This is a genomic window from Mesorhizobium sp. B2-4-2 (assembly GCF_006442845.1).
In the GTDB taxonomy this organism is placed as follows: Bacteria; Pseudomonadota; Alphaproteobacteria; order Rhizobiales; family Rhizobiaceae; genus Mesorhizobium.
The window spans coordinates 108,017-162,995 of sequence record NZ_VFVM01000005.1; the positions used below are offsets into that span (position 1 = coordinate 108,017).

General features: G+C 63.1%; 59 protein-coding genes (2 of these 59 cut by a window edge). 29 read left to right on the forward strand and 30 right to left on the reverse strand.

Translation table 11 applies throughout. The features are described from left to right. The 3 genes in view from FJ942_RS13565 to FJ942_RS13575 are tightly spaced (at most 5 nt apart) and all read right to left on the reverse strand, a layout consistent with a single transcriptional unit that may run on beyond the window. Nucleotides 1-79, reverse strand: the 5' end (the start) of a protein-coding gene (locus tag FJ942_RS13565) for a VWA domain-containing protein (protein WP_181165115.1). The gene continues 1,172 nt to the left of window position 1, outside the view; the window shows 79 of its 1,251 coding nt (coding positions 1-79); the start codon lies at nt 77-79; the stop codon falls past the left edge of the window. 5 nt (nt 80-84) lie between these two features. Further along, complete coding sequence (locus FJ942_RS13570) at nt 85-1,014, reverse strand: MoxR family ATPase (RefSeq protein WP_140493800.1); 930 nt, start codon at nt 1,012-1,014, stop codon at nt 85-87. Beyond that, nucleotides 1,011-1,538, reverse strand: a complete 528-nt coding sequence (locus FJ942_RS13575; RefSeq protein WP_140493802.1) for a flavin reductase — start codon at nt 1,536-1,538, stop codon at nt 1,011-1,013. The genes FJ942_RS13570 and FJ942_RS13575 overlap by 4 nt, the downstream gene beginning before the upstream one ends. 180 nt (nt 1,539-1,718) lie before the next feature. On the opposite strand from FJ942_RS13575, the gene FJ942_RS13580 reads away from it, so the two are divergent. Both FJ942_RS13580 and FJ942_RS13585 read left to right on the forward strand, forming a co-directional pair. Beyond that, nucleotides 1,719-2,792, forward strand: coding sequence for a branched-chain amino acid ABC transporter substrate-binding protein (locus FJ942_RS13580; RefSeq protein WP_140897945.1), 1,074 nt, complete (start codon nt 1,719-1,721; stop codon nt 2,790-2,792). Then, nucleotides 2,792-3,811 (forward strand): P1 family peptidase, encoded by a 1,020-nt coding sequence (locus FJ942_RS13585; protein ID WP_140897947.1) that lies wholly within the window; start codon nt 2,792-2,794, stop codon nt 3,809-3,811. Before FJ942_RS13580 ends, FJ942_RS13585 begins: the two co-directional genes overlap by 1 nt. A gap of 11 nt (nt 3,812-3,822) precedes the next feature. Here the strand turns inward: FJ942_RS13585 and FJ942_RS13590 are convergent, their stop codons facing one another. Further along, nucleotides 3,823-4,077, reverse strand: a complete 255-nt coding sequence (locus FJ942_RS13590; RefSeq protein WP_140493808.1) for a DUF2171 domain-containing protein — start codon at nt 4,075-4,077, stop codon at nt 3,823-3,825. A gap of 138 nt (nt 4,078-4,215) precedes the next feature. On the opposite strand from FJ942_RS13590, the gene FJ942_RS13595 reads away from it, so the two are divergent. Genes FJ942_RS13595 through purB form a run of 3 tightly spaced genes read left to right on the forward strand, consistent with a single transcriptional unit; the run spans nt 4,216 to nt 6,829 of the window. Beyond that, a complete protein-coding gene (locus FJ942_RS13595; protein ID WP_140493810.1) occupies nt 4,216-4,941 on the forward strand; it encodes a DUF2259 domain-containing protein in 726 nt (241 codons plus the stop codon). Next, nucleotides 4,938-5,462: a hypothetical protein gene (locus FJ942_RS13600; RefSeq protein ID WP_224519150.1), complete on the forward strand. Its 525-nt coding sequence runs from the start codon at nt 4,938-4,940 to the stop codon at nt 5,460-5,462. The genes FJ942_RS13595 and FJ942_RS13600 overlap by 4 nt, the downstream gene beginning before the upstream one ends. Before the next feature lie 59 nt (nt 5,463-5,521). Beyond that, the gene (purB, locus tag FJ942_RS13605; RefSeq protein WP_140522066.1) at nt 5,522-6,829 is read left to right on the forward strand and encodes an adenylosuccinate lyase; all 1,308 of its coding nucleotides are present in this window, start codon (nt 5,522-5,524) and stop codon (nt 6,827-6,829) included. A gap of 60 nt (nt 6,830-6,889) precedes the next feature. Here purB and FJ942_RS13610 read toward each other — a convergent pair whose 3' ends face one another. Further along, nucleotides 6,890-7,702: a VOC family protein gene (locus FJ942_RS13610; protein WP_140897949.1), complete on the reverse strand. Its 813-nt coding sequence runs from the start codon at nt 7,700-7,702 to the stop codon at nt 6,890-6,892. 244 nt (nt 7,703-7,946) lie between these two features. On the opposite strand from FJ942_RS13610, the gene FJ942_RS13615 reads away from it, so the two are divergent. Further along, on the forward strand, nt 7,947-8,501 hold the full coding sequence (locus FJ942_RS13615) for an alpha/beta hydrolase (protein ID WP_140558541.1): 555 nt from the start codon (nt 7,947-7,949) through the stop codon (nt 8,499-8,501). A gap of 23 nt (nt 8,502-8,524) precedes the next feature. Here FJ942_RS13615 and FJ942_RS13620 read toward each other — a convergent pair whose 3' ends face one another. Further along, entirely contained in the window at nt 8,525-9,298 is a 774-nt protein-coding gene (locus FJ942_RS13620) for an HpcH/HpaI aldolase/citrate lyase family protein (protein ID WP_140558543.1), read from the reverse strand. A 163-nt stretch (nt 9,299-9,461) separates the two neighbouring features. Further along, nucleotides 9,462-9,782 (reverse strand): DUF1476 domain-containing protein, encoded by a 321-nt coding sequence (locus tag FJ942_RS13625; protein WP_140493820.1) that lies wholly within the window; start codon nt 9,780-9,782, stop codon nt 9,462-9,464. Nucleotides 9,783-10,057: 275 nt separating this feature from the next. On the opposite strand from FJ942_RS13625, the gene purC reads away from it, so the two are divergent. The 5 genes from purC (at nt 10,058) to FJ942_RS13650 (ending at nt 12,999) form a co-directional block, all read left to right on the forward strand. Further along, entirely contained in the window at nt 10,058-10,852 is a 795-nt protein-coding gene (purC, locus tag FJ942_RS13630; RefSeq protein ID WP_127282327.1) for a phosphoribosylaminoimidazolesuccinocarboxamide synthase, read from the forward strand. A 69-nt stretch (nt 10,853-10,921) separates the two neighbouring features. After that, nucleotides 10,922-11,161, forward strand: coding sequence for a phosphoribosylformylglycinamidine synthase subunit PurS (purS, locus tag FJ942_RS13635; RefSeq protein ID WP_140517697.1), 240 nt, complete (start codon nt 10,922-10,924; stop codon nt 11,159-11,161). A gap of 59 nt (nt 11,162-11,220) precedes the next feature. After that, nucleotides 11,221-11,889 (forward strand): phosphoribosylformylglycinamidine synthase subunit PurQ, encoded by a 669-nt coding sequence (purQ, locus tag FJ942_RS13640; RefSeq protein ID WP_140656050.1) that lies wholly within the window; start codon nt 11,221-11,223, stop codon nt 11,887-11,889. A 41-nt stretch (nt 11,890-11,930) separates the two neighbouring features. Next, nucleotides 11,931-12,341, forward strand: coding sequence for a hypothetical protein (locus tag FJ942_RS13645; RefSeq protein ID WP_140517698.1), 411 nt, complete (start codon nt 11,931-11,933; stop codon nt 12,339-12,341). A gap of 1 nt (nt 12,342) precedes the next feature. After that, nucleotides 12,343-12,999: a Pr6Pr family membrane protein gene (locus tag FJ942_RS13650; RefSeq protein ID WP_140493828.1), complete on the forward strand. Its 657-nt coding sequence runs from the start codon at nt 12,343-12,345 to the stop codon at nt 12,997-12,999. Between the two features lie 18 nt (nt 13,000-13,017). Here the strand turns inward: FJ942_RS13650 and FJ942_RS13655 are convergent, their stop codons facing one another. After that, entirely contained in the window at nt 13,018-13,263 is a 246-nt protein-coding gene (locus tag FJ942_RS13655; protein ID WP_140493830.1) for a DUF1127 domain-containing protein, read from the reverse strand. A gap of 93 nt (nt 13,264-13,356) precedes the next feature. On the opposite strand from FJ942_RS13655, the gene FJ942_RS13660 reads away from it, so the two are divergent. From FJ942_RS13660 to FJ942_RS13685, 6 genes are all read left to right on the forward strand, one after another. Next, nucleotides 13,357-14,763: a PLP-dependent aminotransferase family protein gene (locus tag FJ942_RS13660; RefSeq protein ID WP_140558544.1), complete on the forward strand. Its 1,407-nt coding sequence runs from the start codon at nt 13,357-13,359 to the stop codon at nt 14,761-14,763. Nucleotides 14,764-14,977: 214 nt separating this feature from the next. Then, complete coding sequence (gene purL, locus FJ942_RS13665; RefSeq protein WP_140897951.1) at nt 14,978-17,209, forward strand: phosphoribosylformylglycinamidine synthase subunit PurL; 2,232 nt, start codon at nt 14,978-14,980, stop codon at nt 17,207-17,209. Between the two features lie 47 nt (nt 17,210-17,256). Further along, nucleotides 17,257-17,790: a hypothetical protein gene (locus FJ942_RS13670; protein WP_140897953.1), complete on the forward strand. Its 534-nt coding sequence runs from the start codon at nt 17,257-17,259 to the stop codon at nt 17,788-17,790. A 122-nt stretch (nt 17,791-17,912) separates the two neighbouring features. Continuing rightward, nucleotides 17,913-18,146 carry a BolA family transcriptional regulator gene (locus tag FJ942_RS13675; protein WP_140493839.1) on the forward strand — a complete coding sequence of 78 codons (234 nt, stop codon included), beginning with the start codon at nt 17,913-17,915 and terminating at the stop codon, nt 18,144-18,146. A 153-nt stretch (nt 18,147-18,299) separates the two neighbouring features. Continuing rightward, nucleotides 18,300-18,635: a Grx4 family monothiol glutaredoxin gene (gene grxD / locus FJ942_RS13680; protein ID WP_013532137.1), complete on the forward strand. Its 336-nt coding sequence runs from the start codon at nt 18,300-18,302 to the stop codon at nt 18,633-18,635. 141 nt (nt 18,636-18,776) lie between these two features. Beyond that, a complete protein-coding gene (locus tag FJ942_RS13685) occupies nt 18,777-20,045 on the forward strand; it encodes a multidrug effflux MFS transporter (RefSeq protein WP_140493841.1) in 1,269 nt (422 codons plus the stop codon). Nucleotides 20,046-20,092: 47 nt separating this feature from the next. Here the strand turns inward: FJ942_RS13685 and FJ942_RS13690 are convergent, their stop codons facing one another. The 3 genes from FJ942_RS13690 to rpsD all read right to left on the reverse strand — a co-directional run bounded on the left by FJ942_RS13690 (nt 20,093) and on the right by rpsD (nt 22,550). Next, nucleotides 20,093-20,920, reverse strand: coding sequence for an inositol monophosphatase family protein (locus FJ942_RS13690; RefSeq protein ID WP_140897955.1), 828 nt, complete (start codon nt 20,918-20,920; stop codon nt 20,093-20,095). After that, nucleotides 20,910-21,803, reverse strand: coding sequence for a tRNA 2-thiocytidine(32) synthetase TtcA (ttcA, locus tag FJ942_RS13695; RefSeq protein ID WP_140493845.1), 894 nt, complete (start codon nt 21,801-21,803; stop codon nt 20,910-20,912). The genes FJ942_RS13690 and ttcA overlap by 11 nt, the downstream gene beginning before the upstream one ends. A gap of 129 nt (nt 21,804-21,932) precedes the next feature. Beyond that, complete coding sequence (rpsD, locus tag FJ942_RS13700; protein WP_140493847.1) at nt 21,933-22,550, reverse strand: 30S ribosomal protein S4; 618 nt, start codon at nt 22,548-22,550, stop codon at nt 21,933-21,935. A gap of 412 nt (nt 22,551-22,962) precedes the next feature. Here rpsD and FJ942_RS13705 point away from each other — a divergent pair, with 412 nt between their 5' ends. After that, nucleotides 22,963-23,169, forward strand: coding sequence for a hypothetical protein (locus FJ942_RS13705; RefSeq protein WP_140656064.1), 207 nt, complete (start codon nt 22,963-22,965; stop codon nt 23,167-23,169). Between the two features lie 150 nt (nt 23,170-23,319). On the opposite strand, the gene FJ942_RS13710 is transcribed toward FJ942_RS13705, so the two are convergent. Genes FJ942_RS13710 through FJ942_RS13720 form a run of 3 tightly spaced genes read right to left on the reverse strand, consistent with a single transcriptional unit; the run spans nt 23,320 to nt 25,269 of the window. Continuing rightward, nucleotides 23,320-23,505 carry a DUF3008 family protein gene (locus FJ942_RS13710; RefSeq protein WP_140493851.1) on the reverse strand — a complete coding sequence of 62 codons (186 nt, stop codon included), beginning with the start codon at nt 23,503-23,505 and terminating at the stop codon, nt 23,320-23,322. 59 nt (nt 23,506-23,564) lie between these two features. Continuing rightward, nucleotides 23,565-24,353: a glutamate racemase gene (gene murI / locus FJ942_RS13715; RefSeq protein WP_140493853.1), complete on the reverse strand. Its 789-nt coding sequence runs from the start codon at nt 24,351-24,353 to the stop codon at nt 23,565-23,567. Next, nucleotides 24,346-25,269, reverse strand: a complete 924-nt coding sequence (locus tag FJ942_RS13720; RefSeq protein ID WP_140583360.1) for an RNA methyltransferase — start codon at nt 25,267-25,269, stop codon at nt 24,346-24,348. The genes murI and FJ942_RS13720 overlap by 8 nt, the downstream gene beginning before the upstream one ends. A gap of 213 nt (nt 25,270-25,482) precedes the next feature. On the opposite strand from FJ942_RS13720, the gene FJ942_RS13725 reads away from it, so the two are divergent. Together FJ942_RS13725 and FJ942_RS13730 are read left to right on the forward strand one after the other, a co-directional pair. Next, nucleotides 25,483-26,694, forward strand: a complete 1,212-nt coding sequence (locus tag FJ942_RS13725; protein ID WP_140493857.1) for an NADP-dependent isocitrate dehydrogenase — start codon at nt 25,483-25,485, stop codon at nt 26,692-26,694. A gap of 86 nt (nt 26,695-26,780) precedes the next feature. Then, a complete protein-coding gene (locus FJ942_RS13730; protein WP_140564703.1) occupies nt 26,781-27,407 on the forward strand; it encodes a glutathione S-transferase N-terminal domain-containing protein in 627 nt (208 codons plus the stop codon). 153 nt (nt 27,408-27,560) lie between these two features. On the opposite strand, the gene alaS is transcribed toward FJ942_RS13730, so the two are convergent. Beyond that, complete coding sequence (gene alaS / locus FJ942_RS13735; RefSeq protein ID WP_140673334.1) at nt 27,561-30,227, reverse strand: alanine--tRNA ligase; 2,667 nt, start codon at nt 30,225-30,227, stop codon at nt 27,561-27,563. Between the two features lie 304 nt (nt 30,228-30,531). Continuing rightward, a complete protein-coding gene (gene recA, locus FJ942_RS13740) occupies nt 30,532-31,629 on the reverse strand; it encodes a recombinase RecA (protein WP_010909075.1) in 1,098 nt (365 codons plus the stop codon). A 282-nt stretch (nt 31,630-31,911) separates the two neighbouring features. Between recA and FJ942_RS13745 the strand changes: the two genes are divergently transcribed. Together FJ942_RS13745 and FJ942_RS13750 are read left to right on the forward strand one after the other, a co-directional pair. Then, a complete protein-coding gene (locus FJ942_RS13745; RefSeq protein WP_140560979.1) occupies nt 31,912-32,856 on the forward strand; it encodes a carbohydrate kinase family protein in 945 nt (314 codons plus the stop codon). 46 nt (nt 32,857-32,902) lie between these two features. Next, nucleotides 32,903-33,820 (forward strand): pseudouridine-5'-phosphate glycosidase, encoded by a 918-nt coding sequence (locus FJ942_RS13750; protein WP_140625566.1) that lies wholly within the window; start codon nt 32,903-32,905, stop codon nt 33,818-33,820. A 162-nt stretch (nt 33,821-33,982) separates the two neighbouring features. Here FJ942_RS13750 and FJ942_RS13755 read toward each other — a convergent pair whose 3' ends face one another. Next, entirely contained in the window at nt 33,983-34,306 is a 324-nt protein-coding gene (locus tag FJ942_RS13755; protein ID WP_140522038.1) for a TfoX/Sxy family protein, read from the reverse strand. Nucleotides 34,307-34,398: 92 nt separating this feature from the next. On the opposite strand from FJ942_RS13755, the gene FJ942_RS13760 reads away from it, so the two are divergent. Then, entirely contained in the window at nt 34,399-34,896 is a 498-nt protein-coding gene (locus FJ942_RS13760) for a GFA family protein (protein WP_140560977.1), read from the forward strand. A gap of 161 nt (nt 34,897-35,057) precedes the next feature. On the opposite strand, the gene sufA is transcribed toward FJ942_RS13760, so the two are convergent. The 7 genes from sufA to FJ942_RS13795 form a co-directional block, all read right to left on the reverse strand. Beyond that, complete coding sequence (gene sufA, locus FJ942_RS13765) at nt 35,058-35,438, reverse strand: Fe-S cluster assembly scaffold SufA (protein ID WP_006206001.1); 381 nt, start codon at nt 35,436-35,438, stop codon at nt 35,058-35,060. Nucleotides 35,439-35,539: 101 nt separating this feature from the next. Further along, nucleotides 35,540-35,932 carry an SUF system Fe-S cluster assembly protein gene (locus tag FJ942_RS13770; RefSeq protein WP_140493873.1) on the reverse strand — a complete coding sequence of 131 codons (393 nt, stop codon included), beginning with the start codon at nt 35,930-35,932 and terminating at the stop codon, nt 35,540-35,542. Between the two features lie 5 nt (nt 35,933-35,937). Next, on the reverse strand, nt 35,938-37,173 hold the full coding sequence (locus tag FJ942_RS13775) for a cysteine desulfurase (RefSeq protein WP_140494998.1): 1,236 nt from the start codon (nt 37,171-37,173) through the stop codon (nt 35,938-35,940). 183 nt (nt 37,174-37,356) lie between these two features. Further along, nucleotides 37,357-38,625 (reverse strand): Fe-S cluster assembly protein SufD, encoded by a 1,269-nt coding sequence (sufD, locus tag FJ942_RS13780; protein WP_140515796.1) that lies wholly within the window; start codon nt 38,623-38,625, stop codon nt 37,357-37,359. A 25-nt stretch (nt 38,626-38,650) separates the two neighbouring features. Continuing rightward, nucleotides 38,651-39,406, reverse strand: coding sequence for a Fe-S cluster assembly ATPase SufC (gene sufC / locus FJ942_RS13785; protein WP_140564708.1), 756 nt, complete (start codon nt 39,404-39,406; stop codon nt 38,651-38,653). A gap of 27 nt (nt 39,407-39,433) precedes the next feature. Continuing rightward, complete coding sequence (gene sufB / locus FJ942_RS13790; RefSeq protein WP_140564709.1) at nt 39,434-40,951, reverse strand: Fe-S cluster assembly protein SufB; 1,518 nt, start codon at nt 40,949-40,951, stop codon at nt 39,434-39,436. A gap of 185 nt (nt 40,952-41,136) precedes the next feature. After that, nucleotides 41,137-42,300: a cysteine desulfurase family protein gene (locus FJ942_RS13795; protein WP_140564711.1), complete on the reverse strand. Its 1,164-nt coding sequence runs from the start codon at nt 42,298-42,300 to the stop codon at nt 41,137-41,139. Between the two features lie 241 nt (nt 42,301-42,541). Between FJ942_RS13795 and FJ942_RS13800 the strand changes: the two genes are divergently transcribed. Both FJ942_RS13800 and FJ942_RS13805 read left to right on the forward strand, forming a co-directional pair. Further along, nucleotides 42,542-43,216 carry an alpha/beta hydrolase gene (locus FJ942_RS13800; protein ID WP_140493883.1) on the forward strand — a complete coding sequence of 225 codons (675 nt, stop codon included), beginning with the start codon at nt 42,542-42,544 and terminating at the stop codon, nt 43,214-43,216. Nucleotides 43,217-43,232: 16 nt separating this feature from the next. Further along, on the forward strand, nt 43,233-43,883 hold the full coding sequence (locus FJ942_RS13805) for an FMN-binding negative transcriptional regulator (RefSeq protein WP_140897957.1): 651 nt from the start codon (nt 43,233-43,235) through the stop codon (nt 43,881-43,883). Between the two features lie 17 nt (nt 43,884-43,900). Here FJ942_RS13805 and FJ942_RS13810 read toward each other — a convergent pair whose 3' ends face one another. From FJ942_RS13810 to FJ942_RS13825, 4 genes are all read right to left on the reverse strand, one after another. Then, nucleotides 43,901-44,569 (reverse strand): phosphatase PAP2 family protein, encoded by a 669-nt coding sequence (locus FJ942_RS13810; RefSeq protein ID WP_224619385.1) that lies wholly within the window; start codon nt 44,567-44,569, stop codon nt 43,901-43,903. 190 nt (nt 44,570-44,759) lie between these two features. Then, the gene (locus tag FJ942_RS13815; protein WP_181169903.1) at nt 44,760-46,409 is read right to left on the reverse strand and encodes a glycosyltransferase family 39 protein; all 1,650 of its coding nucleotides are present in this window, start codon (nt 46,407-46,409) and stop codon (nt 44,760-44,762) included. 43 nt (nt 46,410-46,452) lie between these two features. Continuing rightward, complete coding sequence (locus FJ942_RS13820; RefSeq protein ID WP_140493889.1) at nt 46,453-46,785, reverse strand: lipid-A-disaccharide synthase N-terminal domain-containing protein; 333 nt, start codon at nt 46,783-46,785, stop codon at nt 46,453-46,455. Further along, complete coding sequence (locus tag FJ942_RS13825; RefSeq protein ID WP_140515786.1) at nt 46,778-47,512, reverse strand: glycosyltransferase family 2 protein; 735 nt, start codon at nt 47,510-47,512, stop codon at nt 46,778-46,780. Before FJ942_RS13825 ends, FJ942_RS13820 begins: the two co-directional genes overlap by 8 nt. A 299-nt stretch (nt 47,513-47,811) precedes the next feature. Here FJ942_RS13825 and tyrS point away from each other — a divergent pair, with 299 nt between their 5' ends. Further along, complete coding sequence (tyrS, locus tag FJ942_RS13830; RefSeq protein ID WP_140897961.1) at nt 47,812-49,065, forward strand: tyrosine--tRNA ligase; 1,254 nt, start codon at nt 47,812-47,814, stop codon at nt 49,063-49,065. Between the two features lie 7 nt (nt 49,066-49,072). Here tyrS and FJ942_RS13835 read toward each other — a convergent pair whose 3' ends face one another. Then, nucleotides 49,073-52,462 carry a DUF3971 domain-containing protein gene (locus tag FJ942_RS13835; RefSeq protein WP_140624749.1) on the reverse strand — a complete coding sequence of 1,130 codons (3,390 nt, stop codon included), beginning with the start codon at nt 52,460-52,462 and terminating at the stop codon, nt 49,073-49,075. A gap of 95 nt (nt 52,463-52,557) precedes the next feature. Between FJ942_RS13835 and FJ942_RS13840 the strand changes: the two genes are divergently transcribed. After that, nucleotides 52,558-53,025 carry a peroxiredoxin gene (locus FJ942_RS13840; RefSeq protein ID WP_140493897.1) on the forward strand — a complete coding sequence of 156 codons (468 nt, stop codon included), beginning with the start codon at nt 52,558-52,560 and terminating at the stop codon, nt 53,023-53,025. Nucleotides 53,026-53,185: 160 nt separating this feature from the next. Then, complete coding sequence (locus FJ942_RS13845) at nt 53,186-54,490, forward strand: M23 family metallopeptidase (protein ID WP_140897963.1); 1,305 nt, start codon at nt 53,186-53,188, stop codon at nt 54,488-54,490. Nucleotides 54,491-54,526: 36 nt separating this feature from the next. On the opposite strand, the gene FJ942_RS28515 is transcribed toward FJ942_RS13845, so the two are convergent. After that, nucleotides 54,527-54,676: a hypothetical protein gene (locus FJ942_RS28515; protein ID WP_181165117.1), complete on the reverse strand. Its 150-nt coding sequence runs from the start codon at nt 54,674-54,676 to the stop codon at nt 54,527-54,529. 167 nt (nt 54,677-54,843) lie between these two features. Here FJ942_RS28515 and FJ942_RS13850 point away from each other — a divergent pair, with 167 nt between their 5' ends. Next, nucleotides 54,844-54,979: the beginning of an ROK family transcriptional regulator gene (locus FJ942_RS13850; RefSeq protein ID WP_140897965.1), read on the forward strand. Its footprint extends 1,028 nt past the window's final position; the window shows 136 of its 1,164 coding nt (coding positions 1-136); it begins with the start codon at nt 54,844-54,846; its stop codon lies beyond the right edge, outside the window.

Genomic DNA, 54,979 nt, shown 5'->3' on the forward strand with positions numbered 1-54,979 from the left:
CACGGGCGAAATAGACGATGTTGTCGGCGATGTGACCGTCGACAGTCGCCTCCCTGGGTTCCGCGCGAGGCATGGCCATGAGCCCTACTCCGCCGCCGAAAGCTCGGCCTTCACCTCGTCGAGGATACGCCGGCCTTCGCCCTCGCCGATGCGGGCAATGTCGTCCTGGTATTTCAGCAGCACGCCGATCGTGTCGGAGACGGTTTCCGGGTCGAGCGCGACCTTGTCGAGTTCGGTCAACGCGCCGGCCCAGTCGATGGTCTCGGCAACGCCCGGCATCTTGAACAATTCGATCTGGCGGAGCTTCTGAATGAAGGAGACCACCTCGGCCGAAAGCCGGCTGTTCGCCTGCGGCACCTTGCGGCGCACAATCTCCAACTCCCGCTCGGCGCTGGGATAATCGACCCAGTGATAGAGGCAACGCCGCTTCAGCGCGTCATGGATTTCGCGGGTGCGGTTGGTGGTGATGATGACGATCGGCGGCTCCTCCGCCCTGATCGTGCCGAGTTCGGGCACCGTCACCTGGAAATCGGAAAGGATCTCGAGCAGGAACGCCTCGAACGCCTCGTCGGTACGGTCGAGCTCGTCAATCAGGAAAACCGGGGCGGCGCCGGCCTTGCCGGTCAGCGCATCGAGCACCGGACGGCGTATCAGGTATTTTTCCGAGAAAACGTTGCGCTCCATGTCGGAGCGGTCAACCTTGCCGGCCGCCTCCTCCATGCGGATCTCGATCATCTGCGCGGCATAATTCCACTCATAGACGGCGGACGAGACGTCGAGACCCTCATAGCATTGCAGACGGATCAGCCGGCGGCCGAGCGCCTCTGCCAACACCTTGGCGATCTCGGTTTTGCCGACGCCGGCCTCGCCCTCGAGGAACAGCGGCCGCTTCATGCGCAGCGACAGGAAAAGCACGGTGGCCAACGACCGGTCCGCCACATAGTCCGCGCCGGTCAAGAGATCGAGCGTCTCGTCGATCGTCCGCGGCACGGGGCGCGGTTTTAGCTCGGTCATTCCTTCTCCGTGGACGCCTCTGCCCCGCTTTCCAAAACGTGGTAGCCGCGGGCGTGATAGATCAGCGGCCGCAAATTATCGCCCATGCGCAGGCCTGTCACCTTGCCAAAAAGCACACGATGGGTGGCCAGGTCCTTGGTGTCGATCAGTTCGCAGTCGAACACGGCGAGCGCGCCCTTCAAGGTCGGCGCGCCGGTGGAGATCACATCCCACTCGCCGAGCGCGAAACGTTCCTCGACCGGCAGGCCGGTGATGCCGGAAAAGCCGATCGACAGCGGCTCCTGGTGCGAGGCAAGCGTGTTCAAGGCAAACCTGCCGTTTTTCACGAACGGCTCGTTCTTGGGATTTTCACGGTTCAGGCAGACCAAAATGGTCGGCGGCGTATCGGAAACCGAACAGGCGGCGATGACCGTCGCGCCACGCTTGCCGGCCGGCCCGTCGGTGGTCACCACATGGACGTGACCGGCAAAATGGCTCATCGCGTCGCGATAGGCCTGCGGTCCTATGTCGTTCTTCTTCAACACCGGAGATTTTCCATAGCCTGAACCCTACCGCTATATATGGCTAGATATGACATGCCACAAGCGAAGTGCTTGGCCCATATCCCGAAATTCGCGTGTTGCGCCAAGACCGGGCAGCCTTTAGGTCTTGGCGGGAGTGGCTCCGGGACCATCCGGGCTCGCTTGGAGGAAGTCTTCGACAGGATGCGACCCGGGGCAACGATATCTGCTGCGCTGGCCTGGCTGCTGCTAACCGGCGCCGCCAACGCCCAGACGCTGCTCGTCGGTGTTGCCGCGCCGCTCTCCGGATCCTCGGCGATCCTTGGCAGGCAGATCGAAGCCGGCGCGGAAGTGGCGGCCCAGGCGAACGGCATCGAGCTCAAGACCATCGACGATGCCTGCACGGCCGATGGGGGTGCCGCGGCAGCCCGGGAATTCGCGACCGCCAAGGTCAATGTCGTCGTGGGATTTCTCTGTACGGAAGCGATCGAGGCGGCGATGCCGATCTTGAAGGACGCAGGCATCGCCGTCATCACCGTTGGCGTGCGAACCGAAAGCCTGACTGACCGTCGTCCCAAGACCGGCTGGCCGGTCTACCGGCTCGGACCGAGGGGCGACGACGAGCGCAATGCCGTCGCCAACACCCTTACCCGGCTTTGGCAGAACGAACTGTTCGCCGTCATCGATGACGGCACCATCTACGGCCGTGAGATCGCCGAGACGTTGCGGGCGGCGGCCGAACAGGCGGCGCTGAAGCCGGTGTTCGTCGATACGTTCCGGCCGCAGCTCGACAACCAGATCGGTCTGATTGGCCGGCTAAAGAAGGCCGGCGCAACCCATGTCTTTGCCGGTGGCGACGGCGACGACATCGCCATCATGGGTCGCGACGCAGCGCAACTCGACGCCGGCATCGTATTCGCCGGCGGCGAGAACCTGCGCACGCCGCCCGGAGCGGTGCCCTATGCCACGGGAACACTGATGATCGCTCCCCCCGAATGGGCCGATGTCGCCGATCCCAAGGTGCTCAAGGCGTTCGCCTCGCAAAAGATCGTGCCGGACGGCTACACGCTGCCGGCTTATGCGGCGGTAGAAACCGCCAAGGCGGCGATGGCGGAAGCGGCAAGCTCCGGCAGGCCCCTTGCGGAAGCGCTCATCGGGCATGATTTCACCACGGCGATTGGGCCGGTGCGCTTTGATGCGAAGGGCGACCTCAGCCGGAATCCGTACCGCGTCTTCCGTTTCGATGGCGCCCGCTTCGTACCGCTGGAAAGCAACTGATGTTTCGCACCGGCCCGCGCAACCTGATCACCGATGTCGCCGGTCTCAGCGTCGGCAATGCCTCCGATGCCCGACTGAAATCCGGCGTGACGACGGTCCTTTGCGACGAACCGGCCGTAGCCGGCGTCCAGATCCTGGGCGGTGCGCCGGGCACGCGCGAGACGGACCTGCTCGAACCCCACAATTCGGTTGAGACGGTCCATGCCGTGGTGCTGTCGGGCGGGTCGGCTTTCGGCCTCGACGCAGCGTCCGGCGTACAGGCAGCACTGCGCGAGCGTGGCATCGGCTTCGAGGTCGGCGGCTTTCGCGTGCCGATCGTGCCGGCGGCGATCCTGTTCGACCTGCGCAATGGCGGCAACAAGGACTGGGGCCGCTATCCGCCATACCGCGACCTCGGCTACGAGACGGTGCAGGCCGCCGGTTCGGATTTCCAGATCGGCACGACCGGCGCCGGCACCGGCGCGCTGACCTCCGGTCTCAAGGGCGGGCTTGGCTCGGCTTCGACGCTGCTTGAGAATGGCGTCACCATCGGCGCGCTGGCGGCGGTCAATCCGATCGGCTCGGTGACCATCAGCCGAAGCCGCCATTTCTGGGCGGCTCCGTTCGAGATCGGCGATGAATTCGGCGGGCTTGGCTATCCCTCGCCAATGCCGGACGACGCCAAAAGCATCCTCTTGAAGTTTCGCGACAAGACGTTCACGGGCAAGGCGGATGCCGGCGGCAACACCACCATCGCCGTTATCGCCACCGATGCCGTTCTCACCAAGGCCGCCGCAAAGCGCCTGGCCATGTCAGCGCATGACGGTTTCGTGCGGGCCATATGGCCGACGCACACGCCGGCCGATGGCGATCTGGTCTTCGCGCTGGCGACCGGCAGGAGCGGTATCCGGCTCGAAGCCGACGCGGCAATCGACCTTTATGCCGCGGCAGGCGCCACGATGGCGCGCGCCATCACGCGCGGCGTTTTCGCCGCGACGCCCGCCGAGGGCGATCTGTTTCCGGTCTGGTCTTCGCGCTGACTTATACGCGATCAGGTGGGGTCGGACTTTTCTTCCTCGAAAGTGACCGCGACGTCGGAATTCGCCGACAGCCAGACCTTCTTTCCCTCGACCTCCGCGACAAGGCTCAGGGGAATGAAATGATGGTGCCCCTTATGCGTGCCCATACCGCTGTCGGACTTGGTCAGCTTGATCCGCTGCCCCTCGACTTTGTCGACCGTGCCGACATGAACGCCATCGGCACCGATCACTTCCATATGCTCACGAATTTTGCTGGTGTCGGTCATGGTGGTTCTCCATTGGGACTGCCGACAATAACAGACGAGGCCGCGATTGGATGCATGGCGCTTGCTTTATCGGGCAGCGCGACGCCGGTATCTTGTCGTGATAGGGAATGGCGATATCGTTGGCCGGCGGAAAACCTCATGCAAAACCTTCTTCTGTTTGCCGTTTGCCTGCTTGCGCAGTTTTGCGCAGTCGTCGCCGCCCGGGCCGGGGATGTCGCCGAGCTTGAAATCCTGGGCTTCACCAAGGACGGCGGCATCTTCGCGTTCGAAGAATATGGCGTGCAGGATGGATCGGGATTTCCCTACGCCAATCGCTATTATATCGACACCAGCAACGACAGCTTTCTCCAGGGAACGCCTATTCGCGTCCGGCTCGACGACGAGAACGCCACGTTGACGGCGGCTCGTATTCAGGCCCGCGAGAAGGGCGAAGCGGTCGTCAGCCAGGCGGAGTTGGCCGCGAACAAGGGCATCACCGCAGGCTTCAACCCGGTAACGGAGATGTCCGCCGACCCGCATCGGATGGCGGTCAATCCGCGTCCGATCTTCTCGCCAGTCGACCAGCCGCTCGAGTTCCGGCTGGACGAGATCGGCATGAACGAGACTAAGGGCTGCGAGAGCCAGGGTGAGATCAATGGCTTTCGGCTGCTGCGCGTCGAGGCGCAAGCCGGCGGTACGACGAAGTTGTTGCACGAGGACAAATCGATCCCCAAGAGCCGGGGTTGCCCGAACGGCTACCGCATCGGAGCCGTGCAGACATTTTCGATGGACAATCCCAGCGCCTATGCGGTGCTGATCGCGGTGCGCCAATATGGCTTCGAAGGCCCGGACTATCGCTGGATCGCGGTGACCGGCCGCCTGTGACACCGCTCGTCCACCCCGCCAGGCGTCATCGCGCCCTGGGCCGCCTCCGCGGCGCCATACCAACGCCGGGCACGGCGCTGCTCGGCGCGCTGCTTTGGGCCGCCACGATGGGCGCCAGCGCGCTCCTCAACCTGTTGCTGGAAAGTTGGGTGACGCCAGATAAAATCCGCACCGTGACGCTGCTGTTTGCAGGCGGCGGCGCTCTGGCCTTTCCTGTTGGCCTGTTCGCGGCACGGCTGGTCTCGCGCGGAAGGAGCTGGGAAGTCGCCTTCGCGGCGGCATTCGTGGGTCTCGCCGCCGCGACGATCGGCCTGACCGCCGGGCTGTATGCCTTGCAATACCGGTCCTACTATGCCGCATGGCATGCACCCACCTTCACCCTCACCTGGGGGCTTCAGTTCGTCTTCACGATGGCGGTGGCGCTCTACCAGTTCGTGGTGCTGGGCATCAGGCTCTATTTCCCGATCGGGTTCCTCGCCTTGTTTGCCGCCAGCCTCTGGTTTGCGCGGCGGCGGCGTTGAGCATTTTGTCCGCCTCTGTTAGGACGCGGGCAAATTTCTCGACACGTCAGGACTGACCGATGATCCCTCGCTACTCCCGGCCGGAAATGGTGGCCATATGGTCGCCCGAAACCCGGTTCCGCATCTGGTTCGAGATCGAGGCTCATGCCTGCGACGCGCTGGCCGAACTCGGCGTCATCCCGAAACAGGCGGCGAAGACCATCTGGGAAAAAGGCAATGCCGCAAAGTTCGACGTCGATGCGATCGACGAGATCGAGCGCGTCACCAAGCACGACGTCATCGCTTTTCTCACCCATCTCGCCGAATTCGTCGGACCCGACGCCCGCTTCATCCATCAGGGCATGACATCCTCGGACGTTCTCGACACGTGTTTCGCGGTGCAGCTCACGCGTGCCAGCGACATGCTGCTGGCCGACATCGACGCGCTGCTTGCGGCGCTGAAGCGCCGCGCCTTCGAGCACAAGGATACCGTCACCATCGGCCGCAGCCACGGCATCCATGCCGAGCCGACCACCTTCGGCGTCAAGCTGGCGCAAGCCTATGCCGAATTTTCGCGCTGCCGCGAGCGGCTCGTGCATGCTCGCGAGGACATAGCCACCTGCGCCATTTCGGGAGCGGTCGGCACCTTCGCCAATATCGAGCCTTATGTGGAAGAGCATGTCGCGGCAAAGCTCGGGTTGAAGCCGGAGCCCGTATCGACGCAGGTGATCCCGCGCGACCGCCATGCCATGTTCTTCGCCACGCTCGGCGTCATCGCATCGTCGGTGGAGCGGCTGGCGATCGAGATCCGGCATCTGCAGCGCACCGAGGTGCTGGAAGCCGAAGAGTATTTTTCGCCTGGCCAGAAAGGTTCGTCGGCGATGCCGCACAAGCGCAACCCGGTGTTGACCGAGAACCTAACCGGCCTTGCCCGCATGGTGCGCTCCTTCGCGCTGCCGGCGATGGAGAATGTGGCGCTCTGGCACGAGCGCGACATTTCGCATTCCTCCGTCGAGCGCATGATCGGGCCGGATGCGACGGTGACGCTGGATTTCGCGCTGGCGCGGCTGACCAGCGTCATCGACAAACTGCTCGTCTATCCCGACAACATGCTGAAGAACATGAACAAGTTCCGCGGCCTGGTGCATTCACAGCGCGTGCTGCTGGCATTGACGCAAGCCGGCGTCTCCCGTGAGGATGCCTACCGGCTGGTGCAGCGCAATGCCATGAAGGTGTGGGAGCAAGGCGCTGATTTTCTTGAAGAACTACTGGCCGACAATGACGTCACCGCCGTCTTGCCGGAAGCCGAGATCCGCGAGAAATTCGACCTGGGCTACCACACCAAGCATGTCGACACGATCTTCCGGCGGGTGTTCGGAGAGGCGTGAGGGGCTTTCCTTCTCCCCGTCGCTATACTAGGAGAAGGTACCGCAGGACGTAACTGCCGATCACGCTTTGCCGGGAATGGTCCTGATCACCGTGCCCCACGGATCTTCGCGGGTCGTTTCACTGGCCACGTTGTCGGAACGCATCTCGACCCAGGCAAGGCCCGACCGGGCCGGGTCGCGGCGGCCGGCGCCGGCGCTCTGCCACGCATTGGCGCCTATATGATGATGGTAGTGGCCTGACGACAGGAACACAGCCTGGCCGCCATACTTCGCCACCGTGTCGAAGCCGAATTCCTGTTTCCACCAGGCTTCCGCCTCTTCCGGCCGGCCGACGCGCAGGTGGACGTGGCCGACAATGCTGTTTTCAGGCGCTCCCTGCCAGCCCGCGTCGCCCGCCGGCACTTCGGCGACGACCGAAGGAATGTTCAGCCGTTCGGTCGCCATCGCGATCTTGTCGCCGTTCCACGTCCAGTCCTGCGGACGGCGATCGGCATAGATCTCGATCCCGTTGCCCTCGGGATCGGTGAGGTACAGCGCTTCGCTGACCAGATGGTCCGAAGCGCCCTCTATGGCGATCTTGTCTGATATGGCGTGGTTGATCCAGCGGCCGAGATCGGCACGGCTGGGCAGCAGGAAAGCCGTGTGGAACAGGCCGGCGCTGCGCGGATCGTCAGGCTTGGCCGAGGCGTCCGGCTCCAGCACCAACAGCGGACGGTTGGCGGCGCCCAGGGTGATCGCGCCATCGACGCGGCTTAATTCCTGCAAGCCGACAACAGCGCGATAGTAGGCCGCTAGGCTTTCGGCGTCGCGCGCCTTCAGCCCGACCCGGGCAACGCTCACCGGCGTGGTGGCGGCAAAGGGCAGTTCGCTCATGATTGTCTCCGTTGCGGCGACGCTTTGGCATAAACCCCGAGGTCAGGAGCCCGGCGCCGGCGATCATTGTACATCGTGTCAGCACCAAATGCGGTCCTTCACGGCTGTTTCTTTCCAGAGGACAAATCGGCGATCGTGATCGTTCACACAAGACAGCGAAAAGCGAACATGGTGTTCACCATTGCAAGCAGGAGCGTGTCCATCGACGGTTGCATGAGGCAATCACGCTCGCTATCTCAGCGCCATGAAAGTCAAAGACGCAGATATTCTCATCATCCCGGGCTACACCAACTCCGGACCCGAGCACTGGCAGACCCGCTGGCAGTCAAAGCTGTCGACCGCGCGGCGCGTCGAGCAGGCGGAATGGTCGAAGCCCGTGCGCGATGACTGGACGGCGGGCGTGGCAAAAGCGGTCAATGAAGCCGAGAAGCCCGTCGTCCTCGTCGCGCATTCCCTTGGCGTTGCCGCGGCGGTGCAAGCCGTCCCGCAGTTTCGCAAGCCGGTCGCCGGCGCATTCTTCGTGGCGCCGCCCGATGTCGCCAATCCGGAGGTACGGCCAAGGCACCTGATGACGTTCGGCCCCTACTCGCGCGAGCCGTTGCCCTTCCCGTCCATGGTGATTGCCAGCCGCAACGATCCGTTCTGCGCCTTCCACGTCGCCGAGGACATTGCCGGCGCCTGGGGATCTCTGTTCATCGATGCCGGTGAAGCCGGTCACCTCAACACCGATTCAGGCTTCGGCCCATGGCCCGAAGGTTCGATGACCTTCGCCAAATTTCTAACCGAACTGAAGGCCTGACGACCTCGACCGGATCGCGGCTCTCAGCCGCCGATCGAATCCTTGATGCCTTTCAACAGCGTCTTCGCCCCTAGCGAAATCAGCGAGTGCTCGGACCCTGTGGCCAGCAGGCGGTAGCCCATCGCCACGACGCGGCCGGCGATGGCCGGTTCGATGACGTAGATCGCCGCATGCTTGCCGGCCTTGCGGGTACGCTCGGCGATCGAACCCACCGTTTCCATCATGCTTTCGAGCGTCGAATCGACGGTCGCGCCGTTCGACCAGGCAATCGAGAAGTCCGATGGCCCCAGGAAAATGCCGTCGATACCGGGTGTATCGAGGATGCCGTCCAGCGCATCGAGCGCCGCCCGCGTCTCGACCATGGCGAAGGCCATGGTGCGCTGGTTGCTGTCGCGCAGCCATTCGGCATGATCACCCTTGCCATGGCGTGGGAAGGCATAGGTGGGGCCCCAGGAGCGCTCGCCTACCGGCGGGTATTTCATCGCCGCAGCGAACAGTTTTGCATCCGCCACCGAGTTGACCATCGGCGCAATCACCGCCTCGGCGCCGAAATCGAGCGCCCGGCTGGCCATGTCGAAACGGCCGACGGGAATACGCACCAATGCCGGCTTGCCGGTGGCAAGCACGGGCGCCAGGCCGCGCAACACGCTGTCTTCATGATGGCCGCCATGCTGCATGTCGAGCGTGACCGCATCGAAGCCCTGCCTGGCAAGGATTTCGACGGTCAGCGCGTCCGGCACGCCTGACCATGCGGTGACCAGCGTTTCATCGGCCGCAAGGCGGGATTTCAGGGACATCGGCTCTTTCCTCGCTAAGGATCGCAGTTTCAGCCGGAAACGACGGGAAACGCAAAGAAAAACCGCCCGGCTGGGCCGGGCGGTCGATTGGTCCAGTCATTCTTTTGCCGCAGGTTCCGTCGCAAAATTGTGGGACATTTTTGCGGAACCTGCTTCGGCCGGATCAGGTGTTCTTGATCTGCTCGATGGCCTGCGCCATCAATTCGTCCATGGTGCGGCGGATCTGATGGTCCGACTGGCTGACGCCGGCAGCGTCGAAATCCTTGCGGATCTTGCGGAAGACGTCGTGATCGCCGGCTTCCTCGATATCGGAAACAACCACTTCCTTGGCGTAGGCGTCGGCCTCGGCGCCGGATTTCCCGAGCTTTTCCGCGGCCCACAGGCCGAGAGCCTTGTTGCGGCGCGCCGACGCCTTGAACCGAAGCTCCTCGTCGAACACGAATTTGCGCTCAAAACCCTCTTCGCGATCCTTCATGTTGCTCATGGCGTCCCTCCGATGGAAATCGATTCGCTGGCATTGATGAATATGTGATGGCGAAGCACAAACCAAAAGGCTGGCGGCCGGTCAATACGCTTCGTGGCTTGCTGCGCTGCGGCATTTCGGTCCCGAAAGCAGTTGATTGAAAGGATTTGCCGATTGAGCAAACAAGGCGATTACGATAGACACCGGCATTGAACGCCACCGTCGCCACACTAATTTAGGCAGACGGACAGGAACTGGTCGCTTGCCGCCTGCCCGCAAATCCAGAGAAAAATCAAATGAAAAATCGCCGCCGCATTTATGAAGGCAAGGCCAAGATACTTTATGAAGGCCCTGAGCCCGGGACACTGATCCAGTTCTTCAAGGATGACGCCACCGCGTTCAACAAGAAAAAACACGAAGTCGTCGATGGCAAGGGCGTGCTTAACAATCGCATTTCCGAGCACATCTTCAATCATCTCAACCGGATGGGCATTCCGACCCACTTCATCCGCCGGCTCAACATGCGCGAGCAGCTGATCAAGGAGGTCGAGATCATCCCGCTCGAAGTGGTGGTGCGCAATGTCGCCGCCGGTTCGCTGTCCAAGCGCCTTGGCATCGAGGAGGGCACGGTCCTGCCCCGCTCGATCATCGAATTCTATTACAAGGCCGATGCGCTCGACGACCCGATGGTCTCTGAAGAGCACATCACTGCCTTCGGCTGGGCGAGCCCGCAGGAAATCGACGACGTCATGGCGCTGGCCATTCGCGTCAACGACTTCCTGTCCGGCCTGTTCATGGGCGTCGGCATCCAGCTCGTCGATTTCAAGATCGAATGCGGACGCCTGTTCGAGGGCGACATGATGCGCATCGTCGTAGCCGACGAGATCTCGCCCGATTCCTGCCGGCTGTGGGACGTGGCGACGCAGGACAAGCTCGACAAGGACCGTTTCCGCCGCGACATGGGCGGCCTCGTGGAGGCCTACCAGGAAGTCGCCCGCCGTCTCGGTATCATGAACGAGAACGAGCCACCGCGTCCAACCGGACCGGTGCTCGTCGCGTCGAGCGAGCCGCCGAAGGGCATGAAGCACTAATTGCCAGCAACGGGCTTGCCGGAAACGGCAGGTCCGGCGCAGACCGATACCGATCATTCAGGAGCATCGATGAAAGCCCGTATCACCGTAACCCTCAAAAACGGCGTGCTGGACCCGCAAGGTAAGGCGATCGAGCATGCGCTGTCGGGGCTAGGTTTTGACGGCATCGGCTCGGTGCGGCAGGGCAAGGTGTTCGACGTCGAGCTCGCCGGGACCGACAAGGCCAAGGCCGAGGCCGATCTCAAGGCCATGTGCGACAGACTGCTGGCGAATACGGTGATTGAGAACTATAGTGTGACGCTTACCTGAGTTTGTGCCGGAGGCACGGGTGCCCCAACTTGCCGAAACCAGAGGCCTTACGAACCAAAATGAAATCAGCCGTCGTCCTCCTGCCTGGCCTTAACCGCGACCGCGATATGATCGCGGCGCTGACCAAGATTTCCGGTAAGGCGCCAGCCACGGTCTGGCAGACCGACACCGAAATCCCGGATGTCGACCTGATCGCCATTCCCGGCGGCTTCTCCTTCGGCGACTACCTGCGCTGCGGCGCGATCGCGGCGCGCAGGCCGGTGATGCGGGCGGTTGCTGAAAAGGCGGCCAAAGGCGTCATGGTCATCGGCGTCTGCAACGGTTTCCAGATCCTGGTCGAGGCCGGCCTGCTGCCGGGAGCGCTCATGCGCAACTCCTCGCTCAAATTCGTCTGCCGGCAGGTGAAGCTCGAGATCGCCAACGCCAACACCATGTTCACCCGCCGCTACCAGCCGGGCCAGATCATCCGTTCGCCGGTGGCGCATCACGACGGCAACTACTTCGCCGATGCCGAGACGCTTGCACGCCTGGAAGGCGAAGGCCAGGTGGTGTTCCGCTATGCGGACGGCACCAACCCCAACGGCTCGATCAACGACATCGCCGGCATCATCAGCAGCCAGGGCAATGTGCTGGGCCTGATGCCTCATCCCGAGAACCTGATCGAAGCGGCACATGGCGGCAATGACGGCCGGGCGTTGTTCGAAGGCGCGCTCGGCATCGCCGCCTGATATCTTCCGAAATTCTTTCAGAACCTGGGGGCGGCCTGACGATGAGACTGACGATTGCTCGCTTTGCTCTCCTGGCTGCCGCCGGCCTTGCGCTGGCATCCTGCCAGTCGGGTCCGAAGAGCGCTCCGCCGCCTTCCGGCAAGAGCGCGGCGCTGCTGGCCATGGAACAGGTGGCGATCTCCGCCCACAAATGCTGGATCGCCAGCAAGGACCCGGCCTTCAAATCCTACCAGATGGCCAATGAGCTGAATTCGTTCAGCGGCACGCCGCGCTTCCTGCTGGTGCCGGCCAAGCATTATGGCGGCAAGCCGCTGCTGGTGGTGCAGGCGCAAGGCAATTCGAGCCGTGTAGACGTGTTCGGTCCGCTGATGGCCGAGCCGCTCGGCGCGCGCATCGGCTCCGACATCGCCCGCTGGCAGGCCGGCAATCCGGCCTGCGCCGCCGCCGCGTAAGATGGGCCGGCTGCTGCAGGTCGCGGGTCTGGTCGCAGGGCTGGCCGGTCTTTTCCTGCAGTTCTCGATCACCGTTCCGGCCTCGATGGAAGCCGGCCGCGGCCTGATCGGTTCGGTCGTCTTCTACTTCAGCTTCTTTACCATCCTGACCAACATCGGTGCGGTGCTCGTCCATGCGTCGCTGCTGTCGCCCGCCGGCCATGCCTGGTTTCCGGCCTTTGCCGGAGCGCGGATGCGGGCAGGCGTCGCCGTCGCCATCACCGTGGTCTTCATGGTCTACGCCACCGTGCTGGCACGCCTCTGGCAGCCGCAGGGCCTGTTCCTGCTGTGCGACGTGCTGCTGCACTATGTGACGCCTGCACTGTTCGTGCTGTGGTGGCTGGCCGCCGGTGCCGACGGCAAGACGCGATGGCGAGACGTTTCCTGGTGGATGCTCTATCCGCTCGCTTATCTGGCCTATGCGCTGGCGGGGGCGTCCATAACAGGCGAAGTGCCCTACCCGTTCCTCGATGTCGCCAGGTACGGCATCGCCAGCGTCGCCATCGCCTCGCTGGCCATCACCGCCCTTTTCCTGGCGCTGTGCGTTGGCGCCGTGCTTGCGGACCGCGGCCTGTCGCGGATCAGGGCGCCAGTTGTGCAGCCACGCAAGCAGGATTGAACATTGCATCGCGCCTGTTCATTCCCAGAATGGCCTGATCCCTTCGCGATGGGCGTCGCAGCGGGAAATGCCGATGTCCTTCAACTGGTCGTCGGTCATGTCCAGCAAGGCGAGCCGGCTGCGCCTGCGCTCCAGCAGGCCGTCGATCCAGCGCCCCAGCGATTTGACCATACGCACGATGCGGCTGACAAAGCCGCCGCGGTCCACAGGTCGCGCGGCGAACAATCCTGCGGTTGTCTGGCTGATTGTCTCGATTGTATCCATCTTCGCTCTACCAAAGCTGCAAATTGCACTCTTTATTCCACACAACGCATGTGAATTGACTCATCGTTCGACGCAATATACAAAATTGTCACCATGACAAATTGGCTTCCCGACCTCACGGCCAGCTCCGGCCCGCTTTATCAGCGCCTTGCTGACAGCATTGAGTCAGATATCGACCGCGGCGTGATCGACGCCGGGGCAAAGCTGCCACCGCAGCGGGATCTCGCCTATGACATCGGCGCAACCGTCGGCACGGTCGGCAGGGCCTATCAATTGCTGCGCGAGCGCGGGCTGGTCAGCGGCGAGGTCGGGCGCGGCACCTATGTCCTCGGCCGGCAGAACGCGAAGCCCGACTTCATAGCGCCGGACGCGCAAGGCACGCGCGACATCGATGCGCCGCGCGGCAAGCTGCGCTTCGACAGCACCGCGGCGCCCGATGTCGGCCAGGGCGCCATCGTCACCGAAGTGCTGTCGCGCACGGCTTCGGATCATGCGCATGAGATTTCGAGCTACACGCGGGATTTTCCCGAGCGCTGGTTCGAGGCCGGCGCCAGTTGGCTGTCGCGCAACTCGTTTCGACCGAGCGCCGATACGATCGTGCCGACGCTCGGTACCCATGCCGCTGTCATGGCGGCGATCGCCGCGCTGACCACGCCCGGCGATTACGTCGCCTTCGAGCACCTGACCTATTCGCAGATTTCGCGCAGCGCCGGCCTGATCGGTCGTCGCACGGCGCTGGTGGCATCGGACCATCAGGGTCTCGACCCCGACGATTTCGAGCGCGTCTGCGCGCAAAAGCATCCGAAGATGATCTTTCTGATGCCTACGGTGCAGAATCCGACGCTGGCGATCCTGCCGGCAGCGCGACGTGAGGCAATCGCGCGGATCGCGCGTGAATACAATGTCGTCATTATCGAGGACGATCTTTACGGCGGCCTGACCGAAGATCCGACGCCAATGCTGGCCGACTATGCACCCGAGCGCACCATCGTCGCAGGCGGCCTGTCGAAATCGGTAGCGGCCGGCGTTCGCGGCGGCTGGCTTTCCTGCCCGCCTGCTTATCGCCATCGCATCCGTGTTGCCCATAAGATGATGACCGGCGGCATGCCTTTCCTGCTGGCCGAGGTGAATGCCCGGCTGGTGCTGTCGGGCCAGGCCGCGGACATACGCAAACGCGCCATCGCCGAAATCAACGCCCGCACCGCCATTGTGTGCGAGACTTTGGCCGGCTTCGAATTCAAGTCGCGGGACAATATACCCTTTGTCTGGCTGACCTTGCCCGACCCCTGGCTTTCCGGCACGTTCAAGAACGCCTGCCTCGAGCACGGCGTGCTGATCGACGACGAAGACGAGTTCAAGGCGGGCCGTTCCGAGCAGGTCTTCCACGGTGTGCGCTTCGGCATTTCGCAGCCGAGGCAGCGCAAGGACATCGCGGACGGCGTTGCGGCGATCCGGAGGCTCCTCGACGAAGGCCGCGCCGGCTACGACAGTTTTTCCTGATCCGCATCGCCTTGGAGCGCCGGCGGTTCAGGATGCCTCCAGGCAAGACCCGAGGCGCATCGGTTGAGTCCGGTCCGGTGGGACGCGCGTTCAAGGCGCCGTGGCTTTCTCCGGATTCAGCCACTTTTCGTCGGTCCATGGGTGTATCGGCCGCAAAGCTTGCGATAAGAGGAGACTCAAAATCCCAAGCTCCCACGGATAAAAACCGCCGCCCATGACCATTTCCAATTCCGTGCCGATCACGCCCGAGCTCATTGCCGCGCACGGGCTGAAGCCAGACGAATACCAGCGCATCCTCGACCTCGTCGGGCGCGAGCCGAGCTTCACCGAACTTGGCATCTTCTCGGCGATGTGGAACGAGCATTGCTCGTATAAATCCTCGAAGAAATGGCTGCGCACGCTGCCGACGACCGGCCCGCGGGTCATCCAGGGACCGGGCGAGAATGCCGGCGTGGTCGATATCGGCGACGGCGACTGCGTCGTCTTCAAGATGGAGAGCCACAACCACCCCTCCTTTATCGAGCCCTACCAAGGGGCGGCGACAGGCGTCGGCGGCATATTGCGCGATGTCTTCACCATGGGCGCGCGGCCGATCGCGGCGATGAACGCCTTGCGCTTCGGTGCTCCCGATGATCCCAAGACCAAGCACCTGGTGGCGGGAGTGGTTTCCGGCGTCGGCGGCTACGGCAACTCCTTCGGCGTGCCGACGGTCGGCGGCGAGGTCAATTTCGACGCCCGCTACAACGGCAATATCCTGGTCAACGCTTTTGCCGCGGGTCTTGCCAAGACGGACGCGATTTTCCTGTCGGAGGCCAAGGGCGTCGGCCTGCCGGTCGTCTATCTCGGCGCCAAGACCGGTCGCGACGGCGTCGGCGGCGCCACCATGGCCTCGGCCGAATTCGACGACAAGATCGACGAGAAGCGCCCGACCGTGCAGGTCGGCGATCCCTTCACCGAAAAGTGCCTGCTTGAAGCATGTCTCGAACTGATGGCGTCCGGTGCGGTCATCGCTATCCAGGACATGGGTGCTGCCGGCCTTACCTGCTCGGCGGTCGAGATGGGCGCCAAGGGGGATCTCGGCATCGAGCTCGAGCTCGACAAGGTTCCGGTGCGCGAGGAGCGCATGAGCGCCTACGAGATGATGCTGTCGGAAAGCCAGGAGCGCATGCTGATGGTGCTGCGCCCCGAAAAGGAAAAGGAGGCCGAGGCGATCTTCCACAAATGGGGGCTCGACTTCGCCATTGTCGGCAAGACGACCGACGATCTGCGCTTTCGCGTCCTGCATCAGGGTGATCAGGTTGCGGACCTGCCGATCAAGGATCTCGGCGACAAGGCACCGGAATATGACCGTCCGTGGATCGAGCCGAAGAAGCCGGCGCCGCTTGCGGCCAATGACATTCCGCAGGCCGATGTCGCCGACGCACTGCTGAAGCTGCTCGGCGGCCCTGACCTGTCGTCGCGCCGCTGGGTGTGGGAACAGTACGACACGCTGATCCAGGGCAATTCGCTGCAGCTTCCCGGTGGCGATGCCGGCGTGGTGCGGGTCGAAGGCCATCCGACCAAAGCGCTGGCTTTCTCGTCGGACGTGACGCCGCGCTATTGCGAGGCCGATCCCTATGAGGGCGGCAAGCAGGCGGTGGCCGAATGCTGGCGCAACCTGACCGCCACCGGCGCGCTGCCGCTGGCCGCCACCGACAATCTCAATTTCGGCAATCCGGAACGGCCGGAGATCATGGGTCAGTTGGTCGGCGCGGTGAAGGGCATTGGCGATGCCTGCCGCGCGCTCGGCTTCCCGATCGTTTCGGGCAATGTCTCGCTCTACAACGAAACCAATGGCCAGGGCATCCTGCCGACGCCGACCATCGGCGGCGTTGGGCTGATCGCCGACTGGTCGAAGATGGTGCGGGCCGGCTTCGCTGCGCAAGGCCAGATGATCCTGCTGGTCGGCGCGCCGGCCTCATGGGGCACGCATCTCGGCCAATCGGTCTACTTGCGCGACATCCACGGCCGCAGCGACGGCCCGCCGCCGCCGGTCGACCTCGACCATGAAAAGCGTGTCGGCGACCATGTGCGCGCCCTCATCGCGTCCGGCATCGTCACCGCGGCTCACGACGTTTCCGACGGCGGCATTGCGGTCGCGCTGGCCGAGATGGCGATGGCATCAGGCATCGGCGCGACGGTCCCCGGACTGGCCGGCACCGATCCTATTCCGGTCTGGTTCGGCGAGGACCAGGGCCGCTATCTCCTGACGCTGTCAATCGATCCAGACAGTGAGGACTGGGACGCGATCCGCAAACAGCAAGGCGAACTCGGTATTTTCGCGCCCTGGATCGGCTCGACCGGCGGCAACACGCTGAAACTCGGCGAGGCACGGGCGATCCCGCTCGGCGAATTGACCGCCGCGCACGAAGGCTGGTTCCCGCGCTTCATGGATCAGGCCATTTGAGCAGAGCGTGATCCCGAAAAGTGGGAAACGATTTTTTCGGAAAAATCATGCTCAACCACAGGAAACTGGCCGTCCGGGCACTGCTTGCAGTCGTCTTCTGGCCATCGCTGTTCTTCTTCTGGTTTCTCAGCCCGTTCGTCTTTTTCCTGCTGTCGACGACATCGAGCGAGGTCTGCGCCCGGTTGGATACACGCGCGGAGTTCCTCGCCGCGGCCAACGACACGCTTCCGATGCTTGGCCTGCAAAACCTTTTCTATGCAGTTCCGCTTGTCTGCCTGGTGCTTTGGAGCCGGCTTCTGCCGGACCGGGCACGGACAAGGCACATCTTCACCTGCATAAAACTTTTCGCCGTCGCGGCCGCATTGGGGGCACTGTGGGAGTATGGCTCCTCGCTGGCCTGCGATGGCTACGGCCAGCCGTTCTTCTCGCCCGTCTGGCGGATGACCGCCTACCTGCCGATTGCCAACCTGGCGATCAACCTTCCCCTCTATGTGCTGACCTTCAGCCTTGGGCGGACCTTCTCGACGCCCGAGGACGAGCCCGCAGACGACGCCGGCGGTCAGAGCGAGAACGCGTCGTGAGCCACAATCGCGCTGGGGCTGGACGGAACGGCTTCAATCCCGGCCGGAAAGGCTTTAGGTTCACTCCGACTCTCATCGCACGGGCAGCCATGCCGCAGCCCGCCCGAAAACAGGAACTTGCCATGGCAATGGATGCCCGCGACATCGAAAAACTGATCAAGGAGGGCATCCCGGATGCCAGGGTGACCATCCGTGACCTTGCCGGCGACGGCGATCACTATGCGGCCGAAGTCGTGGCCGAGAGCTTTCGCGGAAAAAGCCGCGTGCAGCAGCACCAGATGGTCTATGACGCGCTGAAGGGCAATATGGGCGGCGTGCTGCACGCGCTGGCGCTGCAGACCAGCGTGCCGGACTAGGGGCTTCCAACGCCAAAGTCGCTTGGCCCAAAACGCCGCATCTTTTGCGCCATTCAGGCCACCACGCGGCTAAAGTCTTGTTTCGGGCAACCTATGGGTTTATCTGATGGAAAAGCTTCGAGCCTGACTCCCACAGGCGGGAAAGGATATTCCATGAGCGGCATCAACGACTACATTGACAACGAGGTGAAGGGCAACGACGTCGTGCTTTTCATGAAGGGCACGCCCGGTTTCCCGCAATGCGGATTTTCCGGCCAGGTTGTCCAGATCCTCGACTATATCGGCGCCGACTACAAAGGCGTGAACGTGCTGGATTCGGCCGAGCTGCGCCAGGGCATCAAGGAATACTCCAACTGGCCGACGATCCCTCAGCTCTACGTCAAGGGCGAATTCGTCGGTGGCTGCGACATCGTGCGCGAAATGTTCCAGGCGGGCGAGTTGCAGACATTCCTTGTCGAGAAGGGCGTGAGCGTCAAAGGCGCCGCCTGATTTCGGTTGGGCATGTCGCCGTCGACATGCCCTGAGCACCGGGGCAGCCCCGCCTCGGCAATTTTGCGTCCGGGACCCGGACCAGGACGAGCCAATGCGCCGGGCCACCGGCGCGTTTTCGTTTGAGAGATCGGACTTGCCGTGGACCAGCAGACGTCAGCACCGCAATCGGCAAGCAAATTGCCCATTCCGCGCTGGGAGTTCATCGCGCTGTGCGCAGCGCTGATGGCGCTCAATTCGTTGGCCATCGACATCATGCTGCCGGCGCTGCAGCAGATCGGCGCCTCGCTTGGCGTCGAGAACGAAAACCACCGGCAATATGTCATCACCGCCTATATTCTGGGTTTTGGCGGCGGACAGCTGTTTTTCGGACCGCTCTCGGACCGATTCGGGCGCCGTGCGCCGCTTGTCGCCGGCCTGATCATTTATGTGGCGGCGGCCGCCGCGGCCGCCATATCGCCAAGCTTTGAAACGCTTCTACTTTGCCGGGCCGTGCAAGGCATCGGTGCGGCCGCGACCCGCGTCATCGCCGTCTCGATCGTGCGCGACACGTTCGATGGCCGGCGCATGGCCGAGGTGATGTCGCTGATCTTCATGGTGTTCATGGCGATCCCGGTGATTGCTCCCGGCATCGGCCAGTTCATCATGCTGTTCGCGACCTGGCATTTGATCTTCGTCACCATGGCCGTCGGCGCGCTTGTCGTCTCGGCCTGGTCGCTGCTGCGCCTGCCCGAGACGCTACATCCGGAATATCGCCGGCCATTGACCGTCAATGCCATTGTCGGCGGGTTCCGCATCGTGCTGACCAACCGCGTCGCGATCTGCTATGCCTTCGCCAGTACGTTCATCTTCGGCGCCATGTTCGGCTTCATCGCCTCGGCGCAGCAGATTTATGTCGACATATTCAATGTCGGCGAATTGTTTCCGGTCATCTTTGCCGGCGTTGCCGGCGTGCTCGCCTTCTCCAACTATCTGAACTCGCGTCTTGTCGGCCGCATCGGCATGCGCCGCCTGTCGCAGAGCGCGCTGCTGTTGTTTCTGGTCATCAGCCTGGCCTGGCTGGTCGTTTCGCTGGAAATGAAGATGCCGCTCTGGCTGTTCGTCACCTTCTTTGCCTGCGCCATGCTCCCTTTCGGTGCGCTCGGCGCGAATTTCAATGCCTTGGCTATGGAGCCGCTTGGTCAGCTGGCCGGCACGGCCTCGTCCATCCTGGGCTTCATGCAGACGTTTCTCGGCGGCATTCTCGGCACGCTGATCGGCCAGGCTTTCAACGGCACGGTGACGCCATTGGCCGCCGGCTTCTGCAGCGTCTCGGTCGCAGCCCTGCTGATGATCTTCATCGCCGAACGCGGCAAGATGTTCCAGCCGCAGAATCAACCCGTCTCGGGGCACATTGCCGATCTGCATTGAATTGTCGCCTTTGCGGCGCTCGGCTGGGTAATCGAATTGGCAGCCGGCTATTGCGCCCAGAGTTCGCTGCGCAACTCGCGCCAGCTTTCCCGGTCGGGTGCGACAAGCAGGCCGCCGCCGACATGCGACGGTAGGTAGGCACTGGCGTCGAAACGCGCGGCGTGGCCGCCGGCCTCGGTATGGATCAGGACACCGGGCAGATGGTCCCACGGCATCAGCTTGTTGTAGACGACGAAATGGGCATGGCCGCTGGCCAGCAGGCGATATTCATGCGCGGCGCAGCGATAGGCGAATTGCGACAGGATTTTCGTCTGGTTGCGCGCCAGCCGCGACCGCTCTGGTTCGGCCATGTACTGCCAGGAGACGGAGCCGGTCATTCCCGAGATCGGCACGGGCGCCGCGACACGCACTTTTTCCAGGTTGCCATGCGCGTGCCTGATATGACTGCCGGCGCCCCTGGCGCCGATCAGCCAGTCCTTGCCGACCGGATCGTGGATGATGCCTGCGACGGTCTCACCCCGGACCACGACACCCAGCATGACGCCGAACAACGGCACGCCGGAAGCGAAATTGAAAGTGCCGTCCACCGGGTCGATGGTGAAAGCCAGATCGGCATCGAAAAGACCGTCGAGCAGCGCCGGATTGTCGGAACAGGCTTCCTCGCCGACAATCATGGCCGTTGGGTAGCGCTCACGCAGCTTGGCGGTGATCAGCCGCTCGGCACTAACGTCGGCTTCCGTCACCAGGTCGGCGGCCGACGTCTTCTGGCGGACGTCGCCGCCGCCCAACCGGCGAAAGCGCGGCATGATTTCGGCTTCGGCTGCTTCGGCCAGGGTGCTGGCCAGCCAGTCGATCGCGGTATCGTCAAATGTCATCGGAAATGTCTTGCCTGCTGGAGAGCGTTTCATCGAGTGCGGCGAAATCGAACAGTTTCCTGTCGAGCAGATGCGACGGCCTGGTGTTGGACAACGCACGCAGCATCGTGTCCTTGCGCCCGGGCATGCGCTTTTCGATATCGTCGAGCATGGCCTTCATGGCGTTGCGCTGGAGACCTTCCTGGCTGCCGCAGAGATCGCAAGGGATGATCGGGAACCGCATCGCCGCGGCGAGCTTTTCCAGATCGATTTCGGCGCAATAGCTCAGCGGCCGCAGCACCATGACGTCGCCCTCGTCGTTGAGCAGCTTTGGCGGCATGGCGGCGAGACGGCCGCCGTGGAACAGGTTCATGAAGAAGGTTTCGAGAATGTCCTCGCGATGATGGCCGAGCACCAGCGCCGAGCACCCCTCCTCTCGGGCTACGCGATAGAGATGACCACGCCGCAGGCGTGAACAGAGCGAGCAATAGGTGCTGCCCTGCGGCAGCTTGTCGGTGACGACGGAGTAGGTGTCCTGGTATTCGATGCGGTGTGCAATGCCGTGGGCATTGAGGTAATCGGGCAGGATGTGCTTGGGAAAGTTCGGCTGGCCCTGGTCGAGATTGCAGGCCAGCAGCTCCACCGGCAGCAGGCCGCGCCATTTGAGGTCCAGCAGCATGGCAAGCAGGCCGTAGGAATCCTTGCCGCCCGACAGGGCCACCAGCCAGCGCTCGCCTGGCCTGACCATCGAAAAATCCTCGATCGCCTGGCGGGTCAGCCGCAGCAGCCGCTTGCGCAATTTGTTGAACTCGACCGAAGACGGCACATCGGCGAACAGCGGGTGAAAACCGCCTTCGATGTCGGCGGCCTGCTCAAGCGATTGAGCGTCTGGCAGCATGTTCATGGCGTCGGTTCCAAATCCTGGAGCAACGAACGTTCGGAGCTTCGTTGCCGCCCGGATTAGCGGACATGGCCGACAAAGAAAAGGCCGCCTCGATGGGCGGCCCCTTCCGGTCTCGCAAAAAGCCTTCGCTTAACGCGAATAGAATTCGACGACGAGGTTCGGTTCCATCTGGACGGCGAACGGAACGTCCGCCAGGCCCGGGATGCGCGAGAAGGTCGCGGTCATCTTGTTGTGATCGGCTTCGATGTAGTCCGGCACGTCGCGCTCGGCGAGGCCGACCGATTCCAGGACGATCACCAGCTGCTTCGACTTTTCACGCACTTCGACGACGTCGCCCGGCTTGCAGCGGTACGAGCCGATGTTGACGCGCTTGCCGTTGACGTTGACGTGGCCGTGGTTGACGAACTGGCGGGCGGCGAAAATGGTCGGAACGAACTTGGCGCGATAGACGACCGCGTCCAGACGCGACTCGAGCAGGCCGATCAGGTTCTCCGAGGTGTCGCCCTTGCGGCGATCGGCCTCTTCATAGACCTTGCGGAACTGCTTTTCCGAAACGTCGCCATAGTGGCCTTTCAGCTTCTGCTTGGCGCGCAGCTGCAGGCCGAAATCGGAAAGCTTGCCCTTGCGGCGCTGGCCGTGCTGGCCGGGGCCGTATTCACGCTTGTTGACCGGGGACTTCGGGCGGCCCCAGATGTTTTCGCCGAGACGGCGGTCGATCTTGTACTTCGCGGATTCGCGCTTGCTCATCGCATTCCCTTTCAAAACAACATAACCCGGAGCCTCATGGTCCGGGTGAAGGAAACGCGCCCTCCTCTGGCCTCCGTTTTCGAGACCTGACAGGGTTTTTCCACGCAACGCGGCGAAAAACCCACGGGACACGTCAGTTCAAACAAGACCTTGGAAAACAGACTGGCTTCCGTCGGGGTCTTGCGCATGCAAAACAAACCACCGGGCGTTGCGGCCCGGTGTTGGGAGCGCTGTTAAACAGAGATTTAACCGATGTCAAGGTTCCAACTGGCGCCGCCCGCGGTATTAGAACAATTCCCGGAAAGCGCTAGCGGTTTCTACCCGGGATTGTGTAAAAAACCGGAGCGGGGCGGCGATTCCCCGAAGCTGAACCGCTCCAGGAAGGGACTTGAGCAGAGGAGCCTGAATTCGGATGAAGAAGTTCTTTCTAAGCCTGACTGGTGCGACGGTGTTGGCCGGATCGATGGCCGTCATTACTCCTGAGCCGGCGATGGCAAGGCATTGGCAAGGCCACCGGCCTCATCAGGTATGCCGGATCGTGGTCAGGAAGCGCGTCGTCTGGCGCCATGGTCACCGCCATGTCATTCGCCAAAAAGTGCGACGTTGCCACTGGCGCTAACAGCCGCCACTGGCGCTAACAGCCGCCACTGGCGCTGATTACGTCGGCCATTGACCCGACAATAACATCAAGGCCTGCGACCCCGTCGCCGGCCTATTTCTTGCCATTGGACGAACCCTTCAAGAAGGTCGTTGCCAAATAGCGCTTCCCTCAGTGCTTCTTTTTCTCCGGCAGATCCTTGCGCTTGGTTTCGGCGAATTCCTCGAGCTGCTTTTCGCTCATGGATTCGTACATCCCTTTGGAAGCGCCTTTGAGCTCGCTCTTCTTGGTCTCGCCGCGCTTGGCCGACAATGCGGCGCCGGCGGCCTTCTGCTGGGCTTTCGAGGTGGCAGGCATGGTTTTTCTCCCTTCATTGCCTGGGAGAAAACGAAACGGCCTCGCCAATGTTCCGGAAATCAGGCGACCGCCAGTCCAAAGCCCTGCATCAAACGGCTGGTGGCAAAATCCGCCTTGCCGGACGTGAAGACCGCGATGTCCGGCTCACCATGCGGCAACGGCCCATTGACCGGCGACAGCAGCGACATCGCCCGCCGGGCGATCGCTTCGGCAGGATCGATCCAGTCGACCGGCCAGGGTGCGGTCTTGCGCATGCGGTTAACCAGAAAAGGATAGTGCGTACAGGCGAGCACGGCGATGTCGGTGCGCATGCCATCGCGCTCGATGAAACACGGGGAGATCTCGGCGCGCACGGCTTCCTCGTCGACGAACCCTTCGCGCATATAGGCTTCGGCCAGCCCCGCCAGGCGGTCGCTACCGACCAGCCGGACATGGCACTTCTGCGCCCATTTGCTGATCAGGTCGCGCGTGTATTGCCGTTTCACCGTGCCGGGCGTCGCCAGCACGGAGACGAGGCCGGAGCGGGTACGCTCCGCCGCCGGCTTGATCGCAGGCACGGTGCCGACAAAGGGATGGCCGGGAAATCTCTCGCGCAACGCATCGATCACCAGCGTCGAGGCGGTGTTGCAGGCGATGACCGAGATGGCCGGGGCGAACCGGTCGAGCAATTTGCCGAACAGGTCGAGAATATGGACCCGCAGCGCCGGTTCCTCCCAGGCGCCAAAGGGGAAGGCGGCATCGTCGGCGATGTAGACGAAGCGGCGGTCGGGCATCAGCACGCGCGCCTCGCGCAGCACAGTCAGCCCGCCAATGCCGGAATCGAACATCAGGATCGGCTGATCAGTCATTGTCGGTTCCCTTGCCGCCGAGCGGCGGCGCGGGGTTGTCGTCGTCATCGGCCACCTGACGATCCGCATTGGTCTTGCGGCCGGGACCGCCGGCGCGCGCCGCTGCCGGAAGCCGCCTTGGATCATCTCCCGGAGAGCCGTCGCCGCGCGGCATCGCCGGCGAGAACCTGTCCAGCGACGAGATGATGCCGCGCAGCACCTTGAGCTCCGGCTCGGCAAATCCCGCCCGGGTCAATACGGCGCGCAGATTGTCAACCATCTTCGGCTTCTTCGGCGCCGGCCGGAAATAGCCGCGCGCTTCGAGTGCGCCTTCGAGATAGGCGAACAGGCCGTGCAGTTCTTCCTTGCTGGCCGGCTTCATGTCCGGACCCGTAAAGTTGGTCTTGGTCTCGTCCTCGAGGCCGGATTTCATCCACTCGTAGGACATGAGAAGCGCGGCCTGGGCGATGTTGAGCGAGGAAAAATCGGGATCGACCGGAAAAGTGACGATCTCGTCGGCGAGGCCAACCTCGTCATTATAGAGGCCGAAACGCTCGCGGCCGAACAGGATGCCGGTTCGCTGACCCATGCCATGGCGAGCCCGGAGCACCCTGCCCGCCTCGACCGGCCCGCGCACGGGCTTGAAGCCGTCGCGTTGCCTTGCGGTGGTCGCGAAAACGAAATTCAGGTCGGCCATCGCCGTGGCGAGATCGTCGAAAACCTTGACGGCGTCGATGACATGGTCGGCGCGGCTGGCCGCCGCCCGCGCCTTCTCGTTCGGCCAGCCGTCGCGCGGGTTGACGAGGCGAAGTTCGACCAGGCCGAAATTGGCCATGGCGCGCGCAACCATGCCGATATTCTCGCCGAGCTGCGGCTCCACGAGGATGATGGCGGGGCTGGCGACTGAAGCGGTATCGGAATCTTTGGTGACGGGCATGATTGTCAATGAACTGCTGTTTGCGGCATTTCAGCGTCCCCTGCCATATTCGGCCGCGAAAATGAACCATTCGCAAATGGCGGGGCGATCGCTTCGCTTTCGTGACCGATCGTCGTTTGCGCGGCCAAAAACGCTTTGATATAGGGGCGCATCCCCGGCCGAACGCCACGCGGGCAAGGCCGTCCCATTTCCCAGCAACGAGGCATTCTTTCCATGGCGAAGATCAAGGTGGCGAACCCGGTCGTCGAACTCGACGGCGACGAGATGACCCGCATCATCTGGCAGTTCATCAAGGACAAGCTGATCCACCCTTATCTCGACCTCAAGCTTGAATATTACGACCTCGGCATCGAGCATCGCGACGCCACCAACGACCAGGTGACCGTCGATTCGGCCAACGCCATCAAAAAATACGGCGTCGGCGTGAAATGCGCGACCATCACGCCCGACGAGCAGCGCGTCGAGGAATTCAAGCTGAAGAAGATGTGGAAATCGCCGAACGGCACCATTCGCAACATCCTCGGCGGCACCATCTTCCGCGAGCCGATCATCATGAAGAACGTGCCGCGGCTGGTGCCCGGCTGGACCAAGCCGATCATCGTCGGCCGCCACGCCTATGGCGACCAGTACCGCGCCACCGATTTCCGTTTTCCCGGCAAGGGCAAGCTGACGATCAAGTTCGTCGGCGAGGATGGCCAGGTGATCGAGCACGACGTGTTCGACGCGCCCGGCGCCGGCGTCGCCATGGCCATGTACAATCTCGACGAGTCGATCCGCGAATTCGCCCGCGCTTCGCTGAACTACGGCCTGCTGCGCAACTACCCGGTCTATCTCTCGACCAAGAACACCATCCTCAAGGCCTATGACGGCCGCTTCAAGGATATTTTCCAGGAGGTCTACGAGGCTGAGTTCGAGGCCGAGTTCAAGTCCAAGAAGCTGTGGTACGAGCACCGCCTGATTGACGACATGGTGGCCTCCAGCCTGAAATGGTCGGGCGGCTATGTCTGGGCCTGCAAGAACTATGACGGCGACGTACAGTCCGACACGGTGGCGCAGGGGTTCGGCTCGCTTGGCCTGATGACGTCGGTGCTGATGACGCCGGACGGCAAGACGGTGGAAGCGGAAGCCGCGCACGGCACCGTGACGCGCCACTATCGCCAGCACCAGAAGGGCGAGGAAACCTCGACCAATTCGATCGCCTCGATCTTCGCCTGGACCCGAGGGCTGGCCCACCGCGCCAAGCTCGACGACAATGCCGAATTGAAGCGTTTTGCCGAAACGCTGGAAAAGGTCTGCATCCAGACGGTCGAATCCGGCTTCATGACCAAGGACCTGTCGCTGCTGATCGGCCCCGACCAGCCTTGGCTGTCGACCACCGGATTTCTCGACAAGATCGACGAGAATTTGCAGAAGGCGATGGCGTAGGCACCCGCGGGTTCAACACGCCGAAGGCTCCGGAAGGAGCCTTCGCTTTTTTGGGCCAACGAAATCGAAAGCAAAGGACTGGCAACATGGCCAAACCGGTCCTCTACGGCGCGGACTACAGCGTTTACGTGCGCATAGCGCGCATGGCGCTGGAGGAGAAGGGCGTCGACTATGAGCTTGTGCCGGTCGATGTCTTTGCCGCCGAGGGCATCCCCGGCTGGTATTTCGAGCACCACCCGTTCGGCCGCATCCCGGCCTTCGAGCATGACGGTTTTCGCCTGTTCGAGGCCAGCGCGATCACGCGCTATGTCGATGAAGCTTTCGACGGACCGCCCTTGCAGCCGAACGATCCGCGCGGCCGCGCGCGGATGAACCAGATCATCGGCATGCTCGACGCTTATGGCTATCGGGCCATGGTCTGGGACGTCGCCGTGGAGCGGCTGGAGAAGGCGTCGCCTGACGAAGCGCTGATTGTCAGCGGATTACGACAAGCAGGAGCGGTCCTTCAGGTGCTCTCATCATTGAGATCCCCGGGGCCGTGGTTGCTCGGCAATCAACTGACGCTCGCCGACCTGCATGCGGCACCGATCATCGGCTATTTCGTCAGGGTGGCGGAAGGGCGCAAACTGCTGGCTCGCTTTGCCGACATACAGGACTGGTGGGATTGTATTGCTAAACAGACAAGCTTTGCCAGGACTGAAAAGGCCAGCTGATCTGCGACAGCGCAGCACAGCGACATTCGATTCAGGTCAATGATTTCGCGGACAACCGATCATTGATGTCAGCGTCGCCCCTCATGAGCGGGCGGCGCGAACCTCGAAGGGAAGCAACCGGCCTGGAGCGTTGCCTGCCAATTCTGCAATGAATCACGCCGCCTCCAGCGCCGCCCTCACCGCAGCAATCGCGTCGTCGGCCTTCGAGGCATCGGGGCCACCGGCCTGCGCCATGTCGGGCCGGCCGCCGCCGCCCTGCCCGCCGAGTACTGCGGAGGCGACGCGCACCAGGTCGACGGCGCTGAAGCGGCCGACGAGATCATCGGTGACAGCGACCACGACGCTCGCCTTGTTGTCCTCGCCCGCACCGACAAACACGACCACGCCGGAGCCGAGCGAGCTTTTGCCGGCATCGGCGAGCGGCTTCAGATCCTTCGGCGAGACACCGGAAACCGACTTGCCGAGGAAGCCGACGCCCGCGACGGTCTCGTTGGCGGCCGGCGCGTCAGCGGGCGACCCGCCGCCCAGCGCCAGCTTCTTGCGCGCTTCGGTGAGCTCCTTCTCGAGCTTCTTGCGCTCTTCGAGCAGGGCTTCAACACGCGCCGGCACGTCGGCCGGCGAGATTTTCAGTGTTGCGGCGGCCGCCTTCAGCCGCCGGTCCTGTTCATCGAGATGCTTGCGCGCGGCCTCGCCCGTCAGCGCCTCGATACGGCGCACGCCTGAGGCGACGGCGCTGTCGGACACGACGCGCACCAGGCCGATGTCACCGGTTGCCCTGACATGCGTGCCGCCGCAAAGCTCGACCGAATAAGGACGGTTGGCCTTGGCGCCATGCAGGCCCGTGCCCATCGACACGACGCGCACCTCGTCGCCGTATTTCTCGCCGAACAGCGCCATGGCGCCTTCGGCGATGGCATCGTCGACCGACATCAGGCGCGTGGTCACCGGGCTGTTCTGCACCACGATCTCGTTGGCCATGCGCTCGACCTCCTCGAGTTCCGAGGGCGAAATGGGCTTGTTGTGCGAGATGTCGAAGCGCAGGCGCTCGGGCGCGACCAGCGAGCCCTTCTGCGCGACATGGGTGCCCAGCACCTCGCGCAGCGCCTCATGGATCAGATGCGTCGCGGAATGGTTCGCGCGGAGCCTGGAGCGCCTCGCATGGTCAACCTTCAGCTCGACGGCGGCACCCGTCCTGGCAGTGCCGCTGACCACCTTGCCGAGATGCACGAACAGCCCGTCGGCCTTCTTCTGCGTATCGGAAATCTCGATCGAGAAGCCTTCGCCTGAAATGGTTCCGGTGTCGCCCATCTGGCCGCCGGATTCGGCATAGAACGGCGTCTGGTTGACGACCACGGCTACCGCTTCGCCCTTGCCCGCGCTGTCGACGGTCTTGCCGTCGCGGACAACCGCCTGGATGATGCCTTCCGCCTGCTCGGTCTCGTAGCCGAGGAATTCGGTGGCACCGACTTTTTCGCGCACCGGGAACCAGACCGCTTCGGTCGCCGCCTCGCCGGAGCCCGCCCAGTGCTTACGCGCCTCTGCCTTCTGCTGCTCCATCGCACTGGTGAAGCCGGCAAGATCGACCGAGATGTTGCGCTGGCGCAGCGCATCCTGCGTCAGGTCGAGCGGGAAGCCATAGGTGTCGTAAAGCTTGAAGGCCGTCTCGCCGTCCAGCATGTCGCCGGCGCCGAGCTTTTCCGTCGCCTCCGACAGCAAACCGAGGCCACGCACCAGTGTCTTGCGGAACCTGGTCTCCTCAAGCTTCAGCGTCTCGGTGATCAGCTGTTCGCCGCGCACCAGTTCCGGATAGGCCTGACCCATCTCGCGAACCAGCGCCGGCACCAGCTGCCACACCAGCGGCTCGTTCGCACCGAGCAATTGCGCATGCCGCATGGCGCGGCGCATGATGCGGCGCAGCACATAGCCGCGGCCTTCGTTCGATGGCAGCACGCCGTCTGCGACCAGGAACGAGGACGAGCGCAGGTGATCGGCTATGACGCGATAGGATGCGACGGTCTCGGCGTCGGGACCGCGGCCGAGCGCGGACGACGCCGCATCGATCAGATGGCGGAACAGGTCGGTCTCAAACACGCTTTCCACGCCTTGCAGGATGGAGGCCATGCGCTCCAGCCCCATGCCGGTGTCGATCGACGGGCGCGGCAGGTCAATGCGCTCGTCCTTCGTCACTTGCTCGTACTGCATGAACACCAGGTTCCAGAATTCCAGGAACCGGTCGCCATCCTCCTCCGGGGTGCCGGGCGGACCGCCCCAGATGTGCTCGCCGCGATCGATGAAAATTTCCGAGCATGGCCCGCACGGCCCGGTGTCGCCCATCGCCCAGAAATTGTCGGAGGTTGGGATGCGGATGATGCGATCATCGGAAAAGCCGGCGATCTTCTTCCAGAAGCCGGCCGCCTCGTCGTCGGTGTGGTAGACGGTGACGAGCAGCTTGTCCTTCTTAAGCCCGAACTCCCTGGTAATGAGGTTCCAGGCCAACTCGATGGCGCGCTCCTTGAAATAGTCGCCGAAGGAGAAATTGCCGAGCATCTCGAAGAAGGTCAGGTGGCGCGCGGTGTAGCCGACATTGTCGAGGTCGTTGTGCTTGCCGCCGGCGCGAACGCTTTTCTGGGCGGTCGTGGCACGCGAATAGGGCCGCTTCTCCAGGCCGGTGAAGACGTTCTTGAACTGCACCATGCCGGCATTGGTGAACATCAGCGTCGGATCGTTGCGCGGTACAAGCGGGCTCGACGCCACGACCTCGTGACCCTCCTTGCGGAAATAGTCGAGAAATGTCGACCGGATCTCGTTCACGCCACTCATGAATGCTGCCTTTTCGAGAGAGCCGCCGGCCGGACCGGCGGAAAATGGGCTCTGCTTTAGAAGATGGAGCTGGCCTTTTAGCCGCCGCTTGGCACCCTGTCCAGAAACACGCAAGCCGGCCAATTCGCGGTTCACCAGCCACCCAAAACGCAAACCGCCGGCACGGGGCCGGCGGTTCGAAACGCAATACTACAGAACTCGATTACATAAGCTCAAATTGATGAACCGGGATTATGGCCGAACTCGGGCCATAAACCGAACGCTAGATCGCGCCGGCGAACGCTTGAATTGCGCCGGCGAACGCTTACATCGCGCCGGCTTCATCCTCGAACCCATCATCGCCACCTTCGGAGCCGCCATTCTCAAGGAATTTCTCGGCGATCAGTCCGGCGTTCTGCCTGAGCGCAAGTTCGATCTCGCGCGCCGTATCGGGATTGTCGCGCAGGAACAGCTTCGCGTTCTCGCGGCCCTGGCCGAGACGCTGCGAATTGTAGGAGAACCAGGCGCCCGACTTCTCGACCACGCCGGCCTTGACGCCGAGATCGACCAGCTCGCCTGTCTTCGACACGCCTTCGCCGTACATGATGTCGAACTCGACCACCTTGAAGGGCGGCGCCAGCTTGTTCTTGACCACCTTGACGCGGGTCTGGTTGCCGACGACCTCGTCGCGGTCCTTGACCGAGCCGATGCGGCGGATATCGAGACGCACCGAGGCGTAAAATTTCAGCGCATTGCCGCCGGTGGTGGTTTCGGGCGAGCCGAACATGACGCCGATCTTCATGCGGATCTGGTTGATGAAGATGACCATGGTGTTGGAGCGCGAGATCGAGGCGGTCAGCTTGCGCAGCGCCTGGCTCATCAGGCGGGCCTGCAGGCCGGGCAGCGAATCGCCCATCTCGCCCTCGATTTCGGCGCGCGGCGTCAGCGCCGCGACCGAATCGACCACCAGCACATCGATGGCGCCGGAGCGCACCAGCGTATCGCAGATCTCAAGCGCCTGCTCGCCAGTGTCAGGCTGCGAGATCAGGAGGTTTTCGAGATCGACGCCGAGCTTGCGGGCATAGACCGGATCGAGCGCATGCTCGGCATCGACGAAGGCGCAGATGCCGCCCTTCTTCTGGGCTTCCGCCACCGTGTGCAGCGCCAGCGTCGTCTTACCCGAGCTTTCCGGCCCGTAGATCTCGATGATGCGGCCGCGCGGCAGGCCGCCGACGCCAAGCGCGATGTCGAGGCCGAGCGAGCCGGTCGGCACGGTTTCGATCTCGACGACCTGCTCGTTCGCGCCGAGCCGCATGATCGAGCCCTTGCCGAAAGCCCGCTCGATTTGCGACAGCGCCGCATCCAGAGCCTTTGATTTGTCCACTGCCTTATCCTCTACAAGCCGCAAGCTGTTCTGAGCCATGATACATCACCCCGTAGTCGTCAATGAAGGCCGGACAATCCGTAATCCTTGGTTATTTGTACCTTTTTTGTTCTCATTTGGCAAGAGGGATCAAGCATTTGAAAAATAAGCAACATCCTGATTTGTTCTTTTTTTGTCTCACGATTCGGCTCCAGCATGACCCGAATATTAGGCCAGGCTGGTTCGCCGTGCCGGCCTCACGAATCGCTGGTTGTTGCCTGCGAAGCTCCGTCGCACAGCATGGCGCTTGTGCGTGACCGCCAACAAAGGTCATATCGGCGCATGGTGAGATCTCCAAGAGTCCTGGCGGTGGGCGGCGCCCATATCGACAGGCGCGGCCAGGTGTCCGGCGCTTACGTGCCGGCTGCCTCCAACCCGGGCACGATGCGCGAGGACGTTGGCGGCGGCGTCTTCAACGCATTGCGCAGCACGGTGCGGCGAGGCGTCTCGGGCTCGTTGCTGTCGGTGCGCGGCGGCGATGCCGCCGCCGACACGGTTTCGCGCGCCATCGCCGAAGCAGGCATTGCCGACCTGTCCGCGGTGTTCCTCGACCGCACGACGCCGAGCTATACGGCGCTGATCGACCGCGAGGGCGAACTGCTCGTCGGCTTTGCCGACATGGCGCTTTATGAGCTGGCATTTGCAAAGCAGATCCGCCGCTCCAGGGTGCGGGAGGAGATCGCCGCCGCCGATGCCGTCCTGTGCGACGCCAACCTGCCATCGGCGGCTCTGGAGCGGCTGGTGTCGCTTGCCGCCGGCAAGCCCGTGTTCGCCATTGCCATTTCACCGGCCAAGGTCGTGCGCTTGACACCGGTGCTCGGCGGCCTGGCCGTCGCCTTCATGAACAGGCGCGAGGCGGTGGCGCTTGCCGGACTTGACGATGCCGCCTCTCAAAAAACTATCCTCGACGGGCTGAGAAGCGCCGGCCTCGACAGCGCGGTGGTCACGGCGGGCGGCGGCCCGGTGCTGGGCTTCGACCGCGACGGCAGCTTTGCCGTCGTCCCGCCCCCTCCAAGAAAGGTCGTGGACGTCACCGGCGCCGGCGATGCGCTTGCCGGCGCGACGGTCGCCGCCCTACTGCGCGGCATGCCCTTGCGCGCGGCGCTGCGCGAGGGCGTCGCCGCCGCGACGCTGGCTATTGAAAGCGCGGGCGCCGTTCCCGATTTCACCACGGCGACTTTCGCGCAAGCGCTGGCTCTTGTGCCCGAAGAGCAGGAAATGGCATGAGACCGGCATCCGAAAGGATGCGCCGCACTTCGGATTGGAGATCCAGATGACCCCAGACACCGCCCGCCCCTTCATCGATGTCCACGCGCCGGTGGCGCAAGCCTTGGCCGCCGGGAAGCCCGTGGTTGCGCTGGAAAGCACCATCATAACCCATGGCATGCCCTACCCCGACAATGGCGCCATGGCGGCCGACGTGGAAAGGATCATTGCGAACGGCGGCGCGGTGCCGGCGACGATCGCCGTGGTGGCGGGCCGCATCAAGATCGGCCTCTCCGACGGAGAACGCGAATCGCTCGCCATGACCGGCGACGCCATGAAGCTCTCTCGCGCCGATCTCGGCTTCGCCGTCGCGCAAGGGCGCACCGGCGGCACCACGGTTGCCGCCACAATGATCGCCGCGCATATGGTTGGGATAAAGGTGTTCGCCACCGGCGGCATCGGCGGCGTGCACAAGGGCGCCGAAAAAAGCTTCGACATTTCGGCTGATCTCGATGAGCTGGCGCGCACGCCCGTCATCGTCGTCTCGGCTGGGGCCAAGGCCATCCTCGACATTGAAAAGACGCTGGAGGTGCTGGAGACCCGCGGCGTGCCCGTGATCGGCCATGGCTGCGAGACCATGCCGGCCTTCTGGTCGCGGCAGTCGCCGTTCCGCGCGCCGCTGACCTTGCACGCGCCGGAAGAGATCGCGCATTTTTACAAGACGCGACAGGCGCTGGGCCTGAGCGGCGGCATGCTGATCGCCAATCCGGTGCCGGAGGATCACGAAATCCCGGCCGGCGAGATGGCCGGCTACATCGAGGCCGCCCAGAAGGCCGCCGAGGCGCTCAACGTTACCGGCAAGGCGGTGACGCCGTTCCTGCTCTCCAAAATCCTCGAACTCACCGGCGGCCGGAGCCTGAAGACCAACATCGCGCTGGTCGAAAACAATGCTCGGCTGGCAGCGCGGATTGCCGGGGCGCTGTAGGCCGATGTCGACGGGACGGCACCCCCCTCTGTCCTGCCGGACATCTCCTCCGATAGGGGGGAGATCAGACGTCACACCGGCTTTCGCCAATTTTCAACGTTGAAGAAGCAGGCCGACAGCCGGCAGGCCGGAGGGGGGGTGAAGGAACTCGACGGCTGCGCTTCACTTCCCCGCCCTTCGCCCCGCCTCATAGGCCCGCCGCGCCCAGACCGCCATCTCGTCGGGGTCGTCGAAGGCACTGTCGGGAATGCTCCAATAGGGCATCGCCACCAGCTTGCCGTGCCGGGACCCGGTGTAGGTCCACTGCGTGCAGCCGGCGGCCTCGAAGTCGGGCGCGCTTTGCTCGTCCGCTTTCAGCATCAATTCGCCGCGCAACACGATGGCAACGATGACGCCGTCGGCATAGATGCCCTTGCCGCCGAACAGTTTGCGGATGCTGACCGGGCCCAGGCTCTGGAAGAGTTCTTCTATGCGTTCATTGTCCATGCGCGGATCATGTCACCGCGATCCGGCCTTGTCATCGCCGCAACCAAAACCATGCTGACAGGTTGAAAGGGGATCGACCGGAGTTTCCCGTCATGCCTGTCCTGCTCAAAGGCTCCTGCCGCTGCAATGCCGTTCGTTTCGAGGTGGAAAGCCACACGCCCGTGCCGTTCATGCTGTGCTACTGCTCGATCTGCCGCAAGCAGCAGGGCGGCGGCGGTTTTGCCATCAATCTCGGCGCCGACTACGAGACGATGACCATCCGCGGCAAGAGGAGCCTCGGCGTCTATCGGGCCGAGATCGAGGACGACGAACATCCGCATTGCGAGATCTCGACCGGAGAGCGCAATTTCTGCCGCAAATGCGGATCTGCGCTGTGGCTCTACGACCCGACCTGGCCGGAACTCGTCCATCCCTTCGCCTCGGCGATCGACAGCGACCTGCCGAAACCGCCAAGCAAGGTGCATCTGATGCTGAAATACAAGGCCAACTGGGTCGAGCCCGATGTCGGGCCGAGCGACAAGGTGTTCGACGTCTATCCCGAGGAATCGATCGCCGACTGGCATAAGCGGACCGGGACGTGGGTGGAGTGAGTGTCTTCGCTGCGTTCTAAGGGAGGTGAGGAGTGGTCTGCGCAGCAGGCGGGAAGCCAATTGCGCGGCTTTTCGAATGACGAACGCCGGCAGCGGGGCTATCGCTGCCCCTCATCCGGCCCTGGGGGACACCTTCTCCCCGTAAACGGGACGAAGGAAGGTCAGGCGGAGGCGCGTGCTTCTGCCAGCGCCTTGAGGTCGGCCGGCTTCAGTTCGACGGATTCGCCGCAGCCGCAGGCCGAGCTCTGGTTCGGGTTGCGGAAGGTGAAGCCGGTGCGCAGCGTCGTCTGCTCGAAATCCATCTCGGTGCCGAACAGGAAAAGTGCTGCTTCCGGCGCGACATAGACATGGGCGCCGTCGCGCTCGATGTGGTCGTCCTTGGTATTGGGTTCGGTCACCAGGTCAACCGTGTATTCCATGCCGGCGCAACCGCCCTTCTTGATACCGAGGCGAATGCCATGCGCATTCTCACGCGTGGCAACGATCTCGCGCACCCGGTCGGCGGCCTTTTCGGTCATCGTGATGACGGCAAAGCGTCCCATCTTTTTCCTTCTCCATTCCATGCAGGTTCAAGGCCTGCCGAATGATTCCTCACCTAAAATGGTGAAGTTTTACCACTGGCGCAAGTGTGCCGGACTCGACGTCAGTACCAGCCCACCGCCACCTGCGCCTCTTCCGACATGCGATCGGGCGACCAGGGCGGGTCGAATGTCATGTTGACCTCGACGCCCGACACGCCTTCGACGGCGCCGACGGCGTTCTCAACCCAGCCCGGCATCTCGCCGGCCACCGGGCAGCCGGGCGCGGTCAGCGTCATGTCGATCTTGACTGAGCGGTCGTCCTCGATGTCGATCTTGTAGACGAGGCCAAGCTCGTAGATATCGGCCGGGATTTCCGGGTCGTAGACCGTCTTCAGCGCCGAAACGATGTCGTCGGTCAGCCGCGCCAGTTCGTCGGCGGGAATGGCGGACGCGGAAACCACCGCATTGGCGGCCGCGTCGGGAACAGCATCGGTGGCTGTGCTGGCATCTTCCATTATCGTCACCCGAAAAACTTGCGCGCTTTTTCCAACGCATCAGCCAAAGCATCGACTTCGGCTCGCGTATTATACATGCCGAACGATGCCCTGCATGTGGAGGTTACGCCGAAGCGTTTCAACAGGGGCTGGGCGCAATGGGTGCCCGCGCGCACAGCCACGCCTTGCCGGTCGATCACCATCGACACGTCATGGGCATGAATGCCTTGCAGCTCGAACGAGATGATGGCGCCCTTGCCGGGCGCGTCGCCGAAGATGCGCAGCGAGTTGATGGCGCGCAGCCGCTCGTGCGCATAGTCCTTCAAATCGGCCTCGTGCGCGGCGATGCGCTCGCGGCCGATCTTTTCCATGTAATCGAGCGCGGCGCCGAGCCCGATCGCCTGGACGATCGGCGGCGTACCGGCCTCGAAGCGGTGCGGCGGGTCGTTGTAGGTGACGATGTCTTCGGTCACCTCCTCGATCATCTCGCCGCCACCCATGAACGGACGCATGCGCTGCAAGATGTCCTTCTTGCCATAGAGCACACCGATGCCGGAGGGACCGTAGACCTTGTGGCCGGTGAAGACGAAGAAATCGCAGTCGAGGTCCTGCACGTCGATGGGCATATGGACAGCGCTCTGGCTGCCGTCGACGAGCACGGGAATGCCGCGCGAATGCGCGATGCGCACGATCTCCTTGATCGGCGTCACCGTGCCCAGCGCGTTCGACATCTGCGTGATAGCGACCAGCTTTGTGCGGTCGGTCAGTCGCTTCTCGAATTCCTCGATGTGGAAGACGCCGAGATCGTCGACCGGCACCCAGACCAGTTTGGCGCCCTGCCGCTCGCGGATGAAATGCCATGGCACGATGTTGGAGTGGTGCTCCATGATCGACAGCACGATCTCGTCGCCCTCGCCGATATTGGGCATGCCATAGCCATAGGCGACCGTGTTGATCGCCGATGTCGTGTTCGAGGTGAAGACGATATTGTCGGTGCTCGGCGCATTGAGGAAGCGGCGAACCGTCTCCCGCGCCTTCTCATAGGCGTCGGTCGCTGCATTGGACAGGAAGTGCAGGCCGCGATGGACGTTGGCGTATTCCTGGGCATAGGCGTGCTGGACCGCGTCGAGCACCGCCTGCGGCTTCTGCGCCGAGGCGCCATTGTCGAGATAGACGAGAGGTTTGCCGTAGACTTCGCGTGACAGAATCGGGAAATCGCGGCGGATCGCCTCGACGTCGTAGGTTTCGACTTTCTGGTCCATCATAAGCTCTCTTGAGGCACCGCCTCATTCCGTGCAACGCCTCTCATCCGTCTCGGCGCTTCGCGCCGATCCACCTTCTCCCACAAGGGGAGAAGGTCAGGCGCTCTTCCTTCTCCCCTTGTGGGAGAAGGTGGCCGCGAAGCGGCCGGATCAGGGGTGTTCGCCGGAGCGAGCCCTATCCACTCATCCATGCGCCGCAAACCAGCCGTCGAGCCTGGTCTCCAGGGCCTCGACGATCACCTCGTCGTCCAGTTCCTCGATCACCTCGGCGATGAAGGCCTTCACCAGCAGACCACGGGCGCTCTTCTCGTCGATGCCGCGCGCCATCAGGTAAAACAGATGGTTGTGGTCGATCTCGGTGACGGTGGCGCCATGACCGCAGACCACGTCGTCGGCGAAGATTTCGAGTTCCGGCTTGGTCGAGAACTCGCCGTCGTCCGACAGAAGCAGCGTGTTGCAAGCCATTTTGGCGTTGGTCTTCTGCGCGTATTGATGGACGTTGATGCGGCCCTGGAAGACGCCACGGGCCTTTCCGGTCACGACATTGCGGATCACTTCCGTCGACGTGGTGTGCGGCACCGCATGATCGAGCACCATGGTGGTGTCCGTGTGGGCGTCGCCGGCCAGCAGGTTGATGCCGCGCAATTGGAAGTCAGCGCCCTCGCCCGTCGTCTTCACCACGACCTCCTGGCGCACGAGCTTGCCGCCGGCGTTCATGACGAACAGCGTCAGCTTCGCATTCTTGCCGATATGAGCCTTGAACTGCGCCAGATGCGTTGCCGTGTCCGGCTGCTCCTGGATGATCAGCCACGTCACCTCGGCGCCTTCGCCGAGCACGAGCTGGCTGACCGAGCTGACAAGGGCCGCGCCCTCGCCGGCCTGGCGTTCGACGATCACAGCCTTGGCGTCGGCGCCGGCGCGCACGGCCAGGCGTACATGCGTCTGGCCGCCGGCCTGCAGGTTTTGCAATTCGATCGGCTTTTCCACTTGGGTGCCATCGGCGATGTCGACGAAATAACCGTCGGCGACGAAAGCCGTGTTCAACGCCCCGATGGCATCGTCGCTGCCGTAGGGATCGAGCCCAGGCGCGATGCTGCCGTCGGTCAGTTTCTCCGACAGGCACTGGACGCTGACGCCTTCGATTGCGGGCGTTTTGGCGCTCGACACGCCGTTGAGAAGCGGCAACACGGTGGAACCTTCAACAACTGGCGCGATGGCTTTGGCCACGGCCGTCGGGTCGAAGTCCGGCACCGCATTCAGCAGCCGCCGCAGGTCGGTGTAGTGCCAGGATTCGATGCGCCGTGTCGGCAGTCCGTGCTTTACCGCCTCGATGGCGTCGTCGCGCTTCAACATCACCGCGCCGTCGCCTGGCAGCAGCGACAACCGTTCGCCGAAAGCGTCGATCAACGCTGTTTCGGCCGGTGTCCGCTGGGGTTGTGTGTGCATGTTCATCAGTCTTGCCTTGCCTTCTGGCATCTCACGCGGCTTCACCGATCACGCCGGCATAGCCATTGGCCTCGAGGTCGAGCGCCAGCGACTTGTCGCCGGACTTGATGACCTGGCCCTTGTAGAGCACGTGCACGGTGTCGGGCACGATGTGTTCGAGCAGCCGCTGATAGTGCGTGATGACGACGATGGCGCGCTCGGGCGAGCGCAACGCGTTGACGCCATCGGAGACGATCTTGAGCGCATCGATGTCGAGCCCGGAATCGGTCTCGTCAAGCACGCAGAGCTTTGGCTCCAAAAGCTTCATCTGCAGAATCTCGGCGCGCTTCTTCTCGCCGCCGGAGAAGCCGACATTGAGCGGCCGCTTGAGCATGTTCATGTCCATGTTGAGCGAGGCTGCGGCATCCTTCACCCGCTTCAGGAATTCGGGGATCTTCAGCGGCTCCTCGCCGCGCGCCTTGCGCTGCTCGTTCATGGCAACCTTCAGGAATTCCATGGTCGCCACGCCCGGTATCTCCATCGGATACTGGAAGGCCAGGAAAATGCCCGAAGTCGCGCGCTCGGCCGGATCCATTTCGAGGATCGACTGGCCGTTGTAGAGGATATCGCCCTCGGTGACCTCGTAGTCCTCGCGGCCGGCGAGGATGTAGGACAGCGTCGACTTGCCCGAGCCATTCGGCCCCATGATCGCGGCGACCTCGCCGGCTTTTACCGAGAGATTCAGGCCGCGGATGATTTCGGTGCCGTCATCGACGATGCGGGCATGCAGGTTCTTGATCTCAAGCATTCTTTTGTTTCCTGAATATCTGTCTGGTCAGCCGACCGAGCCCTCGAGCGAGATCCCGATCAGCTTCTGTGCCTCGACGGCAAATTCCATCGGCAGCTGCTGGATGACGTCCTTGACGAAGCCGTTCACGATGAGCGCGATCGCTTCCTCCTCCGGAATGCCGCGCTGCATGACATAGAATTTCTGGTCCTCGGAAATCTTCGATGTCGTCGCTTCGTGCTCGAACTGCGCGGTCGCGTTCTTGGCTTCCATGTAAGGCACCGTGTGGGCGCCGCACTGGTCGCCGATCAGCAGCGAGTCGCAATTGGTGAAGTTGCGCGCATTGGTCGCCTTGCGATGCGCCGAAACCTGGCCGCGATAAGTGTTCTGCGAAAAACCGGCGGCGATGCCCTTGGAGATGATGCGGCTCGACGTGTTCTTGCCGAGATGGATCATCTTGGTGCCGCTGTCGACCTGTTGGTAGCCGTTCGACACGGCGATCGAATAGAACTCGCCGCTGGAATCGTCGCCGCGCAGGATGCAGCTCGGGTATTTCCACGTGATCGCCGAGCCGGTCTCGACCTGCGTCCACGAGATCTTCGAGCGGTGGCCACGGCAATCGCCGCGCTTGGTAACGAAGTTATAGATGCCGCCCTTGCCCTCGGCGTCGCCGGGGTACCAGTTCTGCACGGTGGAATATTTGATTTCGGCGTCATCGAGCGCCACCAGTTCGACGACTGCGGCATGGAGCTGGTTCTCGTCGCGCTGCGGCGCCGTGCAGCCTTCGAGATAGGAGACGTAGGCCCCCTCCTCGGCGATGATCAGCGTGCGCTCGAACTGGCCGGTGTTCTTCTCGTTCATGCGGAAATAGGTCGACAGTTCCATCGGGCAGCGAACGCCCTTGGGCACGAAGACAAACGAGCCGTCGGTGAAGACGGCCGAATTCAGCGTCGCATAAAAATTATCCGACGTGGGCACGACCGAGCCGAGATATTTCTTCACCAGTTCCGGATGCTCGCGGATGGCTTCCGAGATCGAGCAGAAGATGACGCCCGCCTGCGCCAGTTCCTTCTTGAACGTGGTGACGACGGATACCGAATCGAACACGGCGTCGACGGCGACGCGGCCGGACTTGTAGACGTTGTCGCTGGCATCCTCGAGCTCGGACGCATCGGTCTTCTGCACGCCGGCCAGGATCTCCTGCTCCTTCAGCGGAATGCCGAGTTTCTCGTAGACCTTCAAGATCTCCGGATCGACGTCGCTGAGCGAGCTCGGTCCGGGCGTGCTCTTCGGCGCCGCGTAGTAATAGATGTCCTGGAAATCGATCTTGGGATAGTTGACGCGCGCCCAGGTCGGCTCTTCCAGCGTCAGCCAGCGCCGATAGGCTCCCAGACGCCATTCCAGCATCCAGGACGGTTCGTCCTTCTTCGCCGAAATGAAACGGATGATGTCTTCGCTCAGGCCCTTGGGGGCCTTGTCGACAGCGATTTCGGTCTGGAACCCGTATTTGTATTGGTCGACGTCGATCTTTCGGACCCGATCGATCGTGTCCTGCACAGCAGGCATATGCGTTCTCCATCCACGCCGGGGTCAAGGCCCGACAGTTTTCAAACTATGGCACCGCCGGATAAGCACCCAAGGAGCACCCGCGGCGGCGTAAGTTTCATATAGTGCGCCTCGGCCGGAAATTCACCCGGCCAGCATGAAACGCACGGCTCTACCAGGCCGAAAGGCCCAAATTCGTCCAACCGCTACGCGGCCTTCTCCTTGCCCACCCGACGTGCGGCGATTTCTGCCAACGCCAGGCGGAACGCCTCGACCTCCTGCGCGCCGGTCGCCGCGCCGATCGACACGCGCAACGCACCCAGACTGTCACCGTGACCCATGGCCTTCAGCACATGGCTCGGGCCGACTTTACCCGACGAGCAGGCGGAACCCGCCGACAGCGCCACACCGGCCAGGTCGAAGGCGATCTGTACAGTCTCGGCCTTGACGCCGGGAATAGCGAAGAATGTCGTGTTGGCAAGCCTCGGCGCGCCAGTTCCGAAGATTTCCACGTCCGGTATCAACATTTTAACGATGGCCTCGATCTCGTCGCGACGCCGACGCAGGGCATCGATGGCCTCCAATCCGATGAGAGCCTCCCGCGCCGCCGCGCCAAATCCCGCAATGCCGGGCAGGTTCTCGGTGCCGCCGCGATGGCCCTTTTCCTGGCCACCGCCGTTGATGAGCGGCTTCGGCATCATCAGATCGGCAGCGGCGACGATGGCGCCGACGCCCTTGGGGCCGCCAATCTTGTGCGACGACAGTATCAGATAGTCGGCGTAACCCGCCGAAATGTCGATCGAAATGCGCCCTGCCGCCTGAACCGCGTCTACGACGAGGACACCGTCGACCGCCTTTACGATTTCGGCGATACGATCGACCGGCTGGATGACACCAGTCTCATTGTTGGCGGCATGGATTGCCACCAGCGGCAGGCCGGCGGCCTTATCGTGCGCGGCAAGCGCGTTTGCCATTGCTTCGAGGTCGACAATTCCATTGGCGTCGACGCCGATCCGCGTCACCTGCGAGGCCGGGAAGGACCCGCCGTTCAACAGGCAGGGGTGGTCGGCTTCGCAGACATAGAGATGGCTCATGCGGATGGTCCCGCGCCCCATCCGCCAATCGGGCGTCAGCAGCGTCGAGGCGGCTTCCGTGGCGCCTGACGTGAACACGACATGCCCAGCCTTGGCCTTCACCAATTCCGCCACATCACGCCTTGCAGTTTCGATCAGGCGACGCGCCGCACGCCCTTCGGCATGGACCGATGATGGGTTGGCGGCCACATCGAGCGCCGCGACCATAGCCTCGCGTGCCGCTGCAAGCAGGGGCGCACTGGCATTGTAGTCGAGATAGGCGCGCATTCCGGCCATTTTCTTCCAGTTGGTCCCGTCAGAAGCCATTCCACCGAGATATCGCGTTATTTCCTTGAAATTCCAAGGCAAGCCGTCCTATTTACGCGGCTTGCGGCGCGGGCAGCCGGACGATTGCGTTCCGGCCACCCAGTTTTGAACAATTCTAAACTAGCTTCTATGAAGACGCTCGCCCTGCGTCAAGGCCAGAGGAAGGTTCTCCGGGCGCCGCGCATTCTTATTACCCAAGTTGGAGTATTTCATGCCTGAGGTCATTTTCACCGGTCCGGCCGGCCGTCTGGAGGGTCGATACCAGCCCTCGAAGGAAAAGAGCGCGCCGATTGCCATTGTCTTGCATCCGCACCCGCAATTCGGCGGGACGATGAACAACAAAATCGTCTACGACCTCTTCTACATGTTCCAGAAGCGCGACTTCACCACGCTGCGCTTCAATTTCCGCGGCATCGGGCGCAGCCAGGGCGAATTCGATCACGGTACCGGCGAATTGTCGGATGCGGCCGCCGCACTCGACTGGGTGCAGTCGCTGCATCCGGATTCCAAGAGTTGCTGGGTTGCCGGCTATTCGTTCGGCTCGTGGATCGGCATGCAGCTTTTGATGCGCCGGCCCGAGATCGAAGGCTTCATCTCGGTCGCGCCGCAACCCAACACCTACGACTTTTCCTTCCTGGCTCCCTGCCCCTCCTCGGGCCTGATCATCCATGGCGACGCCGACAAGGTGGCGCCGCCGAAGGACGTGCAAGGCCTGGTCGACAAACTGCACACGCAAAAGGGCATCACCATCACGCAGAAGACATTGCCCGGCGCCAATCATTTCTTCGCCAACGATGCCGAACTGCTGATCGAGGAATGCGCGGATTATCTCGATCGCCGGCTGGCCGGCGAATTGTCGGATCCGCGCCCGAAGCGGCTGCGCTAAAGGACGGATGATCGCGATGTACCAGCCTCCTCATTTCCAGGAAACACGGCCGGAGGTGCTGCACGGGCTGATCCGGGCACATCCGCTCGGCCTCTTGGTTTCCAGCGGACCCGAAGGGCCGGTCGCCGACGCCATTCCGTTCCTGATCGACGCCGATGTCGGGCCAAACGGCAGGCTGCGCGCACATCTGGCCAAAGCCAATCCGCAATGGCGGCTTATCGCCGACAATCCGGCCTCGACGGTGCTGATCGTCTTCCAGGGCACCGACGCCTATGTGACGCCGTCCTGGTACGAGACCAAGCGCGAGACCGGCAAGGTGGTGCCGACCTGGAACTATGCCATCGTGCAGGTGCGCGGCATCGCGAAGGTGATCGACGATCAGGACTGGCTGGCGCGGCAGATCGCCGACCTGACGGCTTCGCAGGAAGGCACGCGTGAGGCGCCATGGGCGGTAACGGATGCACCTGCCCCGTTCATCCAGTCGCAGATCAAGGGCATCATCGGGCTGGAGATCGAGATCGGCGAAATCCATGGCAAATGGAAGGTCAGCCAGAACCGTCCCGTCGCGGACCGCGCAGGCGTTGCGCACGGGCTTGAAAGCGAGACGGCCAATTCGTCCGACATGGTGAACCTGGTAAGGTCCTATGGCGGACTGAACGGCGACTAAATCCCAGGCTCGATGGATCAGACGGCCGTTCGGCTTGTTCGACCGATCAGCCGAAACGTCTGCTTGCGCACCGGCAATCCCGATCGTGTCGGGCTGAAGATGAAGCCGAGCCGGGCAAAGGCCAGTCCGCAAACCAGCGCGAAGGCAAAGCCAAGACCAAAGCCGGCGACGGTATCACTCGGATAATGCGCGCCGACGAAGACCCGCGTCGAGGCGATGCAGGCCGTGATCGGCAAGGCGATGTACCAGCGCCGCGGGAACAAAAGCAGCAGGATGCCGAACACGGCCCCCATGGTCGTGGCGTGACCGGACGGGAAACCGGCAAAGCGCGCATCGAAGGCGAAGGGACGCAGCGAGAGCACGCCGAGATCCTGAAAATAGAGCGGACGCGCCCGGCCGACCGCATATTTCAGGACATTGACCAGCAGGCCGGACAGACCGACGGCGCTCAGCGTAAGGAACGCCAGGCAGGTCCAGTTGTAGACGAGCATCAATGACCGCCGCGACAGGCTTCGCCAGTCCGTCAGATTGGCCCCTATGAGCAAGAGTGCCGGAGGGATGAGATACCAGCCGCCCAGGCCGAACTGCGTCAGGAACTCGGCAAGCCGGCCGAAGCCCGCCGACCACCGGCCGTGCAGCAGTCCCGCCGGGGTGTCGAGGCCGACGAATGCCGCTGCCGTCAGCAAAATCCAGGTTGAGATCCAGAGCGGCCATAGGATTCTGGGATACGAAGCGGAACGAGCGGCGAAGCGCCCTCTGACGATCCGCAGCGTGTCGCGGAAATTTCCAACGGACCGACGCACCACCGCAGCGGGCGCAATGGAAACGGAAGGGCGCGGTTTCACCAGCATTGAAAACTCGACCCCGTTGTCGAACTCATTGGGCGATACGGTAGAGGCCGAGCGACATTTTGTCTCCCGATGAAAAGTTGAGCCCGTCGATCGTCGTAAGACGGCTCGCCACCATGCCTTGCCCGGCCAGCAATCCATTGAGTTTCTGCTCATCCTGGACCGGCGCCAGTCCCAGCGCGCAGGCGGGGTCGGCAAGCAGATGCTTTGCCACGCCATCGATGTCGGTCAGCACCGTTTTCGTACCCACCAGGAACACAAGGCTCGGCTCGTGATACCGCGCCGATGCCAGCACCGAGGTGTCGCAAGGCTTGTTGGCGCGCACAGCCTCGTTGATCGCCGGGCTCAGCCATATCGGCTTCAAGGACGGGGCGATGACACCAAACAGCAACCCATAGGCGATGCCCGCGCAGGCCGCGACGGCGCCGATACGGGCAAGCGGCACTTGCAGCTGTCGCGAGAAGGCCAGGTAGCCGGCGCCGAGCGCTGATGCGGCCGCCGGAATGCTCCACCAGGAGAAAGTATGGGTGAGATAGATCGGGGCGCCCACGCAGACCGCGGCCAGGCCAAAGCTGACCACGACCAGGCCGAAGGCCGTCGACCACCACAACCATTGCTGCCAACGCCGGAGCGGCGCATTGGCTTCCTGCGGCTGCAATGTCAAAAGCCACCCGATCAGCAGCGCCATGCCGGGATAGGCCGGCAGCACGTAGTGCGGCAGCTTGGTCGGAATCAGTTCGAATACCAGCCAGAAGGGGATGTACCAGGCGAGGCAGAAGCGCAGCCTGACATCGTCGCGCAGCCGGTTGAGGGCTTGCAGGCCGGCGCCGACGGCGATCAGGCCGAACGGCCACATGAACAGCGAATAGGTCAACATGTAGAAGCCGGGCGGCAGGCCGTGCGATTCCTCGCCCTGGGCGACCTTGCCGAGCATATCCTTGCCGACGGCCTGCTGGAGGAAGGCGCCGTGGCTTTTCCAGGTGATCAGGGCGAGCCAGGGCAACACGATCAGCACGACGAGCAGCAGGCCGCGCCCCACCTTGAGCTTCGACAGCCAGCGCCCGTCGCGTTCGAATGCAAACAAGACAGCGATGGTGAGCGCCGACAGCAGTGGGGCGATCGGCCCCTTGATGAGGATCGCGGCCCCTTGCGCCAGCCAGAATATCCACCACAGATGGCCGGCGACGGGCTCGTTGCGGCGCGATGCCAGGTAAATCTGCGCCAGCGCGCCCTGCGCCGCCACGCAGCAGGCCAGCAGCATCGCATCGGTCTTGGCGTCGCGGCCCTCGAAGGCGGTGGCGAAGATCGCCGCCATCACCAGGCCGGCGGCGATGCCGGCACTGGCTCCGAAAAGCCTGGTGCCCGTCCAGGCGATGCCGAGAACGGCCAAGGCGATGCCCAGCGTCGACACCAGGCGGTAGACCCATATTGGTGCGGCGGCGCCCTTGCCGCTCAGAGCCACGGCCGCGGATTGCAGCCAATAGATGCCGATCGGCTTCTGGTAGCGCGAAGCGTCCTGAAAGCGGATGTCGACATAATCGCCGCTCTCGACCATCTGCTTGGTGGCCTGGACGAAGCGCGGCTCGTCACGGTCCAGCGGCGGCATGGACGCAAGTCCCGACACCGTCATCACCAGGCTGAACAGGAAAAGAAGGATGTAGTTCCTGTTCAGCGCCATATTCCAGCCTCTCCGACCATTCTTCCCTGATGCGCAAAGCCGCTCAATCGACCTTCGTCATCGCCGCCTTGCGTTCATTGGCGATCAGCCAGAGATTTCTGATGTAGATGAACAAGCCCATGCCCTGGCCGGCGATGAACACCGGGTCCTGCCGCTTGATCGCATAAATCAGCAACAGACCTCCGCCGAACAGCGAGAAGAACCAGAAGGCGATCGGCACGACGCTTCGCTTGGCCTTTTCCGATGCGAGCCACTGCACGACGAAGCGCATGGTGAAAAAGAACTGGGCGACGAAGCCGAGCAGGATCCACGCGTTGAACTGTTCGATGAAGACCCGGTGGATCCAGGTCACCAGTTCCTGAAGCACGTTAACCATGCGTGATTTCCTCTACTTTTGGCATCCGGCGACGCCTGCGGCGCAGCCACCAGACGCCGCAGAGATCGAGCACGCCCTGCAGGCCACGGTCGAAAATTCCGTAGTTCGACTTGCCGTGGCGGCGGGAGCGGTCGACGACGTCGCAATGCACGACATGGTATCCTTCCTGGATGACCAGCGCCGGAACGAAACGATGGGTGCCGTCGAAGAACGGCAGCTTGCGCAGGATCTCGGTGTGGACCGCCTTCAGGCCGCAGCCTGTGTCGCGCGTCTCGTCATGCAGGATGGCGTTTCTCAGCCAGTTGGCGAACCGCGATGCCAGTTGCTTGACCTTGCTGTCGCGGCGCTTCAGGCGCTGCCCTTGCGCGGCGCCGTAGCCGGGCCCGGCCCGCCGCAAGGCGTCGACCAGCATGGGAATGTACTGAGGATCGTTCTGGCCATCGCCGTCGATCGTGGCGACGATGCTTCCGCGCGCCGCCCAGGCGCCGGAGCGTACCGAGAGGCTCTGGCCGGCGGATTTCTCGTGCCGCAATTCCCTGACTGGAAACGGGCGAAGTGCTGCCTGCCTGGCGAGAACGGCTGCGGTTTCGTCGGTCGAGCCGTCGTTGACGATGATCAGTTCGAAGTCGCGCCCGGTCATCGCCGCCTCGATCTCATCGATCAGCAGCGGCAGGTTTGCCGCCTCGTTCCTGCAAGGAATGACGATGGATATCAATGCGTCCGGCATGTCGCGTGGGGCTCTGTCGTCGGATATGGCATTGGGTGGATGCCGTGCGGTGCCGCTTGAGGTCGTGGGCTGCAAGGACCTTTTGGCGCGCGCCTCATTACGCCAGCACAAACAATGAAGCAAGCATCCGCGCCGAGAGGCGGCTTGCGGCGTTTCAACAACAAGTGATTGCCAAGCCCCTGGTCGAAGTGCGATCGGGCGCAAAACCGGAATCCACTTTTGCTGATCGCGCTTGGGTGCTAAACGCGCGCTTTCACATACGCCCGCGCCGGACGGGCGGACGCTTCGGGAAAGAAAAAATGCCTGCCTTCAAATCCGATTTCCTGCGCACGATGAGCGAGCGCGGCTTCATCCACCAGACTTCGGATGATGCCGGGCTGGACGATCTCTTCGCCAAGGAGACGGTGACGGCCTATATCGGCTTCGACGCGACCGCCAAGAGCCTGCACGCCGGCTCGCTGATCCAGATCATGATGTTGCACTGGCTGCAGCAGACCGGCCATCGGCCGATCGCCTTGATGGGCGGCGGCACCTCGATGATCGGCGACCCTTCCTTCAAGGACGAGGCGCGCAAGCTTCTGACCCCGCGCGACATCGACGACAATCTCGCCGGCATCCGCCGCAATTTCATGCCGTATCTCAAATTCGGCAGCGGCCCGAATGACGCGATCATGGTCAACAACGCCGACTGGCTGATGGAGATCAACTACGTCAATTTCCTGCGCGACGTCGGCCGTCACTTTTCGGTCAACCGCATGCTGGCGTTCGATTCCGTCAAGCTGCGGCTCGACCGCGAGCAGTCGTTGTCCTTCCTCGAATTCAACTACATGATCCTGCAGGCCTACGACTTCGTCGAGCTCTACAAGCGCCTCGGCTGCCGTCTGCAGATGGGCGGCTCCGACCAGTGGGGCAACATCATCAACGGCATCGATCTCGGTCGCCGCATGGAGGACGCGCAGCTTTATGCGCTGACGACGCCGCTGCTCACCACCTCGTCGGGCGCCAAGATGGGCAAGTCCGCCACGGGCGCGGTCTGGCTCGATGCCGAGATGCTCTCGCCCTACGAATTCTGGCAGTATTGGCGCAACACCGAGGACGCCGATGTCGGCCGTTTCCTGAAGCTCTACACGACGCTGCCGTTGGACGAGGTGGCGCGCCTGGAGAAGCTCGGTGGGTCCGAGATCAACGAGGCGAAAAAGATCCTCGCCACGGAGATCACCGCGTTGCTCCATGGTCGCGGCGCCGCCGAACAGGCCAGCGAAACCGCACGCAAGACCTTCGAGGAAGGTGCCCTCGCCGAGACGCTGCCGAGCGTCGAGGTTGAAAACGCCAAGCTCGAAGCCGGCGTCGGCATCCTGGCGCTGCTGGTGACCGCCGGGCTGGCGGCGTCCAACGGCGAAGCGCGGCGGCATGTGCAAGGCGGTGCGGTGCGGCTCAACGACCAGCCGGTCAGCGATGACCGCCGCATGGTGACGCTTCAGGATTTGAGTCCGGAAAACGTAGTAAAGCTTTCACTCGGCAGGAAAAAACACATTCTGGTGCGGCCGGTTTGAGGCCCCTTCACCGGTACTCGAAGATCGACCTGAATATCCCCGGCGCGATCACCGAGAGCGGGTTGATGTCGAGCAGCGGCTTGTTGGCGTTGCCCTTGAGCCGGTAGGTCACGCCGATCAGGCCGCGGTCGCGGCCATTGCCCAAAAGCGCGCCGACGATGGGCAGTTCGCCGAAGATGCGGTTGAGGCCGTAGACCGGCATGAAGGTGCCGGTCATGTCCATGTTGTTGTTCTGGTCATAGAGCGTGCCCTGGAACGTCGTGCCGATGCGGGGACCGCGCAGCACGCCATTGGCCAGCCTGAGATAGCCGCTGCCCTTCTCTATCTCGGCGTAGCCGCGTTCGAACTGTACCCGCGAGGTGTCGAGCTTGCCCTTGACCGCCTGATTGAGGCTGCGGCTGTCGCCTGCCGGGGTGGTCGAGACGATGGACGCGAGCTTCGGTTCGTTGACGACGAAGAAGTTCGTCGTGTCCACCTTGCCCTTCATCGGCCCGTCGCCCGTTCCCGACAAGGCCAGGGCAATCGCCCCACCTTCCATGTGCTCGTAGATGTTGAGGAATCTCAGTATCGCACCGGCGTCCGCCGACTGTACGTTGAGCGAGCGTCGGCCGGCGCTGCTCGTGTTGCTGATGGCTATGGCGGCTCCCGAACTTGCAGTGGCGCTGACCTTCAGCCCGTTCACCTTCGAACCGGCCGCGCTGTAGTCGAGCTTGAGGTTGGACAGTTGCTCGTCGTGGAAACCGGTCAGCCGATCGACGTCGGCGCTGACGGAAATCGCGTCGGCGCCCGTCGTCTTGGTCGCGGTGTCGACGTCGGAGGTGAACTGCTTGATCAGCGAGCGGGCATCCAGGGCGTTGCCGCTGATGTTGACTGCATAGCCCCTGCCCGATCGCTTGACGGATACCGCCACGTCGTCGCCCCGGTTCAGCGCGACTTTGCTGAACTTTGCCGACGACAGGGCCCCGTTGACCAGCACGATGTTGCCGTCGACGGAAAATGTCTTGCCGCCGAGGTCGAAGTCGGACAGCGTCGTGGTATCGCCGGACGTGGTCATGACGAATGTAGCACTTGCGGGGACCCCTGCCCCCTTGCTCCATCCGGCCCAGGGGATGTCGAGCCTGGCATTGGTCAGGTCGGCCGAGACGTTCTGGTTGCCGTCGCCGCTTTTGTCGATCGCGACTTTCACGGTTCCGCCCAGCAACGGGGCCAGCCCCGGCATGGCGGCGGCGCGGATCTTGTCGTCGAGCACCAGGGCCACCTTGCGGCTGCGTGCCGGTCCGCCATTCTCCAGCGGCTCAATCAGGTCGAGTTCGGCCGGAATGCCGTTCAGGGATGCCTTGGCGGAAATCACAGCCTTTTCAGGGTCGACCGTGACGGAACCGTCGGCATCCGTGACGCTCTGGCCTTCGAACGGCTTGGCCAGTGAAAGCCCGCTGTAGTCGAGCGATACCAGCCAATCGAGCTTCGAGCTGTCGACGCCGGATTGCAGCGGAATATCGGCCCTGACATGGCCGGTGACGCTGCCGGACAGGTCTTCGGGCAGGAAGCCGACATGGCGCATGGCATTGATCGGCTCGTAGGAGGCAAGTTCAGCGACCGCGGACGCTTCGCCGGCAACGTCGATGTCGAGCGCGCCGACGACCGGCGGGCGGTTGGCCGCCTTGACCGTCAGCGTGCCGTTGCTGGCCGCCACCGTGCGGCCGCTGGGCATGAAGACAGTACCGGAAGACAGGGAGATATCGACGTCATTGCCGTGGAAGGCGACGACGCCGACGGCATCGCGTATCGGCGGGATGCGGCCAGCCGTGTCGAAACGCGATCCTTCGATCTGGAAGCGGCCGAACACCTCGTCGGCGGAAAGCGGCACGCCATTGCCGAGGCGATCAGGCACCACCTGGAATTGAAGATTGGCGTCGACGACGCGGCCGCCGAACAGATTGTCCAATACCCAGAGCCGCGCGTTGCGCGCCGAAAACCATGGCCAAAGCTGCTTGACGTGCGAGACCGGCATGTCGTGCACGTTGAGCGCCAGATTGATGCCGGGAGCCTTGCCGTCAACGAACTGCACGGCCGCAGTTCCAAGGACCTCGCTGGAAGCGGCCGACCGGACTGCGATCTGATCGGCTACCAATTTATGGCTTTTGGTCTGATAGACGCCGGCGATGCGGGCAAGGAAGGTGAGCGCAGGCTCCGGCGATTCCGAAGGCGCCAGCGTCGAGCCGTCACTGGTCAGATCGTATCGGTAGGCCGGCTCCTCTCCAGCGGCGCCGGTCGCGGGCCTGGGCCCGATCGAGCCGGCGAAATCGAAGGTCGAGCGGCCGGTCTTCAGCAACAGCCTGTCCACCTGGATCTTGTTGCTGCCGCGGACGAGCGTGGCGCCGAGATCGACATCGGCCGACAGCAGGCCACGCGTGCCGAGATCAAGCACCGATCCCCTGGACGACAGGGCAGCCGTCAGCCGCGACGCGGTGTCGCCGGCTCCTTGCGACCCTTTGAGCGTCACGCTGAGCGCCCCCAACTTGCCGCCGGACGCCGTGGCGCCGCTCTCGCCGCCGTCTTCGGCGATGCCGACGGTGGCATCCAGCGATATCACGCGCCGGGTCTCGGCATCGCGGCTGGCGGATGCGGCGACGGTCACCGCCTTGCCGTCGACATTTGCCTGCGAGGAGAACTCCATGCCGCCTGTCCCCGACTGCAGGACGACCGCGTCGGCGACTGTGATCAACCTGACCGCCTCGGTGTCGGGCAAAACGAATGCCACATTGTGAAGATCGATACGGTGCAGCGATTCCTCGCGCACCGCATCGAGAGCGTGATTGATGTTGGCAAAGAGCGCATCGGACAGTTTTTCGGGATCGATCAGCCCGTCCCGATTGCGCAGCTCGGCCGTCCAGTCGCCGCCCGACGGCATCGCCGCGGTAACGATGCGCGCATCGGAAATCCTGGCGCTGGTCAGCCGCACCTCGCCTCGAAGCAGCGGCAGCAGGCGGATGCCGAAACGCACCCTGCCCGCATCGGCCATGGGTTTACCGTCGCTGGCCTTCAGGCTGACGTCGCTCACCTGGAGCGCGACGAAGCTCGAACTGTCGAGGGTGATGCGGGCGGGCCCGACCGCAACATCGACATCGACGCCCGCAAGCTTCTCGATGGCGGCCTCCGCCTCGACGCGCAGCCGGTCGGCCCCTATTCCGGAGACACCGATGAGATAGACAGCCACCGCCGCCAGCAGCACCAGCGCAACGGCGCCGGCAAACAGCCGCGATAGGATACGAAAGCCGCGGCCGATCGCCGCCTGGCCGAGCGGCGGAACGCGGCAAGCCGATGGCAAGGCGCCCAGGTCGGTGATTTCATCCCGCCTGAACCTGATCTTCTCGTGCTGCGGTTGCTCCTGATCCACGCAATTTTCCGTTCTACGAACTCGCTCGTGGACGAATCCCCGCTCGACACTATATCGGTGTGGCTTCGCGCGTAACCTCAAACAAGGGCATGGATATGGCTGACCTCAATGTGGGCGATCCCGCGCCGCAATTCGAGTTGCCGCGGGACGGCGGTGGTTCGCTCAGCCTGGCCGGCTTTGCCGGCAGACCTGTCGTCCTCTACTTCTACCCACAGGACGACACCACCGGCTGCACCGCCGAAGCGATCAGCTTTTCGCAGCTGAAGCCGGAGTTCGAGAAGGCCGGCGCCGTCGTGATCGGCCTGTCGCCCGACAGCGCCAGGAAGCACGACAAGTTCAAGTCGAAATACGATCTTACCATCGACCTTGCCTCCGACGAGGAGCGCAAGGTGATCGAGGCCTACCACCTTTGGGTCGAAAAATCGATGTATGGCCGCAAATACATGGGTGTCGAGCGCGCGACGTTCCTGATCGGCCGCGACGGGCGCATCGCCAGGATCTGGCGCAAGGTGCGCGTCAAGGGCCATGCCGAGGAGGTGCTGGAAGCTGTGCGGGCGATTTGAGGGGGGCGCCTCCGCGCCCTTGTTTTCAGAAAGCGATGCGAAGCAACCCCATGCTCGCTTTGCGGGCAATTCTTGCCGGCGTCTTGCTTCGGCAAAGCTTTGTTAACCTTAATAATGTGTAGTCGGGCTGTCGTGGTGTCGTAAACGAAAGCTTGGTCCCGTGAACGCAACCGGTCAGTCCGCGATCTTTGGCAGGCGCAAGGAACCGCATACAGTCATCATCGCCCGCGGCAGCGAGATCAGGCACTTCACGATCCGGCCCTGGCTGGTTGTATTTCTCGGTTCGGCGCTGGCGGCGATCGCCATCGGTTACCTGCTGGCCACCTCCTATCTCGTGCTGCGCGACGACCTGATCGGCGCCACCACCGCGCGCCAGGCGCGCATGCAGCAGGCTTACGAAGACCGCATCTCGGCGCTTCGCGCCCAGGTCGACCGCATCACCAGCCGGCAGTTGCTTGACCAGCAATTGATGGAAACCAAGGTGAGCGAGCTTTTGGAGCGCCAGACGCAACTCAGCCAGCGCCACGGCCGCCTCGGCCCGCTGCTCGACCGCGCCGAAAATGAAGTCGGCGCAGCGACGGCCGAAGATCCGGCAGTGCCGGCAAAGCCTGACAAACACGCCGAAGTGACCGGCAGCATCGCCCAGCCTGCTCAAAGCTACGCGCTGGCCAGCCTCGGCGCCGCCCCTGGCGCCGCCGACACCAGGCCGTTCTCCCTGTGGGCGACCCGCTCCGATCCGCTGCCGAACGATTCAGCCGCCGATCGTGCCGACAAGCTGTTCATTTCGATCAACAAGTCGTTGAAATCCATCGAGAATGACCAGCTCACGCGCATCAGCATACTTGCTGACAACGCCTACAAGAATGCCGACGCCATAACCCAGGCGCTCGAGGCGGCCGGGCTGCCGGTCGACAGCGACTTCGGCAAGAACGAAAGCGATGTCGGCGGACCGCTGATCCCGCTTGACAGCTCGATGTTTTTCGACAGCAAGGTCAAGGAACTGGACGAGGCGCTGGACACGCTCGACCAGCTCAAGAAGGAAGCACGCCGGCTGCCGCTCGCGAATCCCGCACCCGGTCATTCCGTCACCAGCCCGTTCGGGATGCGCACCGACCCGATCCTCGGCACGGCCGCCCTGCATTCGGGAATGGACTTCAGGGCGCCGATCGGCATGGCGGCCAAGGTCACCGCGCCAGGCGTGGTCATCAAGGCGGGCTGGAATGGCGGCTATGGCCGCATGGTCGAAGTCGATCACGGCAATGGGTTTGCCACGCGCTATGGACATCTCAGCGAAATCGACGTGACCGTGGGCGAAAAAGTGGATGCCGGCGCTGTCATCGGCAAGACCGGCAGCAGCGGTCGCTCGACCGGCCCGCATCTGCATTACGAAGTCCGCCACAATGGCGAAGCGATCGATCCTTTGCGTTTCCTCACGGTCGGCAAGAAGGTCGCGCAGTATCTCTAACGCACGGGCCCAGGCCGCCGCCATCCCGCGCCGTCCTCATTGCTTTTTCGCATCCTTGTCGCCGTTCAGGGCTTTTCCCTTTCGAGGCGACCGCAAATTGTCGAAGCCCATATAGTGGTCGGTATCAGATGTGTTCCATCTGCCGCCCAGGCAGATGATGGCAATGGCCGCGGCGAAGATCAGCAAGACATAAATCTTATCCATGTACCGCCATCTAGGGCGCGGTGATCAGCCGGACACCGGCCGGCTTTTCCGCCGTAGCGGGCGCGTCGCTCAAATGCGGTGCATTTTTGAATTCCATTTGACTGAATAAATATTTGGTGCCAACCTTGCCTCAACCGGGGACGCAAGGCATGGCATTGCGAGGGACCAATCAGGAGTTCGGGCGGCCGTACAACCGACGCATCGTGCTCGAATCGATCCGCCGGTACGGTCCCATCGCCAGGGGCGATATCGCCAGGCATGTCGGCCTCACCGTTCAAACCGTAT

Coding starts and splice junctions, on each gene's coding strand:
- purC (WP_127282327.1), top strand. CDS start 10,058: ATGAAAAATCGCCGCCGCATTTATGAAGGCAAGGCCAAGATACTTTAT.
- tyrS (WP_140897961.1), top strand. CDS start 47,812: ATGCCTGCCTTCAAATCCGATTTCCTGCGCACGATGAGCGAGCGCGGC.
- FJ942_RS13570 (WP_140493800.1), bottom strand. CDS start 1,014: ATGACCGAGCTAAAACCGCGCCCCGTGCCGCGGACGATCGACGAGACG.
- sufC (WP_140564708.1), bottom strand. CDS start 39,406: ATGCTTGAGATCAAGAACCTGCATGCCCGCATCGTCGATGACGGCACC.
- murI (WP_140493853.1), bottom strand. CDS start 24,353: ATGACTGATCAGCCGATCCTGATGTTCGATTCCGGCATTGGCGGGCTG.
- FJ942_RS13720 (WP_140583360.1), bottom strand. CDS start 25,269: ATGCCCGTCACCAAAGATTCCGATACCGCTTCAGTCGCCAGCCCCGCC.
- FJ942_RS13760 (WP_140560977.1), top strand. CDS start 34,399: ATGCCTGTCCTGCTCAAAGGCTCCTGCCGCTGCAATGCCGTTCGTTTC.
- FJ942_RS13730 (WP_140564703.1), top strand. CDS start 26,781: ATGGCCAAACCGGTCCTCTACGGCGCGGACTACAGCGTTTACGTGCGC.
- FJ942_RS13840 (WP_140493897.1), top strand. CDS start 52,558: ATGGCTGACCTCAATGTGGGCGATCCCGCGCCGCAATTCGAGTTGCCG.
- purB (WP_140522066.1), top strand. CDS start 5,522: ATGATCCCTCGCTACTCCCGGCCGGAAATGGTGGCCATATGGTCGCCC.
- FJ942_RS13725 (WP_140493857.1), top strand. CDS start 25,483: ATGGCGAAGATCAAGGTGGCGAACCCGGTCGTCGAACTCGACGGCGAC.
- FJ942_RS13655 (WP_140493830.1), bottom strand. CDS start 13,263: ATGGATACAATCGAGACAATCAGCCAGACAACCGCAGGATTGTTCGCC.
- FJ942_RS13585 (WP_140897947.1), top strand. CDS start 2,792: ATGTTTCGCACCGGCCCGCGCAACCTGATCACCGATGTCGCCGGTCTC.
- FJ942_RS13670 (WP_140897953.1), top strand. CDS start 17,257: ATGCTCAACCACAGGAAACTGGCCGTCCGGGCACTGCTTGCAGTCGTC.
- FJ942_RS13610 (WP_140897949.1), bottom strand. CDS start 7,702: ATGAGCGAACTGCCCTTTGCCGCCACCACGCCGGTGAGCGTTGCCCGG.
- grxD (WP_013532137.1), top strand. CDS start 18,300: ATGAGCGGCATCAACGACTACATTGACAACGAGGTGAAGGGCAACGAC.
- FJ942_RS13805 (WP_140897957.1), top strand. CDS start 43,233: ATGTACCAGCCTCCTCATTTCCAGGAAACACGGCCGGAGGTGCTGCAC.
- FJ942_RS13825 (WP_140515786.1), bottom strand. CDS start 47,512: ATGCCGGACGCATTGATATCCATCGTCATTCCTTGCAGGAACGAGGCG.
- ttcA (WP_140493845.1), bottom strand. CDS start 21,803: ATGAACATGCTGCCAGACGCTCAATCGCTTGAGCAGGCCGCCGACATC.
- FJ942_RS13800 (WP_140493883.1), top strand. CDS start 42,542: ATGCCTGAGGTCATTTTCACCGGTCCGGCCGGCCGTCTGGAGGGTCGA.
- FJ942_RS13750 (WP_140625566.1), top strand. CDS start 32,903: ATGACCCCAGACACCGCCCGCCCCTTCATCGATGTCCACGCGCCGGTG.
- purQ (WP_140656050.1), top strand. CDS start 11,221: ATGAAATCAGCCGTCGTCCTCCTGCCTGGCCTTAACCGCGACCGCGAT.
- FJ942_RS13620 (WP_140558543.1), bottom strand. CDS start 9,298: ATGTCCCTGAAATCCCGCCTTGCGGCCGATGAAACGCTGGTCACCGCA.
- FJ942_RS13710 (WP_140493851.1), bottom strand. CDS start 23,505: ATGCCTGCCACCTCGAAAGCCCAGCAGAAGGCCGCCGGCGCCGCATTG.
- recA (WP_010909075.1), bottom strand. CDS start 31,629: ATGGCTCAGAACAGCTTGCGGCTTGTAGAGGATAAGGCAGTGGACAAA.
- FJ942_RS13590 (WP_140493808.1), bottom strand. CDS start 4,077: ATGACCGACACCAGCAAAATTCGTGAGCATATGGAAGTGATCGGTGCC.
- FJ942_RS13755 (WP_140522038.1), bottom strand. CDS start 34,306: ATGGACAATGAACGCATAGAAGAACTCTTCCAGAGCCTGGGCCCGGTC.
- purL (WP_140897951.1), top strand. CDS start 14,978: ATGACCATTTCCAATTCCGTGCCGATCACGCCCGAGCTCATTGCCGCG.
- FJ942_RS13580 (WP_140897945.1), top strand. CDS start 1,719: ATGCGACCCGGGGCAACGATATCTGCTGCGCTGGCCTGGCTGCTGCTA.
- FJ942_RS13820 (WP_140493889.1), bottom strand. CDS start 46,785: ATGGTTAACGTGCTTCAGGAACTGGTGACCTGGATCCACCGGGTCTTC.
- purS (WP_140517697.1), top strand. CDS start 10,922: ATGAAAGCCCGTATCACCGTAACCCTCAAAAACGGCGTGCTGGACCCG.
- rpsD (WP_140493847.1), bottom strand. CDS start 22,550: ATGAGCAAGCGCGAATCCGCGAAGTACAAGATCGACCGCCGTCTCGGC.
- FJ942_RS13815 (WP_181169903.1), bottom strand. CDS start 46,409: ATGGCGCTGAACAGGAACTACATCCTTCTTTTCCTGTTCAGCCTGGTG.
- FJ942_RS13770 (WP_140493873.1), bottom strand. CDS start 35,932: ATGGAAGATGCCAGCACAGCCACCGATGCTGTTCCCGACGCGGCCGCC.
- sufB (WP_140564709.1), bottom strand. CDS start 40,951: ATGCCTGCTGTGCAGGACACGATCGATCGGGTCCGAAAGATCGACGTC.
- FJ942_RS13595 (WP_140493810.1), top strand. CDS start 4,216: ATGCAAAACCTTCTTCTGTTTGCCGTTTGCCTGCTTGCGCAGTTTTGC.
- sufA (WP_006206001.1), bottom strand. CDS start 35,438: ATGGGACGCTTTGCCGTCATCACGATGACCGAAAAGGCCGCCGACCGG.
- FJ942_RS13615 (WP_140558541.1), top strand. CDS start 7,947: ATGAAAGTCAAAGACGCAGATATTCTCATCATCCCGGGCTACACCAAC.
- FJ942_RS13625 (WP_140493820.1), bottom strand. CDS start 9,782: ATGAGCAACATGAAGGATCGCGAAGAGGGTTTTGAGCGCAAATTCGTG.
- FJ942_RS13650 (WP_140493828.1), top strand. CDS start 12,343: ATGGGCCGGCTGCTGCAGGTCGCGGGTCTGGTCGCAGGGCTGGCCGGT.
- FJ942_RS13775 (WP_140494998.1), bottom strand. CDS start 37,173: ATGGACCAGAAAGTCGAAACCTACGACGTCGAGGCGATCCGCCGCGAT.
- sufD (WP_140515796.1), bottom strand. CDS start 38,625: ATGAACATGCACACACAACCCCAGCGGACACCGGCCGAAACAGCGTTG.
- FJ942_RS13745 (WP_140560979.1), top strand. CDS start 31,912: ATGGTGAGATCTCCAAGAGTCCTGGCGGTGGGCGGCGCCCATATCGAC.
- FJ942_RS13660 (WP_140558544.1), top strand. CDS start 13,357: ATGACAAATTGGCTTCCCGACCTCACGGCCAGCTCCGGCCCGCTTTAT.
- alaS (WP_140673334.1), bottom strand. CDS start 30,227: ATGAGTGGCGTGAACGAGATCCGGTCGACATTTCTCGACTATTTCCGC.
- FJ942_RS13645 (WP_140517698.1), top strand. CDS start 11,931: ATGAGACTGACGATTGCTCGCTTTGCTCTCCTGGCTGCCGCCGGCCTT.
- FJ942_RS13705 (WP_140656064.1), top strand. CDS start 22,963: ATGAAGAAGTTCTTTCTAAGCCTGACTGGTGCGACGGTGTTGGCCGGA.
- FJ942_RS13795 (WP_140564711.1), bottom strand. CDS start 42,300: ATGGCCGGAATGCGCGCCTATCTCGACTACAATGCCAGTGCGCCCCTG.
- FJ942_RS13690 (WP_140897955.1), bottom strand. CDS start 20,920: ATGACATTTGACGATACCGCGATCGACTGGCTGGCCAGCACCCTGGCC.
- FJ942_RS13675 (WP_140493839.1), top strand. CDS start 17,913: ATGGCAATGGATGCCCGCGACATCGAAAAACTGATCAAGGAGGGCATC.